The organism is Brevundimonas sp. UBA2503, from assembly GCF_002341485.1.
Classification (GTDB): domain Bacteria; phylum Pseudomonadota; class Alphaproteobacteria; order Caulobacterales; family Caulobacteraceae; genus Brevundimonas; species Brevundimonas halotolerans.
On sequence record NZ_DDOD01000013.1, the window covers coordinates 1 to 55,519 of the forward strand.

The window sequence follows — 55,519 nt, forward strand, 5'->3', positions numbered from 1 at the left end:
AGTCCAGAACCTAGACCCGCTCAACGATGACGGACTGTTTGAGCATCTGGCACGGGCCGTTGGTCGACAGGAAGGCGATGTCGACGGCGTCACGACCGCTGGCGATCCGCACCAGACCCTCGACGGGGGCGAGGCCCGTCGGGTCGACGAGCCACCAGCCGCCCGACAGATAGACCTCGAACACCGCATGGAAGTCGGGCGGGTCAAGGTCGAGGGCATAGGCGCTGACGGCGCGCGCCGGAATGCCGGAGGCCCGGCACATGGCCATGCCCAGATGGGTGAAGTCGCGACATACCCCGGCCCGGTCGAGGAAGGTGTCGGCCGCCGTCGTCTGGGGCGTGGAGACGCCGTGGGTATAGGCGATATTGGCCTTGATCCAGTCGAGGATCGCCAGCACCTGGGCCCCGCCCGCCTCGGACCACTGATTGCCGACAAACCGCTCAAAGCCATCCGAGGGGCAATAGCGACTGGGCCACAGATAGGTCAGGGTTTCGCCTGGCAGCTCGGTCCAGCTGTGCTGATGCGCCGTCGGCGGCAGACGCTTGAGGGTGCCGTTGTCGATCACGGCCTCGTACATCAGGCAGACATCGCCGGACAGGCAGGCGCGCAGGGTGCGGGAGCCATAATCCGGCGTGGTGTGGGCGACCAGCTCGACGCCCGGGGGGCCTTCCAGCCGCTCTTCCAGAATGGTCTGACCCGGCCAGCGGGCGGCCTGGATCAGATAGATGGCATCCGTCGGCGCCTCGAAGCGGTAGGTCAGTTCGGAACGTATGCGCAGCTTCATGAAGGGGTCCGACAGGGGCCGCCCGAATGGGCCGCCGGTCCGCGCTCACTAAGGCAAAGCACGCGTCCGCAACAGACCGTGGCCGCTATGGTTCCAGCTCGATGTCCCAGTAGAGGTAGTCGAGCCAGCTGTTGTGCAGATAGTCGGGCGGGAAGCGCCGACCGGCGTCCTGAAGCTGCCACGCATTCGGGCGCCGGGGCGCGTGGCGGATCGGCATGGCTGCCTGGGCCGGTGTGCGGCCGCCCTTTCGGAGGTTACAGGGCGGGCAGGCGGCGACGATATTCTCCCAGGTCGTGCGACCGCCGTGGGAGCGGGGCACCACATGGTCAAAGGTCAGTTCCCCCGCATGGCCGCAGTACTGGCAGGTAAAGCCGTCACGCAGGAAGACATTGAAGCGGGTGAAGGCGGGCGAACGGTCCTGATCGATATAGGTCTTCAGCGACACCACACTGGGCAGCTGGAACTCCATCGACGGGCTGCGGACCACTTTGTCATAGACGGAGACCACATCGACGCGGTCCTGCCAGACGGCCTTGACCACATCCTGCCAGGGCCAGATCGACAGCGGGTAATAGGACAGAGGCCGGAAGTCGGCGTTCAGCACCAGGGCCGGCCAGCCGGAGGGGGTGCGCGGCGCCGTCATGCGGCCGGGCTGGACCTCAGCCAGGGCGGCACCGGAAAGAGCAGTCAGGGAGCGGGACATCATCCCCCTCCGTTCCGCACGGAATATGCATAAGCGACCGGACTGAAGACGACTTCCTCCACGCTGATGAGGAAAGCTTATCGTCGATTCGACACGACCGCCATGACGAAGACATGTCGGTTCCGTGAAGTCGCGGGCGGGGCCTTAGGGGGCGCGGACCCGGGCCGGGAAGGACGGCAGGCTCCAGCCCCAGGCGAGGGCCCCGGCGCGCAGGGCAAACCCCAGCGGCATGGCCAGCAGGGCCGCGGCGACATTGCCGAGCCCCAGCAGCTTGAACGCGACATAGGCGACCGCCGCAAGAATGGCCGCGGTGACCGTGATCTCCCGCCGCAGCAGGATCGACGGCTGGCCCGCGAGAAGATCCCGGACGATACCTCCGAAACAGGCGGTGACCGTGCCCATGACGATGCAGATCAGGGGGCTGGCGCCCAGCGCCTCGGCCTTGGCGGCGCCCATCACGCCATAGGCGGCGAGCCCGATGGCATCCAGCCACAGCAGGGCGCGGAAGCGCCACTCGGGCCGGCCGATCACCCAGACGCCCAACGCCGCCAGCAGGCAGACCGCGATATATTTCCAGTCGATCACCCAGAAGACCGGTACATCCAGCATGACATCGCGCAGGGTGCCGCCGCCGACCCCGGTGATGGCGGCAAAGAAGCCGAGGGTGACCAGATCATGCTTTTCCCGCGCCGCGGCCAGCGCCCCCGTCGCGGCGAACACGGCCACCCCGGCATAGTCCAGCAGATAGAGGTTCGGCAGGAGCGGTTCGCTGAGGGTCTGAAGGATCGGGGCTTCAATCATCGGGCGTCCTCCAGCGAAATCTCACCGCGCTTGACTGCACCATACCAGCTCCACAGCAGATGCGCCGCCACCGAACGGTGCGGACGCCAGACCTCGGCCCGCGCATAGGCCTGTTTCTGGGTGGGCCGTATCTCGATTCCATCGGCCCAACGCATGGCTTCCTGTAAGGCAACGTCGCCGCCCGGGAAGACATCGGTGCGGCCCTCGCAGAACATCAGGAAGGTCTCGGCGGTCCACAGGCCGACGCCCTTGATGGCGGTCAGGGCGGCGATGGCCTCGGCGTCGTCCAGCTGTTCCAGATGGTCGAAGTCAATGCGGCCTTCGGTATGGGCGCGGGCGATCTCGTGGCCATAGCGGGCCTTTTGTCCGGACAGGCCAAAGGCGCGGAGTTCGTCGGTCGAGTGGGCCAGCACCGATTGGGGCGTGATCTCACCAAGCCTCTCACCCACGCGGCGCCAGATGGAGGCGGCGGCGGCCACCGACACCTGTTGCTCGACGATCATGCGGAACAGGCCTTCGAAGCCACCGGTGCGCAGGCGCCATTCGAAGGGCGGCACGGCATCGACCACGCGCACCAGCATCGGGTCGGCGGCGACCAGCGCCCGCCTGGCGGTCAGGATGTGGTCGGCGGTGGGGGCGGTCGGCATGCTTGGCCTTGGTCGACAGGGTCCGGACCGCATTCTAGGGTCGGCCCATGCCCAGTCTGGCCGAAGTTAGCCCTGTTATCACCCCTGAATCCGGCCATGGGAGCCGGAATCCGCGAGCGGGACAGGCATGACGCTGGTCACGCGCTTTGCCCCCTCGCCCACCGGCCTGCTGCACATGGGCCATGCCTTTTCGGCGCTGACGGCGTGGACGGCGGCACGTACGGCCGGGGGCCGGTTCCTGCTGCGGATCGAGGACACGGATTTCACCCGCTGCCGGTCCGACTACACCGAGGCCGTCTTCGAGGATCTGGCCTGGCTGGGTCTGGACTGGGAGACGCCGGTTCGCCACCAGTCGGAGCACAGGGCGGATTATGATCGGGCGCTGGAGACGCTACGCGATCAGGGGCTGCTATACCGCTGTTTCCGCACACGGAAGGAGCGGCTGGCGCTGGCGGGGGTCGCGCCGCACGCCGACGATCCGACAGACCCGGCGGCCTTTACCGGGGGGCCCCACGTCCCTGACGAGGAGGCGCGACGGCTGGAGGCGGGAGAGGCCTTTGCCTGGCGGCTGTCGCTGGACCGGGCCCGGGCGCAGCTGGGCGACCTGTCGCGGCTGGGCTGGACCGAAGAGGGCGTCGAGCCCGGCGCCCACAGCGCCCGGCCCGAGGCGCTGGGCGATATGGTCATGGGGCGAAAGGACATCGGCGCGGGCTATGTGATTGCCTCGGTCATCGACGATGCGGCGCAGGGGATCACCCATGTGATCCGGGGCGAGGACCTGATCCCCATGACGTCGATCCAGCGTGTCCTTCAGGCCCTGTTGCAGTTGCCGACGCCGATATACCGTCATCATCCGCTGTTACTGGACGAGAACGGCAAGCGGTTTGCCAAGCGGGACGGGGCCGTGACCCTGGCCCAGATCCGGGCGGGTGGCACCTTGCCCGCCGACCTCAGGGTCCGACTGGGCTTCCCCGACTGATCGGAGATAAAGATGATCCTCGACCGACGCATGATCCTGACCGCCATGGCCGCAACACCGGCCGTCGGTCTGTCGGCACCGGCGACGGCGCGAACGCCGGATGAGGTGCTGCAGGCGGCGCTGGACCGGGTGTTCGAGGCGGCCGCGCCGGTCGGGCTGGGGGCGACCCTGATCTCGCGCGAGGGTGTCGTGGCCGCGGGCGTGCGCGGTCTGCGCCAGAAGGAGGGCAGCGAGCCGGTCCGGATCACCGACGCCTGGCATCTGGGGTCGAACACCAAGGCCATGACCGCCGCCGTCTTCGCCCGTCTGGTCGAACAGGGGCGCGCCGCCTGGGACCTGAAGATCGTCGAGGCCCTGCCCGGCAATCACCACACGGCCTGGGCGGAGACCCGGGTGATCGACTTCATACACCACCGGGCAGGCCTGAAGGACGTGGATGTCATGGGACAGGCGTGGCTGATGACCGCGCGGGCGGATCCCGCCAGCCTGCCCGAACAGCGCCGGGCCATCGCCGACAAGGCGCTGTCGGTGCCGCCGGACGGTACGCCGGGCGAGTTCGAGTACGGCAATGCCAACTATGTGCTGGTCGGTGCGGTGATCGAGGCGATTACGGGCAAGGACTGGGAAACGGTCATGCGCGAGCAGGTCTTCGCCCCGCTTGAGCTCGCCTCCGCGGGCTTTGGCCCGCCACCCGAACCCGCGCCGTGGGGGCATCGCGAATACGCCGGCCAGGACCTGTCTCTGCCGCCGTCACACCCCGGTGCCGACAATCCGCAGGCGCTCGGCCCGGCGGGCACCGTCCATATGACGATGAGCGACTATGCCCGGTTCCTGTCGGTGTTCCTGAACGACGGCAGCGATCTGCTGACGCCGGCCTCGGTCGAGGTGCTGACCACGCCAGTGACGACCTCGCCGCCGCCCTATGCCTGCGGCTGGATCGTGCTGGAGCAGCCCTGGGCGGGGAAAGACAGCGAGGGGCCCGGACCGGTCCTGGCCCACGACGGCTCCAATACGGCCTGGTATGCCACCGCCGTGGTTGCCCCCGCCAAGGGGCTTGCCCTGATTGTCGTCAGCAATGACGGCACCGCCGGCGCCCGGGCCTGCCCCATGCTGGTCGAGGCGACGATCCGGGGACTTCTGGTCGCCGAAGCCGGCGGGGTCGTCTAGTAGGACTGCATGAAGCGCGATCTGGCCGACTTCTGGAACCTGTTGTGGGAGGCGGCGCTGGGCCTGTGCGCCGCCTTTGCCATGCTGAACGTCTTTGCTCCGCCGCAGGATCTGCCGTGGAAGCCGCTGGATCTGAACCGCCCGATCGGTCAGGCGACGGCGGCCAAGGTCGATGATTTCGAGATTTCGCGGGTCGCCGCGCCCGAGGAGATCCGGGGCGTGACCGAGGCCTGTATGCAGGTGCTGCGCGACGCCGGGGTCGAGGTTGAGCGCGCGGCGGACCGGGATGATGGCGGCTTCTGTGTGGTCAAGGGTGCGGTGCGGATCACCGGCGGCGACGTCACGCCGCTGGCCCCCGGCGGGCTGGTGATGCAGTGCCCGCTGGCGGTGCGCTATGTGATCTGGGACCGGCAGGTGCTGCGCCCAGCTGCGCGTGAGATCTTCGGCAGCGAGGTGGCCAGCGTGCAGAACTATGGCTCCTATTCCTGTCGCCGCATCTACGGCAAGGACGACGTCAACGCCCGCCCCAGCGAGCACGCCCGGGCCAATGCACTGGATGTCTCGGCCATCCGGCTGGAGGACGGTCGGGTGGTCAGCATCGCCTCGGACTGGCGCGGGACCGGGCCCGCCGGGCCCGACGCCCGCCCCTTCCTGAAGCGTCTGCGCGATGGAGCCTGCCGCGTGTTCTCGACGGTTCTGACGCCCGATTACAACGAGGCGCACCGCGACCACCTGCATCTGGACGGGGCGCCCCGGGGCCTGTGTGCCTGACCGGCTCCCCTGTCGGGCGAATCAATTCCGGTTGACCAAAAGCCCCTGACGCGAGACAACGCTTTCGCAGCCCGGATTTGCGCGGTGTCCAAAGCCGCGGGTCGCTCCTTCGCCTGAACGAGCTTTATCCAGACGGGTTGACGGGCTCCCAACAGGGGGTCCGCCTGGAAAGCGCGTTTACGGAGACGCATTATGGCGACCGGTACGGTCAAATGGTTCAACCCCACCAAGGGGTACGGTTTCATCCAGCCTGATGGCGGCGGCAGCGACGTGTTCGTTCACGTCACCGCAGTTCAACAAGCCGGCCTGACGGGCCTGGATGACAATGCCAAGGTCGAATACGAGCTGGAATCCCAGCGCGGCAAGACCTCGGCGGTTGGCCTCAAGCTCCTCTAGGAGCGACTGAGGTTACAGACCTTTGCGGGCGCGGACTCTTCGGGGTCCGCGCCCGTTTCAATTCCGGGGACCGTCCGCAGTCTGCACCGGCACCATGACGGGACCGGCGGGCGGGACGAGGCGGCTGGCGCGCTGGGCCAGGACGACGCCGATCAGCACCAGCACGCCGCCGATGGCCTGCACCGGCGTCAGGGCCTCGGCGAAGATCCACCAGCCCAGCAGGGCCGCGACCACCGGCTGGATCAGAATGGTGACGGCGGTGACCGAGGCCGGCAGCCGCCCCAGCGCCCAGGCGACGCCGCCCTGCCCCACCACATGCATCAGGCCCAGACCGGCGCAGGCCATCCAGCCGCCCGGACCCGCGGGAATGATGTCCTCGCCCAGCGCCAGGGCGATGACGAGCAACAGGGGCGTGCCGACCAGCGTCGCCCAGAACGTCACCCTGAGCGCGCCGGCGGTGCGCCGCGCGGCCTTTACCGCGAGGAAATAGGCGGCGTACCAGACGGCCACCGACAGGGAGAACAGGTCGCCGAGCAGGGGGTTGGTGCCCTGCCCGCCGTCGGCCCCGGCGGCCATGGCGAAGGCGCCGGCGACGGCCAGCGCGAGCGCCAGAACGAAGCTGCGGCCCGGGCGCTGTTTCCAGACGATCCAGGCGAACAGGGTCACGACCACGGGGGTGAGGTTGCAGAGGACCGTCGCATTGGCGACCGAGGTCATGACGATGCCGTAGTGCCAAAAGGCCAGGTCCAGCACGAAGAACAGCCCGGCCAGCAGCATCCAGCGCGACGGGGGGCCCAGCCCCCGACCCTCTCCGCTTCTCTGCGTCGCGGTCAGCAGGGTCAACAGGGGCAGGGCGAACAGGAACCGCCAGAAGCCCGCCGCCGCCGGGCCTGTCTCGGTCAGCCGCACGAGGATGGGGGCCAGCCCCAGCACCATGGCCGCCAGCACCAGCACCGCCAGCGGAAAGACCGCATGGCGGGTGAGGGCGACGACAGGAGCCGGGGCGCGGATCATGGCGCCCTCTATCCCTTCTCATCGGGGCCGGGAAGGCGCTATCAGGGGGGATGACCGCTCCGCTTCCCGACGCCGGCCAGAACTGGGTCGACCGCCATGCGCCCGAGGGGCTGAAGCCATGGCTGAAGCTGGGCCGGTTCGACCGGCCGGTCGGCATCTGGCTGCTGCTGCTGCCGGGCTGGCAGGGGATCATGCTGGCGGTCGCGTCGCTGGAGCCGGATGCACCGGCGTTAGCGCTCGCGTGGCTGGTGATCGCCTTTGCCATCGGCGCCTGTCTGATGCGGGCAGCGGGCTGTGCCTTCAACGACATCGTCGACCGCGACATCGACGCGAAGGTGGCGCGCACGGCGGCACGGCCGGTCGCCTCGGGCCAGATATCGGTGAAAGGAGCGTGGGCGTTTGTGATCGGTTGCGGCCTGATCAGCCTGCTGATCCTGCTGACCTTGAACCTGACGGCGGTGCTGCTGGGCGTGGCGTCGCTGGCGCTGGTGGCGGCCTATCCCTTCATGAAGCGCATCACCTGGTGGCCCCAGGCCTGGCTGGGCCTGACCTTCAACTGGGGGGCGCTGATGGGGTTTGCAGCGGCGACGGGGGGTTATGGCCTCGGACTGTGGTGGTTCGAGCACCAGTCCGACACGACCTTGCTCTCAATCTATAACGCGCACAGCGATTGGGTACTGGCTCACGGAACCCTCACTTCGGCCGCCCTCCTCCTCTACTTCAGCGGGGTGTTCTGGACGCTGGGCTATGACACCATCTACGCCCTGCAGGACATCGAGGACGATGCGCTGGCGGGGGTGAAGTCCTCGGCGCGGCGGCTGGGCGGAAAGGTGCGCGACGGCGTGGCCTTCTTCTATCTGCTGGCGGCGATCCTTTCAGCGGGCGCGGCGGCGGTGGGCGGGTTGTCGCCGCTGTTCTGGGTCGGCTGGCTGGCCTTTTGCGCGCACCTGGTCTGGCAGGTGCGCAATGTCCGGGCCGACGATCCGCAAGGGGCGCTGACGCTATTCAAGTCCAACCGCGAGGCCGGTGTGCTGTTGTTGATCGCGCTGGGCCTTGGGGCGGTCCCGATCGGGGGCTAGACTGGGGCGAACCCAGGAGTTTTCCATGCGTCCCTCCCCGACCCAGACCCTCCGACTGTCGCTGATCCTGCTGGCGATGCCGCTGGCGCTGGCCGCCTGTAACCGCGACGGCGACGAGGCCGCCCCAGCCGAGGTGGCGACCGAAGCCGACACGCCCGCGCAGGAGACCCCGGCGGCCTCGCCGTCGAATCTGAGCTTTGCCGACAAGACCGAGCACGCCACCGTCTCGCTGACCCTGCCCGAGGGGATCAAGGCAGAGCCCGACCTGCATGCCCGGACCTATGCCGAAGAGGTCCGCAACCTTCGCCAGTTCGAGGAGGGGGCGCTGGCCGCCCGCACCGAGGCCGAGGGCGATGAGGGCATGCCGCCGTTTGAAAAGACGGTCACGGTCACGGTCGCCGGCCAGACCGACCGCCTGTTCAGCCTGCGCCGCGAGGCCTTTGACTATTCCGGTGGGGCCCACCCCAATACCCTGACGACGGGCATTGTCTGGGACCGGTCGCTGAAGCGCGTGATCGGGGCGCCGGAGCTGTTCCGGAAAGGGGCGGACCTGACGGCGCTGGACCAGGCCCTGTGCACCGCCGTCAATGCCGCCCGCCGCGCGCGGGTGCCGGATGCCCGGACCCTGACGCTGGAGGGGCGCGATGGCTGGGCCTGTCCCCGGGCGGGCGAGACGCCCTTTGTGCTGGCGCCGGGGGATCAGGCGGGCAAGGCCGGGGGGCTGATCTTTCTGATCGGGCCCTATCAGGTCGGGCCGGGCGTCGAGGGCGGCTATGAGATCGCCATCCCGCAGACTGCCTTCAAGAGCACGATCGCCACGGCCTATGCCGGAGAGTTCGCGGGCCAGCCGCGGCGGACGGGGGACGTCACGCCGCGCTGACGCACCTGACTATTCCGCGAGGAAGCGGTCGACGATCTCGCTGAACCGCTCCGGCTGGTCGGCCATGATGAAGTGGCGGCTGTCATCGACCCGGATCAGCTCCACGCCCGGAAGGGTGGTATATTCGCGCTGCCACAGGGCGTCGGCCATGGCGGGCGACGCGCCGCCGTTGGCATCCGCCGCATAGACGGCCCAGACCGGGGTGGTCATGGCGGGCAGTGCGGGGCGGAGGTCGGTCAGCATCACCTCCTTGATCGCGGTCGCCAGCGCCTGACGGTCCGAGGCCATGCCCCATTCGACCATGGCGACGCGCGTGGCGGGGTCGTTGACATAGCCGGCGGCGCCCTGGGTCTGGTTGGCACGGAAGGTGGCGTCGTCGGCGGCGAGGGTTCCGGCGGCGGCCTGTTCCGCAAACGGGCGGGCCGTGTCGACCGTGACCTGCGGGCCGAACAGAGCCGAGAAGAAGGGCAGGCTGTCGACGCTCATCACCTTGCCGACGAGGGCGGGATATTGCTGGGCCAGCATCAGGGCGCTCATCCCGCCCATGGAGTGGCCGATGACGGCGGGGTCCCGCAGGCCTGCCTCATCGATATAGCGGGCCAGGTCGTCGATCACCGGCTGGACGAACGGGCCGTCGCCGTGGACCCAGGGCTCGCCGGCAAAGCCGGCCAGCTGCACCATGTGGACGCGGTGGGTGGTGGACAGGCGCTCGGCCTCGGCCCGCCAGACCTCCCGCGAGGAGGCATAGCCTGGGATGAAGATGACGTCGGGGCCTGAGCCCAGCACCTCGACCGACAGCCGGTCCGAGGTGAAGGTCGGCGCGCTCTGGGCCAGGGCCGGACGCGTCACAATCAGGCTGAGGATGCCGCCGGCCAGCAGCAGGGCCGAGGCGAGGAACAGGGCGCGCAGAACCGAGCGCCCCAGGAAGGGACGAAGATGCAACATGGGAAATGTCCTTGGATTGGGCCTGACGATCAGGCGTGCGGATTTTCGAAGATGTCTTCTACCGGGCGGTCAAACACCACGGCGATGCGATAGGCGAGGTCGAGTGAGGGGTCATGCTTTTCGGTCTCGAGCGCATTGACCGCCTGACGCGAGACCCCCAGTTCCTGGCCCAGCTGTTCCTGGGTCCAGCCGCGCTCGACGCGCAGCAGTTTGAGGCGGTTCTTCATCAGCGGCTGCTCCGGATGAACACCGGCATGAAGCCCATCAGCGCCCAGAAGACGACATAGACCCACCAGCCCTCGATGTGCGGCGCCTCGGCGAACTTCTCGGCGAAGCCCCAGAAGACGCTGAGGGCGAAGGTCATGCCGGCGGCGAGGATGAAGCGCTTGGCGGTGACGCCGGCGACGAATTCGTCGCTGTCGCGGATGAAGACCAGCGTCGCCCAGATCTGCCCCGCGACGGGCGCCGCGACCGCCGCCGCCAGGACCCAGCCGCTGACGCCGCCGATGGTGTCCAGCGCGCCACCCACGGCCAGCACCAGGGCGACGACATAGCCCAGCATGAAGAATACGGTTCGAAAGGTGTAGGCCTTGGCTGCAGATGTCATGTCACGTCCTCCTGACTGAATGTAAGGAGGACCTTACACCGCTCTCGTGTCATGTCAACCTGACTTTTCGTCAGGATCGCCTGACTAGGCTCACGCCTTTTGTCCGTTGTCGAAAAGGACGGTAGACTGGGGCCATGCCCGCTGCTCCGCGCATTGCTCCGCAACAGTTGTTCGCGCCCGAGGACTGGGCGCCGTTCCAGTCGCGCAGTGCCGTGGCCGGGCCGCTGCTGGTGCTGCATTGCTGGGGTGTGATTGCGCTGGCGGTGGCGCTGGGGATCTGGATCCCCTGGCTGATCCCGCTCAGCGTCATGATCATCGGCACGCGCCAGCTGGGGCTGGCCATATTGATGCATGAGGCGGCGCATGGCGGGCTGTCGCGCAATTTAAGGCTCAACGATTTTCTCGGGCATTGGCTTTGCGCCGTGCCGGTCGGGGCGTCGCTCAACAACTATCGCCCCTATCATCTGTCGCACCACCGCTTTGCCCAGCAGACCGAGGACCCGGACCTGATCCTGTCGGCCCCCTTCCCCGTCAGCCCCGCCTCGCTGCGGCGCAAGCTGATCCGCGACCTGACCGGCCAGACCTTTTTCAAGCAGAGGGTGCTGCTGCCGCTGGCGGCCCGCGCTGAAGCAGCGGGGCTCCGCGAGCCGAGCGTTAGCGCAACAAACAGGGCGACCGACGATCATGCCTATGAGGCGATTGTCACCGGCCGGTCGGTCCTGCCGTTCCTGCTGTTCAACCTGGCGCTGCTGGCGGGGTTCGCGGCGGCGGGCGTCTGGTGGGCCTGGTTCGCCCTGTGGCTGCTGCCGATGGCGACCTGGTTTCCGATGGTCACCCGTATCCGCAACATCGCCGAACACGCCTGTGTCGAGGACTCGGCCGAGGATGCGTTTCGGGCCGCCCGCACGACCCGGGCCAACTGGCTGGAGCGCGCCTTCATCGCCCCCTACTGGGTCAATTTCCACGCCGAACACCACCTGTTCATGCACGTGCCCTGCTGGAAGCTGCCCGCCCTGCACCGCGCCGTCCACGCCCGGCCCGAGGGCGAGCGGATGGAGGTGGCAGGGGGCTATGCCGAGGTGCTGAGGGCGGCGAGCTCAAAAGCAGACGTGGCGAGTCTTCGCTGAGGCTCCCGCAGCCCCCCGGATAAGGCCCCGCTTGGCCCGCTCCGCCACCCGCCCTATCTTTCCCCCTATGACCCGCCCCCTGATCCTGTCCGGTCTTGTCGCTGGCCTGGCCCTGGCCGGAGCCACGGCGGCGGAGGCGCAGAGCCTGCCGCCGCCCTATGTTGCACCGCCGCCGCGTGCGGGCGCCCTGCCGCCGCCGGGAGGCTATGCGGCCGAGCGGCATTGCTATGAGATCGATCGTCAGCGGGCCGGGGCCGACCTGCGTCAGGCCGAGGCCGAGCGGGGCCGGGCCGAGGCCGCGCGCGTGCTCGCCGATCTGGAACGCCAGCGGCAGACCCCGGCGCTGACACCGCCCGTGGCCGGGCCTCCTGGCACACCGGCCAGCGCCCGCGCCCGCCGCGAGGAGGTCGAGGCGCGCACCGGCGGGATCGACCGCTGGCTGGACGGCGACGACTGAGGCTTTCGGCCCCTTCTCACGCATCCCTTTCGCCCGACCGGCGTTCGCCGTTAAGCTGGTTTCGGGACATCGAGGGAGGGCATCATGCGCTGGAGAGGCGGACAACGCGGCGGCGGCGGAATTCAGGACCGTCGGGGCATGGGCGCGGGCGGCATCGCCGGGGGCGGGCTGGGCGTCATGGTGCTGGCGGCCATCGGCTATCTGGTCTTTGGCATCTCGCCCGAAACCACGGCCCAGCTGGCGACCCAGTTGGGCGTGGCAGGCAGTCAGGCCGAGGGTGAGCGCGGCACGCCCGAGGATGATGCGGGCCTGTTCGTCGATGTGATCGGCGGCAATGTGAATGCCGTCTGGTCGGACCTGCTGATGGGCTACCGCGCGCCGACCGTGGTCCTGTACGAGGTCGGGACTGGCACGGGCTGCGGCTATGGTCAGGCGGCCATGGGGCCGTTCTATTGTCCGGCAGACCAGACCGTCTATCTGGACCTGGGCTTCTGGCAGCAGATGCAGACCCAGCTGGGCGCCTCGGGCGCGGACTTCGCCAAGGCCTATGTGATCGCCCATGAGTTCGGCCACCACATCCAGACCCTGACGGGGGCCTCCGGCGATGTGCGGCGGGCGCAGGCGCAGGCCACCAGCCAGGCCGAGGCCAACCGCTTTTCCGTGGCGCTGGAGCTGCAGGCCGACTGCTATGCCGGGGTCTGGGCGGCCAATGCCGCGCGCCTGTCGGGCGGCGAGGTGGCGCTGCGGCCCGGTGATCTGGAAGAGGGGCTGAAGACGGCCGCCGCCATCGGCGACGATGCCCTGCAGCAACGCGGAGGGGGTCGCGTTTCGCCCGACAGCTTTACCCATGGATCGTCGGAGCAGCGGGTCGAATGGCTGACGCGCGGCTATGAGACCGGCGACCCGGCGGCCTGTGACACCTTCCGGGGGTATTAGACGGGACTACGACACCACCGTGAGATCCAGCTGGACGGAGCGGTACAGGGCGCCGCCGCCGATATCGAGCAGCAGGCCCTGATCACGGAAGGCGGCCATGCCGAGCAGGGCCGCCGGGACGCCCGGCATACCAACCGCGCCATAGACCGGCACATCGACCTCGCGGAAGGTGCGGCCCACGGCCCGCAGCCGCGCGATCGTCAGGATGTCAGCGGTGATCTGTCCGCCCAGCACCAGACTTTCGCCGGTCCCGGCCGGGCGCCCGTCGAGGATGCCGGCAGCCTCGGCGGCGGGCTGGCTGAGGCTGAGGATGGACGAGGCCCCGGTGTCGACCACGGCGTCCAGCGTATGGCCCTCGACCTCGACCGGGGTGACCAGGGCGGTGCCGCGCCGACGCACGGCCACCCGGCTCCAGCGCGCGTCGTGGACGACGGCCTGACGGTCCATCAGCCGCATGCGGCGCTCGACCAGATCGACCTCAAGCGCCAGCAGTTTCAGCAGGTCCTGCCCCAGGATCAGCGGGGCGGACAGGCCCTCCTCGTCCGCCAGCGGGCCGAGATCGAGGATGGCGCAGCGCAGGCCGCTGAGGGACAGGCCGTCCATCGCCATGTCCAGCCGCACGCCCTTGCCCATTTGGGGCCGGCCGCCGACGCCGTAGGCCACCAGCGGAATGTCGAACAGTGGCCGCGGGCCCAGCTCGGCCTCGATGGCGGTATGAAAACCCCGGTCGATCACCGAATACTGCGCACCGCTGTCGATCAAGGCATTGACCGTCTGTCCGGCGATGCGGACCGGGATCGTCGGGCTGAGCACCCGGGCGGCAAAGTCGATCCAGGGCGTGATCGTGCCCTGGGTGAAGGCCAGACCCGGCGCGCTCCACAGAACATTCTCCTTCAGCCACCAGCCGCCCCCAAGGGCGCCGGCGACCACACCTGTCCGGATCAGGAGGCTGCGACGGTTCATGCCAGCCTGTTTGGCCTGAACGCGCCCCTGTGACCAGAGACGATCAGCCGCCCGAGGATGCGCCCTGGGGTCGCGGACGGTTCTGCATGGCGCCGGTCATGGGGATGAAGAACACCCCGACGTCGCGGCGCGACCGGACGCGGCCATCGGCGTCCTTGGTATAGACATACAGCACCTGACCCCGGCGGAAGGGCTGGCCGATCGGGATGATCAGCTTGCCGCCGGGCTTGAGCTGGCGGAACAGCTCGGGCGGGGCGTACTGGGCGACGCAGGTCAGCATGATGGTGTCAAACCCGTCCTCGACCTCGGGCCAGCCGAAATAGCCGTCGCCAACACGGGCGTGGACGTTGTCATAGCCCAGCGGCTTGAAGATCTTGCTGACCGCATGGCCGACCGGCTGGATGATCTCGATGGTGTAGGAGTCGCGCACGATCCGCGACAGCAGCGACGACTGAAAGCCCGAGCCGGTGCCGATTTCCAGCGTCACATCGGTGGGCTTGGGCTCGGCGAGCTGGGTCATATAGGCCTGGCCCAGATAGTCGCTGAGCACCGAGCCATGGCCGATGGCCCAGGGCTTGGGATTGGCCTCATAGGCCTGATAGGCCGTCGAATCCTGCGCGGCATAGGCGTAGTGATAGAAGTCGCGTGGCACGCTCTCGAAGGCCTGGACCACGCGGGGATCGGCCGCGCCGAACTTGCCGTCCAGATAGGATTTGATGCGCTGGAGGGCGGCGGGTTTGCGCGACTGGATGGCGTCGAACTGGGCGCGGCTGAGGCTGCTGGGGCGCTCGGAGGCGGCCATGGCGGCGACGAAGGCCTCATAGGTCCAGGGCTGAGCCGGCATGCGGACGGTTTCGGAGACGGCGCTGTCGGTCGCTTCGGGAGCCGCTGCGGCGGTCGGGGCGTCGGTCGAGGGCGCAGGCGTGTCGCCGCCGGTGCGGGTCGGGTTGAGCCGGGCCTGAAGCCGCTCGCGCGTGGCCTCGTCACAGGCCGCGAGGGTCGAGGCTCCGGCCAGGGCCGCGCCTCCGGCGATCAGGCGTCTACGGTCGATCGTCATGGCGGGAATCCTTTTTACGCAGGCGACGAAACAGGAAGGGGATCAGCGACGGGCTCGGACACAGTCCGGGTGCGGCGGCCCGGCGGCAGGGCGAGGAAGGCAAGGAGGTAGAGGCCCGCCCCGACCATCAGCAGGGAGGAGAATCCGACCTCGCGCGACATCAGATTGGCCAGCGGCGTGGCGACGACCGAGAAGGCCCCGTTCAGGCCCCAGGCCCAGGGCAGCATCCGCCCCTCGCCCACCTGGATCAGACCCAGCGGGAAGGGCAGGCCCAGCGCCAGCGACACGGGCGCGGCCGCGGCCAGCACGATCAGTCCCCGTGTCCAGGCGGGCTGGTCCAGCGTCGACAGCATGACCGCCTCGCCCTGCGTGAAGACCAGCCAGATCCAGCCCAGCACCACGATCAGGGACACGAACGAGGCCACCTTGGGCAGGGCCGCCACGCGGCCGGCGATCAGACTGCCCAGCCCCGAGAAGATCAGCATGGACGTCAGCACCAGGGCGAAGGCCGAGGAATAGTCATTGAGATAGAAGGCCGCCTTGTCGATCAGGAAGATCTCGATCAGCAGGAAGCCCAGACCCAGACTGGGGAAGTACAGCACCGGCCACAGGCGGCGGGGCTCGGGCGCGGCAACCTTCCGTTTACGGAACATCAGCGGGGCGGCCAGCACCAGCAGGGCGATCAGGGCGGCCTGGGCCAGCACCACCAGATTGACCAGAGCGCCGATCTCGGCCTGGGGCAGGACCTCCAGCCGGTGGATCAGGGTGGTCGGCCGGTCGAGCCTGAGCGAGGCATAGTAGGCGGGTCGATCCAGCGTCTGGGGTCGGATGTTGAAGGCGCGGCTGGACGGACTGTCGCGCCCCTGAAGCACCGCCTCGGCCTCGCGCGCGATGGCATCGTCCGTGCCCTGAGAGACCACAGTGCCGCCTTCGAACGACACCACCGGCAGGTCGTTGAACAGGCCGGCGCGGGCCGCCTCGATGTCCAGTCCGGGACGCCAGGAAATGTCGAACGAGCGGGCGGCGGCGAAGGTCTCGAGCGCCGTGACATCCGCGTCGCTCCACGGCGTCGGCGAGATCAGGATGCGGGCATTCCACGCCGACCGATAGACCATGACGTGGTCCTCGGGGCGCTCGACACCGGCCCGGATCAGGGCCTCGCGCGCCGTCGCCATGATGCGAAAGGCATAGACGGGGAAGTCGCGGATCGAGACGGGGACCGAGACCATGCCGTCAGGATCGAGCGCGGCCAGATAGGCCTGCATGGCCTCGACCGTAAGCGCCGTGACATTGGCCGGCGCCGCATCGATGAAGTCGGACGAGACGTCGATCACGTCAAAGCGCTCGCCGGGGGCCGCGCCCGATGCCCGCGCGACGGCCAGCGGTCCGCCCTCGGCCAGTTGCACATCGTCGCCCAGCGCCAGACCGCGCGAGGGACCGAGCCCGTGGGTCAGGGCGTGTTTCAGTACCGGCTCGCTTTCGACGACCAGCAGGCGTTCGGCCCCCAGCGCTCGGGCCTCGGCCAGGCGGAAGCCACCGGAGGCCCCGAGGATCAGCGCCCCGGCCCGGGGCCGCAGCACATAGGGGGCGGCCGACAGGGCGCTGTCAGCATAGCCGCCGCCGAGACCGCCCGCCTTGGGCAGGGCCGCGATCCGGCTGCCGTCGCGGTAGAGGCCATATGTGGCGGGCGGCCCTTCGACCTCCATCATCGACGCGTTGTTGGAAACGTCGGCGTCGACCCGCTCGGTGAAGTTGTCGAGCATCAGATAGTGCCCGCGCGGGCGACGGACCTCGGCCACCACCTCGGCGCCCCGGGTGTTCATGGGCGCATAGACGGCCTTGAACTCGGAATAGGCAGGCGGGGTGCCGAGCAGCAGAATGGCCTCGCCCAGCACAAGGGCGCCTCCGGCCAGCGCGCCGCCGAGGGTACTGAAGCGGCCCGGCTGAAACAGCGGCGCCAGCGCCAGCGGCACCAGCAGCAGGGGCGCCAGAAGAAAGGGGTGGACGAGGAACATCAGCGCCAGGGCGAGGGCCGAGCCCAGCCCCGCGCCAATCAGATCATAGGCATAGACCCGCCCGATCTCTCGCGGGTTCAGGATGAAGATCAGCGCGATATAGAGGCCGGCCAGAAAGAAGAAGGGCAGCAGGGCCCCGTAGTAGCCGGCGATATTCAGCAGCTGGTCGGCCCAGGTCGTGGGGTTCTGCAGCTGCAGCGGATTGAACGGATTGCGGGCGATCCGCTCATAGCCAAGCGCCGCCGCCAGCACCATCGCGGCAGGCAACACGGCCCGCAGCCATTCGCCATGGCGCTCGACGGTATCGCGGAACAGGGCGACCGCCACGCCCGACAGAGCAAAGCCCGCCATGACGATGGAGATGATCCAGTAGCCATACTCGGACCATTTCGCGACGGCGAAATAGCGGGTCAGGGCGTTCTCGATGCCGACAACACCGAGCGCCACAAGGAACAGGGGGATCAGCGCGGCCCGGGTGCTCTTCGACAGGCCGGTCACAGGGCCGACCACGCCACGGGCGGCCGGATCACGAGGTGATCCCGGCCCCCTTTTCCGCGCACGGAAGACTTCAAGGTTAACAGCCCCTTAACCCGCATGAAGCCATCTGGCCTGACCGGCGTTATCTGTCGACCGCCTTCCCCGAAAACGCGAGGATTCGGGGCACCGGGGCTGCGTTTTACCCGTCAGCGCGGCCCGAAAGGCACGATCTTGTTGTCGGCGTCATGGCCGATGTCGGCCCCGCCCAGATACGGAATGCCGGACCGCAGGCACCAGTAGCGGACGATTTCCTCGGGCGTCAGGCCGAACTCGGGCTCATTGGGGGTGATGTCGCTGACCCGGCCCAGACGGAAGCCCGCGATGCGGCGGATCGAGGCCTGACCGGTCAGATGGAACATCATCCGGTCGATCCGGTAGAGCGCCTCGGACACCTCCTCGATCATCACCACATGGCCGCTCAGGTCGGGTTCGATGGCCGTGCCGACCAGCTGATCGAGGATGGTCAGGTTGAAGGCGACGGTCGGGCGGCCGTCGAGGCTCGGCTCCAGCCCCGAGGTCGCGCCCTTGATCAGCCAGTCGAGCGCGCGGTCGGTGGCCTCGGCCCCCTCGCCGCGGGATATGTCGGCGACCATCGGCCCGTGGGCGACATGGGCAAAGCCTGTCTTGTAGAGGGTGGCCAGCAGGCTGCCGGCGTCGGAATAGCCCAGATAGCGCTTGGTCCGGGCCTCGGGCTTCAGCCCGTCGCGCACCGCCTCGGCGATCCGGCACGAGCCATAACCACCGCGCGCGAACCACAGGGCGTCGTAGCGCGGGTCGTTGGCCATCTCGAGGAATGCGCGGGCGCGCAGGGCGTCGTCACCGGCGAAATGGCCGTGGTTAGCGAAACAGGCCGGATGGAACACGACCTTGACGTCGCCGCCAGGAAAGCGGGCCTCGACATGGGCCTCCAGTCGCGCGGCGGTGGCCTTGCTGAAGCGTGACGAGGGCGCCACCACGCCAATGCGGGTTACCGATCCCATACTGCGTTTCCCCTGTTGGGCAGGCGGTCGGACAAATCGGGCTCCCGGCTCTGGCATGCGGTGCGCCCCGTGCTAGTCAGGGCCTTCCTCCGACACTCCCCGGTTTCGCCTCCATGAATCAAGACGCCAATCCAGCCGGCTCCTATTTCTTCTGCGGCCTCGGCGGGTCGGGAATGCTGCCGCTGGCCCTGATCCTGGCCGCGCGGGGGGCCCGGGTGGCGGGATCGGACCGGTCGCACGACCAGGGCCGCAGCCCCGACAAGTTTGCCTGGCTGGAGGCGCAGGGCATCGCGCTTTACCCGCAGGACGGGTCGGGTGTGACGGATGCGGCGACCACGGTCGTGGCCTCGGGCGCCGTCGAGGACACAGTGCCCGACATCGCCGCCGCCCGCCGGGTCGGCGCCCCCGTCATGACCCGACCGCAGATGCTGTCGGACCTGTTCAACGCCGCCGAGCGGCGTGTGGGCATCGCCGGGACCAGCGGCAAATCGACCATCACCGGCATGGTCGCGTGGATCCTCGATCAGGCGGACCTCGACCCGACCGTGATGAACGGGGCGGTGATGACCAATCTGGTCCGCGATGACACGCCCTTTGCCGCCGCCCGCATCGGCACCCCCGACCTGTTCGTCTCGGAAGTCGATGAGTCGGACGGCTCGATCCAGCTGTACCGGCCCACGGTCGCCGTGGTCTCGAACATCTCGCTGGACCACAAGTCGATGGAAGAGCTGCGCGCCCTGTTCGGCGGCTTTGCGGGGCATGCCGATGTGGCGGTGCTGAACCTCGACAATGACGAGACGCGGGCGCTGGCCGACACCCTGCCTGCAGACCGCCGCCTGACCTTTTCGCTGGGCAACACGGCCGCAGACCTGTGCGCGACCGATGTCGAGGCGACCGCAACCGGGATGCGGTTCCGGCTGGACGGGGCCGAGGTGACGCTGCAGGTGCCGGGCCAGCACAATGTCGCCAATGCCCTGGCCGCCCTGGGCGTCGCCGAGGCGCTGGGCGTGACGCGTAAGACGGCCATCGCCGCGCTCGCCAGTTTCCGGGGCATCCGGCGGCGGCTGGAGGTGGTCGGACAGGCCGGCGGCGTGACCGTCATCGACGACTTTGCCCACAACCCGGACAAGATTACCGCGACGCTTCAGACCCTGCACGCCTTTCCCGGGCGGCTGCTGATCCTGTTTCAGCCGCACGGGTTTGGGCCGCTGAAACTGATGCGGCGCGAGTTCATCGAGACCTTTGCCAGCCTGATGGGTCCGCACGATCACCTGATCATGCCCGAGCCGGTCTATTACGGGGGCACCACCGACCGCAGCGTTTCCAGCCCGCAGATCGTCGAGGGCGTCGTCGCGGCGGGGCGTCAGGCCGAGGCCCATGCCACGCGCGCTGAGTGCGGCGAGCGGCTGGTCCAGCTGGCCCGGCCCGGCGACCGGATTCTGGTGATGGGCGCGCGCGACGACACCCTGACCACCTTTGCCCGCGAGCTGCTGACGCGCCTTTCGGCATGATGCAGGATCCGCCGGTCGTCCTCGACGAGATTGTCGTCACCGCCCCGCGCCTGCCCGCCGCGGAAGGCGAGGCTACCTTTTCCGTGATCCGGCTGGACGGCGATGCGCTGGACCGTTCGATGCGGCTGGACGAGGCGCTGGGCCGGGTGCCCGCGGTCGGCCTGTTCCGGCGCACCACCAGTCTGACCGCCAATCCGACCACCCAGGGTCTGTCGCTGCGCGCCATCGCCCCGAGCGGGGCCGGGCGGGCGCTGGTCGCGCTGGACGGGGTGCCGCTGAATGATCCGTTCGGCGGTTGGGTCATCTGGGCCCAGGTGCCGCCCGAGGGCCTGTCGGGCGTTGATGTGGTGCGCGCCGGGGGCACCGGCCCCTATGGCGCAGGCGCGCTGACCGGCTCGGTGCTGCTGCGGGAACGGGATACGGGCGGGGCCTGGACTGCGGCGGTGGGGGAGCGCGGCTCGGCCCGGCTGGCCGCCTCGGGAACGGGCGACCTCGGCCCCCTGCGCTGGGTGGCGACCGCTGGCCACGAGCGGACCGACGGCCATACGCCGGTGCGGGTGCCCGACGCCGGAGCCGCTGACCGGCCACTGGACCTTGAGGCCAGCGCGGCCTCGCTGCGGCTGGACATGCCGGTCGGGGATGCGCTGGTCTCTGGCCGGGTTTCCGCCTTCGAGGAGATGCGCGGCTCGGGCGTGGAGGCCTCGGATGCCGCAGCCTCGGGCACCGTCCTGTCCCTTACGGCGACGCGCCAGCCGGAGGCCGACCTTGCGGGCTGGCGCGTGCAGCTGTGGCGGCAGACCAGCGACCTTCAGAACCGCTTTGTCGCGACCGCGCCCGACCGGTCCTCGACCAGCCCGGCCAATCATCAGTTCCACACTCCCGCCATAGCCTGGGGGCTGAACGCCGCCTGGCGCCTGCGACGGGACGGGTTCGAGACCGAGCTGGGGGCCGACGCCCGCAGGGCCGAGGGCGAGACCAACGAACGCTATCGCTTCATGGGTGGCGATTTCACCCGCTCGCGGCAGGCGGGCGGGGAGACGGCGGTGGCCGGGGTCTATGCGGAGGCGAGCGCCACGCGCGGCCCGTGGCTGGTGACCGGGGGCGTACGGCTGGACCACTGGGCGGCGCGGGATGGCGGCCGGCTCGAGCGCGATCTGCAGACCAGTGCTGTGGTGCTGGACGAACAGCCTGCGGATCAGTCGGGCGAGGTGGTGTCGGCCCGACTGGGTCTGCGCCGCGCCCTGTCGCAGGAATGGTCGGTGCGGGCGGCGGCCTACAGCGCCTTTCGCCCGGCGACCCTGAATGAGCTGCACCGGCCCTTCCGCGTCGGCAATGACATCACCGAGGCCAATGCCAGTCTGGTGCCCGAGCAGTTGACCGGCGTCGAGGCGGGGCTGGCGCGCGAGACCGACCGGCTGGACATCCGGGCCACGCTTTTTGCCACCCGGATCGAGGACGCCATCGTCAATGTCACCATCGGCGCAGGTCCCGGCACCTTTCCCCGCGCAGGCTTTGTCCCGGCCGGGGGCGTGCTGCGCAAGCGACAGAACGCCGGGACCATCGAGGCTGTCGGGCTGGAACTGGAGGCCGAGGCGCGGCTGCGCGAGGGCCTGACGCTGCGGGGTGCGCTGGCCGCCACCGACGCGCGGGTGGACGGCGGCTCGCAGGCGCCGCAGCTGACCGGGCTGCGCCCCGCCCAGGCCCCAATCTGGAGTGCCACCGCCGGGCTGGACTGGACCCCGGCGGCCGACTGGACCGTCAGCGTCGATGCCCGTTGGGAGAGCCGCCGTTTCGACGACGATCTCAACAGCCGCGTACTTGACCCGGCGCTTGTGGCCTCGGCCCGGCTGGAGCGGAGGCTGTCGCCCGGCCTGACCGCCTGGGTCGAGGGGGTGAACCTGTTCGACGCAGACGTCGAGACGGCGGAAACGGGCACGGGCGTCGTGTCGTATGGCCCGCCGCGCACCTTGTGGATCGGGCTGTCGCGTCGCTGGTAGACGACGTTACTTGCAAGCGGTTCGCATTTTTGGCACAGGCGCAGGGTGTCGACGTCTCCCGCGCCCGCTCCTGCCCCATCCGCCGCACGGCTGAGCTCCGCGCGGGCCTTCTGGCTGAAGCAGTTGCACCAGTGGCACTGGATGTCGGCTTCGGTCAGCCTGATCGGACTGATCCTGTTTGCGGTGACCGGCTTTACCCTGAACCATGCCGCCCAGATCCCGGCCGAGCCGGTCGTGGTCGAGCGCACCGCCACCCTGCCCGCGCCGCTGCTGGAGCGGCTTGAGACCTTCCCCGCCGAGACCACCGACCCGGTCCCCGATGCCGTGGCGCGTTGGGCCTCGAGTGAGCTGGACGTCTCCATCGCCGGGCGGGCCACCGAGACCACGGGCGCGGAAATCTATGTCGCCCTGCCCCGGCCCGGTGGCGACGGCTGGATGACGCTGGACCGGCAGACGGGCGAGGCCCTCGTCGAGGTGACCACGCGCGGGCCGATCGCCTATCTGAATGACCTGCACAAGGGGCGAGATACCGGCGGGGCCTGGTCGCTGTTCATCGATGTGTTCGCGGTGGCCTGCCTGGTGTTCGCCCTGACCGGTCTGGCGCTGCTGGTGCTGCATGCCCGCAACCGGCGCATGACCTGGCCGCTGGTGTCGCTGGGCCTGCTGATCCCGCTGATCCTCGCCCTGATCTTTATCCACTGAGTGTGCCCCCGTTCCGATGAAGCCCCTGACCCTTGCTGCGACCCTGCCCGCCGCCGGACTGATGCTGATGGGGGCTGCCCCGTTGCCGTCCGGTGATCTGACGGTCAGCATCGGCATTCCGCGCATTTCCAGCGCCTCCTACCACCGGCCCTATGTGGCGGTGTGGATCGAGCGGCCCGATGAGACCGCCGTGCGCACCCTGTCGGTCTGGTATGACACCGCCCTGCCCGCCGGTGAGGGCAAGGACTGGCTGAGGGACATCCGCACCTGGTGGCGCAAGGACGGGCGCAACCTGACCCTGCCGGCCGATGGTGTCTCCGGCCCGACCCGCGCGCCGGGCACCCAGACGGTCACAATCCCCGCCTCGCGCCTGCGCGATCTGCCGGCCGGAAACTATGTGCTGGCGGTCGAGGCCGCGCGTGAGCTGGGCGGACGCGAGATCGTGCGCGTGCCCTTCCGCTTCGGCGCTGCCAATACCGCCTCGGGCACCGGAGACTCCGAACTGGGTGCCGTGCGCGTCACCGTCGCCCGCTGAGGTCCTGATGTCCGAGCCGCGTGTCCCCGCCTCCAGCCGTTCGGCCTCGCCGGTCATCGACCTGTCCGGGGGGGCGAATGAGCCGCGTCCGGAGACCAACAACCGCGTCCTGATCCCGCCCCATCGCAGCGCCCCGGAAAAGCCTCCCGGCGCGCAGATCGCCCAGCTGGGCGGCGAGACCATGGGCACGGTCTGGACCGCCCGGATCGTGGTCCGCGACGAGACCGAGGTCAGCCGCTGGCAGGCCCTGATCGAGGAGGAGCTGGAGCGCATCATCGCCCTGTTCAGCCCGTGGGAGCGCAACAGCGAGATTTCCCGGTTCAATGGCGCCCCCGAGGGTACCTGGGCCCTGTCCGATGCTTTCTGGACGGTGCTGACCCGGGCGCTGGAACTGGCGGATGACACCAATGGCGCGGTCGATCCGACCCTGGGGTCGTTGGTCGATCTGTGGGGGTTCGGACCGCCCGGACGCCGGTCGCCCCTGCTGCCCCTGCCCGAGGATCGCGAGGTCGAGGCGGCGCGGTCCATGAGCGGCTGGATGCGCCTTCGGCTGAATGTCGATGCGCGGGCGGCCGTCCAGCCCGGCGGGCTGAAGCTGGACCTGTCGGGCATCGCCAAGGGGCATGCGGTCGACCTTATCTCTCTGCGGCTGGCACGTGAGGGGGCGACCTCGCACCTGTTCGAGATCGGCGGCGAGCTGAAGGGAGTCGGCGTCAAACCGGACGGCCGTCCGTGGTGGGTCGAACTGGAAAAGCCGGTTGGGCTGGAGACGCCGCGCACCATTGCGGCCCTGTATGGACTGGCCGTTGCCACCTCGGGCGAGGCGCGCCGCCAGTTCGTCCACGGCGGCCAGACCTATTCCCACACCATCGACGGGCGCACGGGGCGGCCGGTGACCAATGGCATGGTCTCGGTCTCGGTGCTGCATGACTCGGCCATGGTCGCCGACGCGCTGGCGACCGCCCTGACCGTGCTGGGGCCCGAGGAGGGTCTGGCCCATGCCGAAGCCGCCGGGATTGCGGCCCTGATGGTCCACCGCACCGACGATGGTCTGGTTGAGCAGATGAGCCCCGCGCTTGTGGCCATGCTGGACGTCGGGCGGGAATGATCCCCATGGGTGGCGAGCTCTGGGCTGCTGCGGCGGTGCTGGCCTGGGCCGGACTGACGGCCTGGTCGCTGCGCCCGCGGCCGGCGCCGGGGGCCATCGCTGAGGCCGCGACGCTGGTCGTGCACTCCAGCCAGACCGGCAGCGCCGAGGCCCTGGCCGAGGACGCCACCGCTGCCCTGTCCGCTACCGGCCTGTCGGTCCAGCGGCTCAGCCTGTCGCAACTGACCCCCGCACTGCTGGCGAAGGCCGAGCGCCTGTTCCTGATTGCCGCGACCACGGGCGAGGGCGATGCCCCGGATGAGGCGACCGGCTTCCTGCGACGGCTGATGCCCACTCCGCCCGACCTGTCGCACCTTCAGGTCGGTGTTCTGGCGCTGGGCGACAGCAGCTATGGTCACTACTGCGGCTTTGGCCGGGCGCTGGACAGCTGGCTGGCCCGGGCGGGGGCGACCGCCCTTTTCGACCGGGTCGAGGTGGACCGGCTGGACCCCGGCGCCCTGGCGCACTGGCGACATCAGCTGACGGCCGTGACCGGCGCGACCTTTGCCCGGGAGACCCGCAGCCGCCCGCACCGCCCCTGGCGTCTGGAGCGGCGCGCCCATCTGAACCCCGGCAGCCCGGGTCGGCCGGTCTATCGCCTGCGCCTGCGGCCCATCGGGGATATGCCGGACTGGCGGGCGGGCGATGTGGCCGAGGTCGAACTGCCCGAGGCCGTGGCGGGCCAGCCGGGTCAGTTGCGGGACTATTCGATCGCAACCGTCCCGGCGGACCGGGCCATGGATCTGATCATCCGCGAGACGGTGCGCCCCGACGGCACGCCGGGACTGGCCTCGACCTGGCTGCTGGACCGGTGCCGGATCGGGGAGACGGTGCCGCTGCGTATCCGGACCAACCGGACCTTCCACGGACCCGATGCGACGGTTCCATTGATCCTGATCGGTAATGGCACGGGGCTGGGCGGGCTTGTGGCGCATCTGTCGGAGCGGGCCAGGGCCACCAAACCCGGACCCACCTGGCTGGTGTTCGGTGAGCGGACTGCCGCTCATGACGCCTTGCTGGACCAGCGGCTGCAGGGCTGGTTGGCATCGGGCGTGCTGAGCCGGCTGGACCGCACCTTTTCGCGCGACAAGGGCGGTGCCCGCTATGTGCAGGACATCCTGCAGGCCGAGGCTGACACCGTGCGTGACTGGGTCGACCGGGGCGTCACGATCATGGTGTGCGGCAGTCTGAAGAGTATGGCGCCCGGCGTCGATGCGGCGCTGCGAGACATCCTGGGCGAGGACCGACTGCTGGACCTGCGCGAGGCCGGGCGCTACCGGCGGGATGTCTATTAGTCGCCCTTCGCGACCGCCTTCATCGACACGGACGGGTCGGCCAACTTCTCCGCATCGACCGGTGTGGCCTTGGCGATCAGCAGACGCCCGCCCATGAACTCGGCCGGGGCATTGACCGCCTCGACGCACAACAGGCGGTCGCCCGCGAGGTGGAAGACGGCAAAGCCGGGACCGGCCGGGTCACCGCGCACGACCTTGCCATCCGCCCCGTCGGAGAGCCCCGCCATCTGAAGCTTCAAGTCATACTGGTCCGACCAGAACCACGGCACCTCCGGCGGGGGCGGATTGCGGCCCATGATGGCGGCGGCGGCCTGTTTGGCCTGTTCGAGGGCGTTCGGCACACTCTCCAGCCGCACCACCCGTCCGTCATGCACGGGCACCGGCCGCCGAGTCATGTCGCCCAAGGCATAGATGTCGGGGTCGGAGGTGCGAGCGGTCTCATCGACGACGACCCCGCCGTCGCAGGTCAGGCCGGCGGAGGCGCCCAGACCCTCGCAGGCCACGCCGCCCACGCCGACCACCACCAGATCGGCCTCGATCCGGCGACCATCATCCAGCATGACGGCGCACACGCTCTGGCCGTCGGGCGCGGCCTGCATGGCCGTGACGGTGCGCCCGGTCAGAACCTCGACGTCGTGTTGCCGGTGCCAGTCGGCCATGAAAGCGGCCAGCACATCGGACGCCACCCGGGCCAGCAGACGGGTCTCACGCTCGATCACCACGACCTCGGCACCCAGCGCCCGGGCTGAGGCCGCGACCTCAAGCCCGACATAGCCGCCGCCGACCACGGCCAGCCGCGCGCCGGGCGTGATCGCCGCCCTGAGCCTGCGCGCATCGGCCAGGGTCCGCAGCTCCAGCACGCCTGTCAGATCGGCGCCCGGCACGTCGAGCTTCCGCGCGGTCGAGCCGGTCGCGAGGATCAGGGTGTCGTAGGCGACGGTCTCGCCGTCCGCGAGCACCACCGTCTTGCCGGCCCGGTCGATGGCCGTGACCGTCTGGCCCAGCCGCATCTGGATATTCTGTTCGACATAGAAGTCGGCGGGCCGCAGCAGCAGGTCCTCCTCCTCGCCCTCGCCCTTCAACAAGGCCTTGGACAGGGGCGGGCGCTGATAGGGGGCGACCGGCTCCTCGCCGATCAGCACCACCTCGCCGTCGAACCCATATTGTCTCAGAAGCGCGGCCGCACTGCCCCCGGCATGCCCCGCACCCACGATCACGATCCTGCTCATGACCCGGACATAGGCTGCGATCGCCGGTCGCACCATAGGCAGGGCGATACCGCTTGACCGTTCCACTGTTACAGCATAGTGGAACGAGCCATGACCGACGCCCTCCCCCCCAATGCCGCCGTCGCGGCTCGCAGCCGGCTGGATCTGTACGACGCCCTGCTGTGTCTGAAGACGCGCGAGGAGGTCGACGCCTTCCTCGCCGACCTATGCACTCCGGCCGAGGTGCGCGCCTTTGCCGAGCGCTGGCAGGTGGCGCGCCTGCTGGACGCGGGCGGCAAGTCGTATCGCGAGATCGCCGCCGAGGCCCAGGCCAGCCCGACCACGGTCGTGCGCGTGGCCCGCTTCCTCAAGGAAATGCCGCACCAGGGCTATCGCCTGGTGCTTGACCGACAGTCCGGAGTCTCCGCGTGAGCAAGGTTCAGGGGCGACTTCGTATCGCCGTTCAGAAATCCGGCCGTCTGGCCGACCGCAGCCTCGACCTGATCCGCAATGCGGGTCTCCGGGTCATCAAGGGCAACAATGACCTGCTCTACAAGGTCGAGAATGCGCCGGTGGACCTGCTGCGGGTGCGCGATGACGACATCCCGACCTTTGTCGCCGATGGCGTATGCGACCTCGGCATTGTCGGCGAGAATGTGCTGGAGGAAGCCCGCAACGGCGGACCGCTGGCCGAAGTGGTCATGCCGCTGGGCTTTGGCCGATGCACGCTGAAGATTGCCGCGCCTGAAAGTCTGGCGTGGGACGGCCCCGCCTCGCTGAACGGCCTCCGTTTGGCGACCAGCTATCCGCGCATTCTCGGCCGCTGGCTGGCCGAGCACGGCGTCGAGGCCGGGGTGATCACCATGCGCGGCGCGGTCGAGGTCGCACCCCGGCTGAAGCTGGCCTCGGCCATCTGTGACCTGGTCTCAACCGGGGCGACGCTGGAGGCCAATGGTCTGGTGCCGCTGGACACGGTGTTCGAAAGCCAGGCGGTGCTGATCCGCTCGCCCCAGCCGGTGGAAGACGCGCTGGAGCCGCTGCTGGAAAACCTGATCACCCGCATCGGCGGCGTGGTGGCCTCGCAGGATGCCAAATACGTCATGCTGAATGCGCCGCGCGCCGCGCTGGACCGGATCACCGCCCTGTTGCCGGGGTCGGAGTCGCCGACGGTCATGCCCCTGTCGGGACGCGACGATGCCGTGGCGGTCCACGCCGTCTGTCAGGAGGCGGTCTTCTGGGAGACGCTGGAGCGGCTGAAGGCCGAGGGCGCCTCATCTATCCTGGTCCTGCCGATCGAGAAGATGATGTGATGCGCCAGATCGACTGGACCACCCTGTCGGCCGAGGAACAGCGCGAGGCGCTGGCCCGCCCGGCGCAGCGCACAGAGGCGCGCGTCAGCGACGTCGTGCGCGAGATCTTTGACGACGTGCGCACCCGCGGCGGCGCGGCGGTCACCGACTGGAGCCTGAAGCTGGACGGCGCAGCACCCAGGCGCATCGTTCTCACGCCCGATGTGGTGAGCGAGGCCCGCGCGGCCCTGCCGCCCGCCGATACCCGCGCCCTGCGGATCGCCGCCGAGAATGTGCGCATCTTTCATCAGGCCACCCGTCCGGACGACACGAACTGGGTCGAGACCACACCCGGCGTGCGCTCGCGGTTGGTGTGGCGTCCGATTGCCTCGGCGGGCCTCTATGTCCCAGGGGGCAGTGCGCCCCTGTTCTCGTCCCTGCTGATGCAGGCCATTCCGGCGGGCGTCGCCGGTGTTGCGCGGCGCGTGGCCGTGACTCCTCCTGCGAAGGACGGCGGTGTGCACCCCGCCATGATCGTGGCCGCCGACGAGGCCGGGCTGGACGCCCTGTGGCTGATCGGCGGGGCGCAGGCCATTGCCGCCCTGACCTTCGGTGCGGACCTCGAGGACGGCCGCATCGAACCGGTCGACAAGCTGTTCGGCCCGGGCAATGCTTGGGTTGCCGAGGCCAAGAAGCAGGCGAACGCCCTGCCGAACGGTCCCGCCGTCGACATGCCGGCGGGACCGTCCGAACTGATGGTCATTGCCGATTCCAGCGCCGATCCCGAGATCGCCGCCGCCGACCTGCTCAGCCAGGCCGAGCACGATGCCGATGCCCAGGTGCTGCTGGTGTCCAACAGCCGGGGCGCGATCGCCGCCATCCTTGCAGAGGTCGAACGCCTGCTTCAGACCCTGCCGCGCTCCGACATCGCTCGCCGTTCGCTGGCCGAGGGGCGTGCCATCCGCGTCGCCGATCTGGCCGAGGCCTGCGCCGTCGCCAATCTGTATGGCCCCGAGCACCTGGCGCTGCAGACACTCGATGCCGAGCAACTGGTGGACCGCATCAATGCCGCCGGCGCCATCTTCGTCGGGACGTATGCGGCGGAGACGCTGGGGGACTATGCCGCCGGACCCAGCCACGTCCTGCCGACCGACGGCGGGGCGCGCACACTGGGCGGCATCATCACCGCCAGCTTCATGACCTCCATGTCGGTGCAGTCTGTTTCTGAGAAGGGCGCCGCCGCCCTCGCCCCCGTCGCGGCGCGCCTCGCCCGGCTGGAGGGTCTGGAGGCCCACGCCCGCGCGGCCGATCTGAGGTGTTCGTCATGACCGCGCTGCCCGCGCCCTTCGCCCCGCTGGTCTCGGGTGGTGAAGGCCTCGACCGCTATCCGACCGGTACCGCTGCGCTCGCCGCCCGCATGGCGGCGGTCTACGGCGTGCCCGTCGATGAGGTCCTGCCCGTGCGAGGCGCGACCCACGCGTTCGAGCTGATCTTCCGTCTCGCTGCGCGTGAGAACCTCGGTGTGCAGGCGCCCGGGAGCGAACCGTTCACGACGCTGGCCGCAATCTACCCGACCGGGGCCGAGCCCTCCGGGGTGATCCGGATCGCCGGGCGGGGCACGAGCGGCGGCGACGCCGCGTCGTGCGATCTGCTGATCATGGACGAGGCCACCATCGAGTTTGAGGCCAGCCACTCGGTCGCCGCGCGCGTCGCCGGTACGCACAATCTGATCGTCGTGCGCAGTCTGTCGCTGGCCTATGGCCTCGCGGGGGCCCGCGTCGGGGCCCTGATCGCCCGACCCGAAGTGCTGGCGCGGCTGCGTGCCGTGCTGGAGCCCCACGCCCTGCCCGAGCCCTCCGTTCGACTGGCGCTGCAAGCGCTCGACCCGTCCCGCATGATCGAGACCGAGGCCCGCATCGCGGCGGTGCGTGCCGAGCGAGCGCGGATGGTCGAGGCGCTGGGGCGTGATGCCGCCGCCGAGGATGGTCCCGCCATCCGGGTGCGCGGCAAAGGTCTGGACGCGACGATGGCGCGCCTGACCGCGCTGGGCGTGGCCTTTGAGGTCGACGACGGCCTGCGCCTGCCCGTCTTCGCCAGGGCCGAGCTCAACGACCGCACCCTGTCGGCCTTCGGCGTCACGGGCGCCGCCCGCCCCAACCGCACGGGACAGGCCGTGCGCGACACCAAGGAGACCCGCATCGTCTGCGCCGTCGATCTGGACGCCACGGGACCCGTCCGCATCCACACCGGCGTGGGCTTCTTTGATCACATGCTGGAACAGGTCGCGGCCCATGGCGGCTTCTCCCTGCGACTGGCCTGCGAGGGCGACCTGCACACTGACCCGCACCACACGATCGAGGACTCGGCCATCGCCCTCGGTCAGGCGCTGAAACAGGCGTTGGGCGAGCGGCGCGGCATCGCCCGCTATGGCTTTGTCCTGCCGATGGACGAGGCCAATGCCACCGTCTCCATCGACCTGTCGGGCCGTCCCTATCCGGTGTTCGAAGGGACGTTTGCGACCCCCTTCATCGGAGACTACCGCACCGATCTGACAGCCCACGTGTTCCGCTCGCTGGCCGAGCACCTCGGCGCCGCCATCCATGTGTCGGTCACTGGCGAGGACGATCACCACAAGACCGAGGCCGTCTACAAGGCCTTTGGCCGCGCGCTCCGTCAGGCCATCCGCATCGAGGGCGACGCCGTGCCCTCGACCAAGGGGGTGCTGTGACCGACATCACCATTCTGGACTATGGCGCGGGCAATCTGGCCTCTGTGCAGTTCGCCTTCGAGCGGCTGGGGGCACGGGTGCACCGGGTGTCAGATGCTGCGGGCATCGACGCGGCCGAGCGGCTGGTCCTGCCCGGCGTCGGGGCTGCGGCCTGGGCCATGGGGCGGCTGGATGCGCTGGGGCTGAGCGATCCGATCCGCGCCTTTCCCCGCCCGCTGATCGGCCTGTGCCTGGGCCAGCAGCTGCTGTTCCAGACCAGCGCCGAGGGCGACGCTGCCATGCTGGGCCTGATCCCCGGACAGGTGAGCGCGCTCACGCCCGGGCCGGGGCTGACGGTGCCGCACATGGGTTGGTCGGCCCTGTCCGATCTGGCCGACGATCCGCTGACCGAGGGCGTCGAGGACGGGGCCTATGTGTATTTCGTACACGGCTTTGCCTGTCCCGACGGTCCGGCGACGCTCGCCCGCGCCCTTCACGGCACCCCCTTCCCCGCCATGGTCCGGCAGGGCAACCGCTGGGGCTGCCAGTTTCACCCCGAGCGCTCGTCGACGACCGGCGCGCGTATCCTTTCGAACTTTCTGGCGATCGACGCATGATCCTGTACCCCGCCATCGACCTAAAGGACGGCGTCTGCGTGCGGCTGATGCACGGGCGTTTCGATCAGGTGACCCGCTATGACGACGATCCGGTCGCACGGCTGAGCGCCTTTGCGGATGCCGGGGCCGACTGGGTCCACATCGTCGATCTGGACGGGGCCGAGGCCGGACGCGCGGTCCAGCACGACACCCTGTCGCGACTGGCGGGGACGGGGCGGGTGCAGATCCAGTCCGGCGGCGGCGTGCGTACGCAGGATGACGTGAGCCGTCTGAGGGACGCGGGCGTCGCCCGGGTCGTGGTCGGCTCGCTGGCCGTGACCGCGCCCGAGACAGTGCGCGGCTGGCTGGAGGATCTGGGCCCCGAGGCCCTGACGCTGGCGCTGGACGTGCGCGTCACCGACGACGGCATCGTGCCGGCCTTGAAGGGCTGGACCGAGGCCGCGCCGCTGGACCTGTGGGCCGTGCTCGACCTCTATCCCGAGGGCGTGTTCCGTCACCTGCTGGTCACCGACATCGGCCGCGACGGCGCCTTGACCGGCCCCAATATCGACCTGCTGGCCGAGATCGTCCGGCGGCGGCCGGACCTGAAGGTGCAGGCCTCGGGCGGGGTGGCGCAAACTTCCGACCTGACAGCAGCGCGCGATGCGGGCTGCGACGGCGCCATCATCGGGCGCGCGCTTTATGAGGGCCGCTTCACCGTCGAGCGGGCGCTCGAGGCGGTGCGATGACCGCGCGGCGCATCATCCCCTGTCTGGACGTCAAGGACGGGCGGGTGGTCAAGGGCGTGCGGTTCGAGGGCCATGTCGACATGGGCGACGCGGTCGACCTGGCGCTGCGCTATCGCGATCAGGGCGCCGATGAGCTGGTGTTCTACGACATCACGGCCAGTCCCGAGGGGCGAACCCTGGACTATGGCTGGATCGCCGATATCGCGCGGGATCTGGACATTCCCTTCTGCGTCGCCGGGGGCATCGCCACGGTCGAGCAGGCCGCGCACTGCCTCGACCACGGAGCCGACAAGGTCTCGGTCAACTCGCGGGCGCTGGCCCGGCCGGAGCTGATCAGCGAGATGGCCGAGCGGCTGGGCCGCCAGTGTGTGGTGGTCGGTGTCGACAGTCGCCTCATCGACGGCGAATGGCAGGTGCACCAGTTCACCGGTGACCCCTCGGCCACGAAGCGCACGGGCCGCCGCACCCTGGATTGGATCCTTGAGGCCGAGGCCCTGGGCGCGGGCGAGATTGTGCTGAACGTCATGGACCAGGACGGCGTCCGCAAGGGCTATGACATCGCCCAGCTGAAGGCGGCGCGCGACCGGCTGACCATTCCGCTGGTCGCCTCGGGCGGCGCGGGCACGCCGGACCATTTCCGTGAGGTCTTCGAACAGGCCGATGTTTCGGGCGCGCTGGCCGCCAGCGTGTTCCACACCGGCGCCATCGCCATCCCCGACCTCAAACGCTATCTCGCCGACGCCGGACAGGAGATCAGGCTGTGACCCTCAATCCCGACACGCTGGACTTCGACAAGGGCGGCGGCCTGATCCCCGTAGTGGTGCAGGACGCCGCTACGCTTCAGGTGCTCACACTCGCCTATATGGACCGCGCCGCCCTTGAGGAGACCCAAGCGAGCGGCGAGGCGACCTTCTTTTCCCGCTCGCGCGGCGGGCGCTGGCGCAAAGGCGAGACCTCGGGCGACCGGCTGCACGTCGTCTCGCTCACGCCGGACTGCGACGGCGATGCCCTGGTGCTCAAGGTCCGGCCGGTCGGCAATGCCTGTCATCTGAACAGGATCAGCTGTTTCGGCGAAGAGGATGCGCCCGGCCTCGGCCGCCTCGCCCGGCTGGAGGCGACTATCGCCGAACGCGCGGATGCCGATCCAGCCACCAGCTGGACCGCCCGGCTGATGGCCGAGGGTCCCAAACGCGCCGCGCAAAAGGTCGGCGAGGAGGGCGTGGAAGTGGCATTGGCCGGGGCCGCAGGCGACACCGAAGAGCTTGCGAATGAGGCGGCGGACCTCATCTATCACCTGTTCGTTCTGCTCAAGACGCGTCACATGGTGTTTCAGGACGTGCTCGACGTGTTGGCCCGGCGGGCCGAAGCGGCCAAGAACCCTGTCTGACGGCGCGCCCCTTTCGGCCGGTGCGCCCGGACGAAGAGACGGAGAGGCGAATGTCGGCCCTGATACTGTTCGGCGGAGGTGGAGACCTGGCGCTGCGCATGCTGCTGCCGTCGCTGTATTTTCTCGACCACGATGGTCTGCTGGATCCCGAACTGAAGATCATCGCCGCCGCCCGGTCGGACGAGACGCGCGACACCTACATCGAGCGGGTGCGGGCCTCGGTCGAGCCCCGCGCCAAGTCTGACGACATCTGGTCCGACGAGACCTGGACCCGCCTGGCTGCCCGGCTGGACTATGTGGCACTGGACGCCACCAGTGCGGATGAGCTGAAGGCGCTGAAGGCGAAAACCGGGGACGGCTCTGTAACAGCTTTCATGGCCGTGTCGCCGTCGCTCTATGGCCGGATCGTCCCGGCCATGCACGCCGCAGGGCTGGCCGGTCCGGACACCCGGATCGTGCTGGAAAAGCCGGTCGGTCGCGATCTGGAGAGCTTCCGCGAGATCGACGAAGCCGTCTCGGCCGTGTTCGACGAGCGGCAGGTGTTCCGCATCGACCACTATCTGGGCAAGGAGACGGTCCAGAACCTGATCGCCCTGCGGTTCGGCAACACCATCTTCGAGCCGCTGTGGAACAATCTGACCATCGACCATGTGCAGATCACCGTGGCCGAGACCGTCGCCGTTGGAGACCGCTGGGCCTACTATGACGAGTACGGCGCCCTGCGTGACATGCTGCAGAACCACATGCTGCAGCTGCTGTGTCTGGTCGCCATGGAGCCGCCGTCCAACATCGACGCGGACTCGGTGCGCAACGAGAAGGTCAAGGTGCTGCGCTCGCTTCGGCCGATCACGGTCGAGGAGGCCGGTCGCGTCACCACCCGGGGGCAGTACACGGATTACGTCAGCGAGCGAGGCGCCCCGACCGACACCGAGACCTTTGTCGCCATCCGCGCCGACATCGACAACTGGCGCTGGGCGGGCGTGCCCTTCTTCATGCGCACCGGCAAATGCATGGCCGAGAAGCGCACCGAGATCGTGATCCAGTTCAAGCCGGTGCCCCATTCGATCTTCGGTCGTGACGGATCCAGCTATCGCGGCGCGATCCAGCCGAACCGGATGATCATTGAACTGCAGCCGGACGAGGACATTTCCCTTGAGGTGATGAACAAGCAGCCCGGCCTCGATCAACGCATGCAGCTTCAGCCCATCACCATGAGCCTGTCGTGGGGGCACAATGACCGCAAGGCCAGCCCGCCGCGCCGCCGCATCGCCTATGAGCGGCTGCTGCTGGACGCCATGGCCGGGGACTCCACCCTGTTCGTGCGACGGGACGAGGCGGAAGAGGCCTGGAAGTGGGTCGACGAGGTTTCCGATGCCTGGGACGGCGCGGCGATGAAGGTCGAGCCCTATGAAGGCGGCAGCTGGGGCCCCGAGGCCGCCGACCTGCTGCTGTCCCGCACGGGCCGTCGCTGGAGCAGTCATGAGCGTTGAGATCGAAACCTTTGCCCATCGCGCCGACTGGGCCGCCGCCTGCGCCGCGCGCATGACCGACGCCCTGGCCGGGGCCTTGAGCGAACGCCCGCGCGCCTTCTTCGCGGGCTCGGGCGGATCGACTCCCGGTCCTGTTTATGCGGCGATGCGCGAGGCCGATCTGGACTGGAGCCGGGTGACTGTGACGCTGGTCGATGAGCGCCATGTGCCGGAGAACTCGCCCGAGTCGAACGCCACCCTGCTGAAGACCAGCCTGCCGATCGGGCCGGGACGGGCCGACTTCATCCCGCTTTACAGCCCCGCCGTGACCGTCGACCGGGCCGCCGCGGTCGCCACCCACGCCCTGGCCAGCCAGACCGACCGGCTGGATGCAGCCCTGCTGGGCATGGGCGAGGACGGCCACGTCCTGTCGATGTTCCCGGAAAGCCCGACGCTCAAGACCCTGCTGACCCCGACCATGTCGCCCGCCGTCCTCGGCGTGCCGCCCGGTCGCGACGGTCTGGCCCCCAGCCGCGAGCGTCTGTCGATGAACCTGCCCTGGCTGATGGCCTGCGGCACCGTCGTGATGGCCCTGACCGGCTCGGCCAAGCGGAAGGTGTTCGAGGATCGCATCATGGCCGATCCCGCAATCGTCCCCGTCGCGGCGCTGGCCGCCCACATCCCCCACCTGCAAGTCCTCTGGACGGAACAGTCTGAATGACCGACCTCCATCCCACGATCCGCGCGGTCACCGACCGCATCATCGCCCGCAGCCGCGAGACCCGCGCTGACTATCTGCGTCGGATGGATGAGGCCGCGACCAACCGGCCCGGGCGCGCCAAGCTCAGCTGCGCCAACTGGGCCCACGCCTTTGCCGGAGCCCCGGTCAAGGACAAGCTGAACGCCATGTCGGGCAGCCAGCCGAACCTCGGCATCGTCACGGCCTATAACGACATGCTGTCGGCCCATCAGCCGTTCGAGCGCTTCCCCGAGATCGTCCGTCAGGCCGTGCGCGAGGTGAATGCCACCGCCCAGGTCGCGGGCGGCACGCCCGCCATGTGCGATGGCGTCACGCAAGGCCGCCCCGGCATGGAGCTGTCGCTGTTCAGCCGCGACCTGATCGCCATGTCGACCGCCATCGCCCTGACGCACGACGCCTTTGACGCCGCCCTGTGCCTTGGGGTCTGCGACAAGATCGTGCCGGGCCTGTTCATGGGCTCTCTGGCGTTCGGCCATCTGCCGGTCGTGTTTGCGCCCGCCGGCCCCATGCCCAGCGGCATTCCGAATGCGGAAAAGGCCCGGGTACGCGCCCTCTATGCCCAGAACAAGGTCGACCGCGCGACCCTGCTGGAAAGCGAGGTGGCCAGCTATCACTCGCCCGGCACCTGCACCTTCTACGGCACCGCCAACTCCAATCAGATGATGATGGAGGTGATCGGCCTGCATCTTCCGTCCACGGCCTTTGTCCACCCCGATACGGGCCTGCGCGATGCCCTGACAGCGGCAGCGGCGAAGCGGGCGGTCGAACTGGCCCGCTCGGGCGAGGGCCGGATGAGCCGGGTGGTCGATGAGAAGTCGATCATCAACGCCATCATCGCCCTGCTGGCCACCGGCGGCTCGACCAACCACGCCATCCATCTGGTCGCCATGGCGCGCTCGGCCGGGGTGCTGATCGACTGGACCGATCTGGACGAGCTGAGCAGCTGCACCCCCCTTCTGGCGCGGGTCTATCCGAACGGCTCGGCCGATGTGAATGCCTTCCAGGCGGCCGGCGGCGTGGCCTTTGTCGTGCGCGAACTGGCCACCACCGGGCATCTGCACACCGACGTCACCACCGTCATGGGCGAGGGGCTGGAGGCCTATTACCAGGAGCCCGTGCTGGACGAGAACGGTAAGCTCGTCTGGTGCGACGGCGTGACCGAGAGCCTCGACCCCCACATCCTCCGCCCCGTCTCCGACCCCTTCCAGAAGGATGGCGGACTACGCCTCGTGCAGGGCGCTCTGGGCCGGGCGGTCATCAAGGTCTCGGCCGTCAAGCCCGAGCACCGGGTGGTCGAGGCCCCAGCCGCCGTGTTCGACAGTCAGGAAGCCGCGCTGGAGGCCTTCAAACAGGGCCAGCTCGATCGCGACGTCGTCGTGGTCCTGCGCTTCCAGGGCCCCAAGGCGAACGGCATGCCCGAGTTGCACAGCCTGTCGCCCGCGCTGAGTGTGATCCAGGACCGGGGCTTCAAGGTCGCCTTCGTCACTGACGGCCGGATGTCCGGCGCGTCGGGCAAGACACCGGCCGCCATCCACCTCAGCCCCGAAGCCTTGGCCGGTGGGCCGATCGCCCGCGTGCGTGACGGCGACATCGTCCGCCTCGACCCGGACAGGGGTGAGCTGACCGTCGTCGGTTGTCCCGACTTTGCGGAGCGCCCCTGTGCCCCGCGCACGGAGGCCAGCCTGCAGACCGCGTCCTGGGGCTACGGTCGTGAACTGTTCGGCGCCTTCCGCCATGTGGTCGGATCGGCCGAGGAAGGCGCATCCGTGGTGTTTGCCCAGCCGCCTGCCGGACCGCCCGGCACCGATACTCCCCCCGACCCCAATGTGGTCGACCGCACCATGGACGCCTGAATGAGCCCTGCTCCCCTGCATCTCGTCGGCGATGTCGGCGGCACCAATGCCCGCTTTGCCCTGTCGCGCATGGTCGATGGCGTGCCGCGCGTCGAGCACCACGAAAGCTTTCCGGCCGAGGACCATCCGACCTTTCTGGATGGCGTGCGGGCGTTTCTGGAGGGCTGCAACGAGCGCCCGGACGGCGGCGCCATTGCCGTAGCAGGGCCGGTTACCGATGGCTTCATCGACCTGACGAATTCGCCGTGGCGCGTGTCCGAGGCCGAGTTGGCCAGCCTGGGCGTCGGGCCGATCCGCCTGATCAATGACTTTGAGGCGCTTGCCTGGGCCGCACCCCTGATCGAGGGGCCGGATCTGGCGCATCTGGGGGGGCCAGGGACCGGCGATCCGCTCCAGACGCTGGCGGTTCTGGGACCCGGCACCGGGTTCGGCGTCTCGGCTTTGGCCCGCGACCGCTGGGGCTCTGCCGTGGCGCTGGCGTCCGAGGGTGGCCATGTCGACTTCCCGCCGTCCGATGCCATCGAGGATGAGGTGCTGCGCATCCTGCGGCGGCGCTATACCCGCGTGTCGATCGAGCGGCTGGTCTGTGGACCGGGGCTGGTCAACCTGCACCGGGCGCTGGCCGAGATCGACGGACGCCCGACCACCATCGACGATCCGGCCGAGATCACCCGCGATGCCCTCGCCGATCCGCGCAGCCCGTGCGGCGCGACGCTGGCGCGGTTTTGCGCCATCCTCGGCTCGGTCGCCGGGGACGTGGCCCTGACCACCGGCGCACGCGGCGGCGTCTATATCGCCGGCGGCATCGCCCCGCGCATTCTGGACTTCCTGAAGGCCAGCCCGTTCCGCGAACGCTTCGAACAGAAGGGCCGCTTCACCCCCTATATGCAGGCCATTCCGACCTGGGTGATCCTGCACAAACAGGCCGCTCTGCTGGGTGCCGCCAAGGTCGCCTGTCGCAACGACTAGGGGGCCGATTTGGGCGGCCAGGGGATGAAGGCGCTGGTGCGGCGCACATAGTCGGCATAGCCGGGCCGCGAGCTGTGGATCGACTTTTCGGTGATGCCGATACCGGACCATTTGGTCAGGGTAAACGTCAGGAAGATGGGCCCGAGGATCGAGGCCAGCCCCGGACCCGTCTCGGCCGCAAGCAGATAGAGACCCCACCACACACAGGCGTCGCCGAAATAGTTGGGATGGCGGGTGTAGCGCCACAGGCCGGTATCCAGCACCTTGCCCTTGGTCGACGGATCCCGGCGGAAAGCGGCAAGCTGCGCGTCGCCCACCGTCTCGAACACGAGACCGACGGCGAACAGGGCGACACCGGCCCAGCCCAGCCAGCCCACGGGCGGCGCCCCGGCCACCTGTCCCAGCTGCACCGGAAGGGAGGTCAGCCAGGCCAGCCCCCCTTGCGGCAGGAAGACAAACAGCAGCGCGACCATCGACCAGCTCTTGCCGGTCTTCGTCTGACGTCCGATCAGGTCCGCATAGCGCCGGTCCTCGCCATGCGACCGCCAGCGCAGGAACAGGTGCAGGCCCAGCCGCACCGCCCACAGTCCGCACAGCCCGACCAGCAGTGCCGAACGCAGGGTGTCGCCGTCCGCCCGGGGCCAGGTGACCAGGGCGAGGAACAGCATGGCCATCGGCCAGACGGCGTCGATGAAGCTGACATCGCGGATACGCACCGCCACCAGCCACAGCAGGCTCATGACGCCGAGGATCAGCGCCAGATTGACGCCCAGCAGCAGGCCGATCTCGGTCAGGGTCATCGTCAGCTCTCCGACAGCGGGGGACAGTCCCCTATACGCGCGGTGCCGTCACCGGGATGCCTCGCGCGACGCGCCTCATTCGTGATGCTGCGCCCCGAATGTCCGCTCCAGCCGCCGCTCCAGCCGGGTCTTCACGCCGTCGATCAGGCTGAAGGCGGCCGGGATGAAGATCAGCGACAGCGCCGTCGAGGTGATCAGCCCGCCGATCACGGCGACCGCCATGGGACTGCGGAACTCGGTCCCCTCGCCAAAGGCCAGGGCGATCGGCAACATGCCCAGACCCATGGCGAGCGTCGTCATGATGATCGGCCGGGCGCGCTTGTGCGCGGCGTCGATGATGGCCTCCCGCCGGTTCATGCCGTTCTTCATGGCGATGATGGCGTAGTCGACCAGCAGGATGGAGTTCTTTGCCGCGATCCCGGTCAGCATGATGATGCCGATCAGGGCCGGCATCGACAGCGACTTGCCCGTCACCAGCAGCAGGAAGAAGGCCCCGCCGAACGACACGGGCAGCGCCGCCAGAATAGTGATCGGGTGGAAGAAGCTGCGGAACAGCAGAACCAGCACGACGTACATCAGCAGGATGCCGGTCACGATAGCGAACATGAAGCCGGTGGCCGTTTCCTGAAGGTTCTCCAGCTCGCCCGACACCGCCTGGGTGACGCCCGCCGGCAGGTTCTGCATGGCGGGCAGATTGTCGACCCGTTCCGACGCCTGTCCCAGGGTGATGCCGTTCAGCTCGGCTGTCAGGGTGGCGACGCGCTTGCGGTCCAGACGGTCGATCTGGTTCGGGCCGGCCCCGAACGAGATATCGGCCACCGACGTCAGGGGCACAGATGCGCCGGATGCCGTCGGGACACGCAGGTTCTCAAGGATGCCCAGATCGCTGCGGGCTTCCTCGCGCAGCATCACCCGGATCGGAATCTGGCGGTCGCCGAGGTTGAATTTGGGCAGCAACTGATCCGCATCGCCGAGGGTTGCCACGCGGGCCACCGAGCTGATGTCGGACGAGGCCACGCCCTGCAGCGCCGCCACATCGCCCTTGGGCGTGATCAGGATTTCGGGCCGCACCAGCGCCGCCGAAGAGATGACATTGGTCAGGCCGGGGATTTCGCGCATCTGGCGTTCGACCGTCGAGGCGGCCTCTTCCAGCGCATCGCCGTCATCGCCGACCAGCTGGATCGACACCTGGCTGCCCTGACCGTCAGCGCCGAACTGGACGCGGGCGCCCGGGATGGCACGCAGCACCGGTCCCATTTCCTGTTCAAAGGCCTGCTGGCGCAGCGACCGCTCGCTACGCTTGACCAGATTGACGGTGATATTGGCCTTGCGGACCTCGCCCGCCGAACCGCCGCCGCCCGGGCCAAAGCTGACCGAGGCCGAGCCGACCGAAGAATAGACCGACCGCACCTCGGGCCGTTCCAGTAGCGCCGTATTGACCCGCTGCACCACCGAGTCCGTCTCGGCCAGCGTCGATCCCGGCGGCAGCTGGATGGTGATGCTGGAGCGTGACACATCCTCGGCCGGAATGAATTCGAACGGCAGCATGGAGGCGAGGACGAACGAGCCGATCAGGAAGGCCGTGCCCCCGCCCATGACCCAGATCCTGTGGTCCCTGTAACGCCTCAGGACGCGACGGCCAAAGCTCGGACGACGCTCGCCATCGCGGCCGCGGAAGTCGTTCAGCACCCAGTTGACCATGATGAGATAGCGCTTCATCCAGGCCGGATCGCCGTGTTCCTTGCCCTGGTCCCGCTTGAGCATATAGGCGCCCATCAGCGGCGTGAGCGTTCGCGCCACCACCAGCGAGAAGAACACGCTGACGCAGGTGGCGATGGCGAAGCTCTTGAAGAATTGGCCCACTACCCCAGGCATGAAGCCGGTCGGCGCGAAGACCGCCAGCAGGGTCGCCGTCGTCGCGATAACCGCCAGACCGATTTCGTCCGCCGCCTCGATCGCCGCCGGGTAGGGGGCCTTGCCGTCGCGTATGTGCCGGACGATGTTCTCGATCTCGACGATGGCGTCGTCGACCAGAATGCCGATGGTCAGCGACAGGGCCAGCAGAGTCACCACGTTCAGCGACTGACCCGTCAGGTCCATGATCCAGAAGGTCGGGATCAGCGACATGGGCATGGCCACTGCCGCGATCAGCGTTGCCCGCCAGTCGCGCAGGAAGACGAACACCACCAGCACTGCCAGACCCGCGCCCAGCAGCAGCGCCTCGACCGAGGCATGGAAGTTATTGATCACCTCCGAGGTGGTAGTGGTCACCTCTTCAATTGTGACGTTGTCCAGTTCCGCATCGAGCGCCGCGATCTCGGCACCCGCTGTCTCATAGACGTCCAGCTCGGACGACTCCTTGGAGCGGCTGATACTGAAGCCGACGACCTCGGCCCCATTGTAGCGGGCCCGGCCGCGGGGCTCGGACCATTCGTCGACCACCTCGCCCAGATCGCCCAGCCGCACCGAACGATTTCCCACCGGGATCAGCGTCTCGCGCAGGTCCTCGACCGACTGGGCCGAGCCGACCGTGCGGATCGCCTGCTCCTCGCCGCCGATCTGGCCGCGTCCGCCCGGCAGGTTTATGTTGGAGGCCCGCAGCTGGTTCGACACCGCCGCGGCCGTTACGCCCTGGGCCGCCAGTCGGGCCGGGTCCAGCTTGATGCGGATTTCCCGGCTGACGCCGCCGTCGCGGCTGACCTGGCTGACGCCCTCGAGCGACAGCAGTCGCTTGGCTACGGTGTTGTCGACGAACCAGCTCAGTTCCTCGGGGTTCATGCCGGGCGCGCGGACGACATAGGTGGCGATCGGGATCTGGGTGAATTCGATCCGCTGGACGATCGGCTCCTGCACATCGGCGGGCAGATTCTGACGTACACCGGCAATGGCGTTGCGCACATCATTGGTGGCCTTTTCCAGATCCACACCCAGCTGGAAGGTGATGGCCGTGGTCGACACCGAGTCATTGATGGTCGAGCTGATGTCGTCGACCTCGCCGAGGCCCGACACCGCATCCTCGATCAGACGCGTCACCTGGGTTTCCAGCTCGGTCGGTGCCGCACCTGACTGGACGACCGTCACCGCCACGACCGGCAGATCGACGTTCGGGAAGTTGTTCGTCGGTAGTTTGAAGTAGCTCAGCACCCCGGCGACCGTCAGGATGATGAACAGCAGCACCACCGGGATCGGGTTCCGGATCGACGCCGCCGATATAGTGTTGAAGTTCATCGGGCCGGTCTCAGGTTGCGGACGCGGCGGGTGCGCGTGTCGGCGCCACCGGGGTGGCCGGCGCCACCGTCACCCGGTCGCCGTCGGCCAGGAAGCCCGCGCCCTTGACCACGACCCGCTGGCCGGCCTCAAGCCCGCTCTCGATGGCCACATTCGGCCCCTCGCGCACGCCGGTCCGCACCTGGACAAAGCGGACAGTCGAGTCGCGCCCGACGACGTAGACCCCGGCCTGTCCCTCGCGATAGATGACGGCTTCGGATGGCACGACCAGGGCCGGAAGCTGGCCCAGCGCGATCTCGGCCCGGGCGAACATGCCGGTCTTGAGATCGCTGCCGCTGTTGAGGGCGATGCGCGCGACACCCAGACGCGTCTGGGGATCGACCTCGGGCGTCACGATCCGCACCCGGCCGCCGGTCGGACCGTCGGCCCGGTCGGCAGTGATGACGGCCGTCATGCCCGATCGCACCAGCGACAGGTCGGATTCCGGCACTTGGGCGTCAAGTTCCAGACGTCCGTCGCGCACAACCCGGAACAACTCTGTGCCCGGCTGGACGATCTGGCCGCGCGTCACGCTGCGGCTGATGACCCGGCCGGCGACGGGCGCGCGGATGGTGGTCTGGGCCAGTCGCGTCGCCGTTTCTGACCGGGCCGCGCGGGCGGCCTCCAGCTGGGCGGCGGCCGTGCGTTGATTGGCCTCGGCCGTGTCCAGCCCGGCCTGGCTGAGGTAGCCGCGCTCGCGCAGCTCGCGGGCCCGATCCAGCGCCGCATCCTGCTGCGCGACCAGGGCTTCCGCCGATTTGACCGAGGCATCCTGCTGCGCCAGCTGGGCGCGCAGCACGTCGTCGTTCAGCTTCACCATGGCCTGGCCCTGCCGGACATAGCTGCCCTCATCGACATAGACGGCGGTCGCCACAAGTCCGCCGGTTTCGGCCCCGACCGGCACCTCTTCCCATGCCGAGATCGTGCCCGAGACCGTCAGAGTCCGCGCCAGATCGACGCTGCGGACGGTCGCCACGGTCACCGTCTGACCGGCTGCCGGCTCGACGCCTGCCTTGTCGTCCTCACTGTGGCCCGAGCAGGCGCCCAGTACCCCCAGGCCAAGGATCGCGAAGGCAGCAGCCACCGGCTTCAGCATTGATCTCACGTCAGTATCCCCTGTGCGGGGTTCCATCCTAAGTCATCCCGAAGCGTGAGAGTCGCGTCGAAAAGGCCGGAACCCGGATGCCGCCTATATCCTGTTCCCGGCCCGTTCTCAAACGAGACCTTGTCCATTACAGCACTTTAATCCCCTCGCACCGGGCCCTCTCGCGCCCGCGTGAGTTGGCGTCGGCCCGGCCCCATGCTAACCGCGCCGCAGCATGAGCACGCCCCCTCCGACACCCCCGATCGACCGCATTCGCAATTTCTCTGTGGTCGCCCATATTGATCATGGAAAATCAACGCTTTCCGACCGGTTGATTCAGTTCACGGGGGGGCTGACGGCGCGGGAGATGCGCGAGCAGGTCCTCGACAATATGGAGATCGAGCAGGAGCGCGGGATCACCATCAAGGCCCAGACGGTCCGGCTGAACTACAAGGCGAAGGACGGGCTGGATTACGTCCTGAACCTGATGGACACGCCCGGCCACGTCGACTTTGCCTATGAGGTCAGCCGCTCGCTGGCCGCCTGCGAGGGCTCGATCCTGGTGGTCGATGCGTCGCAGGGGGTCGAGGCCCAGACCCTCGCGAACGTCTACCAGGCCATCGACAACAACCACGAGATCGTCCCGGTCCTCAACAAGATCGACCTGCCCGCCGCCGAGCCCGAGCGGGTCCGCCAACAGATCGAGGATGTGATCGGCATCGACGCCTCCGAGGCCGTCCTGTGCTCGGCCAAGTCCGGCATCGGCATCGAGGATGTGCTGGAGGCCATCGTCACCCGCCTGCCCGCCCCCAAAGGCGACGCAAACGCCCCGCTCAAGGCCATGCTGGTCGACGCCTGGTACGACCCCTACCTCGGCGTGATCCTGCTGGTCCGGGTCTTCGACGGCCATCTGCGCACGGGCCAGCGGATCAAATTCATGCAGAACGGCTCGACCCATCTGGTCGACCGCGTCGGCGTCTTCCTGCCCAAGAATACCCCGGTCGAAAGCCTCGGCCCGGGCGAGGTCGGCTTCATCACCGCCCAGATCAAGGAGGTCGCCCACGCCGCCGTCGGCGACACCATCACCGATGAAAAGCGCCCCACCGACACCCCGCTGAAGGGCTTCAAGGAAGTCCAGTCGGTGGTGTTCTGCGGCCTGTTCCCGGTCGATGCGGCGGATTTCGAGGACTTGCGCGCCGCCATCGGCCGCCTGCGCCTGAACGACGCCTCCTTCACCTATGAGATGGAATCCAGCGCCGCCCTCGGCTTCGGCTTCCGCTGCGGCTTCCTGGGCCTGCTGCACCTCGAGATCATTCAGGAGCGCCTCAGCCGCGAGTTCAACCTCGACCTGATCGCGACCGCCCCCTCGGTGGTCTACAAGATCGGCCTGCGCGACGGCACCGAGATCGACCTGCACAACCCGGCCGATCTGCCCGACGTCATGCAGATCGACACGATCTCGGAGCCGTGGATCAAGGCCACCATCCTGACGCCCGACGAATACCTGGGCGGGGTGATCAAGCTGTGTCAGGACCGCCGCGGCCAGCAGGTCGAGCTCAGCTACGTCGGCACCCGCGCCCTGGTGGTCTATGAGCTGCCGCTGAACGAGGTCGTGTTCGACTTCTACGACCGGCTGAAGTCGATCTCGAAGGGCTATGCCAGCTTCGATTACGAGCTGACCGACTACAAGGTCGGCGATCTGGTCAAGATGAACATTCTGGTCAATGCCGAGCCGGTCGACGCCCTGTCGATGCTGGTCCACCGGGGCCGCGCCGAGACCCGCGGCCGCGGCATGGTCGAGAAGATGAAGGAGCTGATCCCGCCCCATATGTTCGTCATCCCCATCCAGGCGGCCATCGGCGGCAAGATCATCGCCCGCGAAACCGTCCGCGCCCTGCGCAAGGATGTGACGTCCAAATGCTACGGCGGCGACGCCACCCGCAAGAAGAAGCTGCTGGAGAAGCAAAAGGCCGGCAAGAAGCGCATGCGCCAGTTCGGCAAGGTCGACATCCCGCAGGAAGCCTTCATCGCCGCGCTGAAGATGGATGATGATTGAGGGGGATCATTCTGGTGACGTCACCAGAATGATCCAATCGAGGCAATAACCATTTTCCCGGGCCCGGCAATTTGGTCGGCAACCATATCGGTGACGTCACCAGAATGGTTCTGACCGGAGCGCCATTCCGAGCCGCACAACATATTGTTGTGTTCTCGCCTTGTTCTCCTGGAGCGATCCTGGCAATCTGTCAGGATGGGAATCAGGGAGATTGCCGTGTCGGAGTATGCCCGGATGGTTGAACAGGCGGGACGTGCGGTGGCCGACAGGGCGGTGGCGATGGGCTACATCGAAAAGCCTGTTGAGGCTGCCCAGCCGACCCTCAAGCTGGTGCGAGGCGGGGCGAAGCCCGAGGCGGATTTCACCTTCATCGACCTGTTTGCCGGGATTGGCGGGCTGCGCCGCGGCTTTGAGGCCATCGGCGGCCGCTGCGTCTTCACAAGCGAGTGGGACAAGTACAGCCAGCAGACCTATCGGGCGAACTTTCCTGATGACGATCACGAGATCAACGGCGACATCACCAAGATCGACGCAGCCGATATCCCGGCCCACGACGTGCTTCTGGCGGGCTTCCCCTGCCAGCCGTTCTCGATCGCCGGGGTGTCCAAGAAGAATGCTCTGGGCCGGGCGCACGGCTTTGAGGACAAGACCCAAGGCACGCTGTTTTACGATGTAGCCCGGATCATCAAGCACCACCGCCCCGCAGCTTTCCTGCTGGAAAATGTTCGCAACCTGGTTGGCCACGACAAGGGCAAGACGTTCCAGACCATCAAGGACGTGCTGGAAAAGGACTTGGGGTACAAAATCGACTTCCGGGTGATCGACGGGCGGCACTGGACGCCCCAGCACCGCGAGCGGATTTTCATCGTCGGCTTCCGCGAGGACCAGGGCTTCCGGTTTGCGGACATGAAGGTTCCAGAAGCCGCACCGAAGCTGCGGGAAATTCTTCACCGGGAAGCCGATGAGTCGGAAATCCCGGATCAGAAATACACGGTCGGCAACTCGGGCCGGGTGGCAGACAAATACACCCTGACGGATCACCTCTGGAACTATCTCCAGCGGTACAAGGAGAAGCACCAGGCGGCCGGCAATGGGTTCGGCTTTGGCCTGGTGGGGCCGGACGACGTGGCCCGCACCCTGTCCGCCCGCTACTACAAGGACGGGTCGGAAATCCTGATCAAACAGGAGGGCAAGGCGCCCCGCCGGCTAACGCCCCGCGAGTGCGCGCGTCTGATGGGCTTTGACTCTCCGCGCGGCGCCGAGTTCATCATTCCGGTGTCAGACACCCAAGCCTATCGCCAGTTCGGGAATTCTGTTGTTGTGCCGGCTGTGAAAGCCGTTGCCGAACATATGAAGCCGCACCTGTTCGCCGCTCTCGGAAAACGTCCGAAGGCTGCTGTTGGCTGACGTCGTTGACCCGGCCACCCGCAGCCGCATGATGGCCGGGATCCGGGGCAAGAACACCAAGCCGGAACTGATGATCCGCAAGGCCCTGCACGCGCGGGGCTTTCGCTACCGCATCCACTGCAAGGACCTGCCGGGAAATCCGGACATGTGCTTCCCGAAATATCGGGCGGTGATCTTCGTGCACGGCTGCTTCTGGCACGGCCACGACTGTCACCTGTTCAGATGGCCAAAGACCCGACCGGAGTTCTGGCGGACCAAGATCGATCGGAATCGGGAGGTCGATGCGAGGGCCATGGCGGAGCTGGCAGCGGCGGGCTGGCGGGTGGGTACGGTTTGGGAATGCGCGTTGAAGGGGCGTGAGCGGCTAAAGCTGGACGACATTCTGTGTTCTCTGGAAGAGTGGCTCCGGTCGGATGAGTCTACTCTGGCCTTCGGAGGCGAATAACCATGCTGATTCAAGAGGTCGTCGCCCTGATGACGGAGCACGGCGCGCGTCAAATCATCTGCAAAGCCTTGGCTGGAAACGACAACTCCAAGAATCAAGTCTATGTGGCCGGCAGCCTCGACATTTTGAACGTCCTGCCAATGGGGGAAATCCAAGAAGAGGTAAGTGCGAGGGGTCGGGCGGTCCTCAAAGCAGGCTTGGACTTACGGTGGGTGAAGCCCGGGGAGGCACCAGAGCAGGCTCGGTATGCGCAGTTGATCCTTTATCCTCAGTATCCGGAAGTTCGCCTTTCTGGGTTCCTGCGGGGCACCACGACAGCACCGAACGAGATCATGGCCTCGCGAGCACCCAACCGTACGCTCTTCCTCGGCGTCGGAGACCAAGGCGAAGTGTATGCCTTTGCCAGCATTGACCCTGCGCTTTCGGCGGCGGTTCAAGCCTTGCCAACCGACACACAGTACGGGGTGTTCAAGTCCGCCATGGGCGGGATCGCCCAAGGCGCGCGGCAGCGATTGATCGACAAGCTGAAGTCGATCTCAGACATGGGGTGGGTCAGGGCTCAAAAGCTGTCCTCTGACGGTACTCGAGGCCCGTGCCGGGGTCCGAACTGCGGCGGGGTCACCTTGGAGTCGCTGTTCGACATCTCTCCCAACGGACGCAGTGAACCCGACTACGAAGGTTGGGAACTAAAGACCCACACCGTACGCGTTTTCGGTCAGCACGCGGGTGGTCATCTGACGTTGATGACGCCGGAGCCCACAACCGGAATATATCGCGACGACGGAGCTGCACAGTTCGTTCGCATGTTCGGATATAGCGACGCGAAGCTTGCCGATCGTATGAACTTCTCGAGCCCTCACCGGATCAACGAGCGCAATAGTCGAACGGGACTAACTTTGCGACTGGATGGGTACAAGGACTGCAAGATCGAGAACCCTCTTGGATCTCTCCTGCTATTGGATGATCAGGACAGGGTCGCTGCGGGATGGCCGTTTGCTGGCCTGCTTGCACATTGGAATCGGAAACATGCGCAAGCCGCATACGTTGAGAATATGTGCCGGGGCAAGCCCAACGCGGAGTATAGCTATGCCGACAGGTGGCGTCTTGGTGAGGGGACGGATTTTTCGCGCTTCCTGCACGCGCTGTCGGTCGGGCAGATCATTTACGACCCCGGCATTAAGCTAGAAAGCGCATCCGGCGCTAGCCCGAAGCTTAAGCGTCGGAATCAGTTCCGCATCAAGTCAAGGGATGTGGGTAACCTGTATGCAAGATTTAATACGGTCAGTGCAGACTGATACAGCGCTTCTACGAATACTTTGATCTTGGCTTCGGGCTGGCTGCGCCATGGCCTGGCCGCCCAAGCACACGCTACGTCCGCCTTTGACGCAGGGGCCCTCTATCCTGCCTCGCATGGATATGACCCTGCCCCCGGCTGTGCCTCTGCCGGATCCGCCGAAGGCGGATCGGCCGGCGCATTATCGTCTGTCGACCGAGACCTGGATGCTGATCCTGAAGGAGTATCGGGAGGGGGCGACGGCGCCGTATCTGGCCAGCAAGTGGCGGGTGTCGGTGCATGCGGTGCGGCGGCGCATCACCATGCACGGGGCGACCAAGCGCGAGTGGGGCGACGGCCAGGCGATCGCCATGGCCACGGCGCGCGAGGCCGAGCTGGAGGCGGCGCGGCGAAACAGCCCCGAGGCGGTGGCGGCGCGTCTGTTTCAGGGCCTGCCCATGCCTTCGGATGAGGGGGAACCGGACGGCGGTGAGGACCCGGCGGCGCTGGCGCGGATAGCGATGCTGGCATCGGGGCGGGCCATGCGCGGGCGGCTGTGGGCCGAGGCGCGGGCGCTGGGGGCACTGGCGGAAACCTATCAGCGGCTGGCGGCGCGCGAGGGGGACGGCTCGGGCGTGGGGGCCTCGGGCAGCGGCGGCGGTCGGGGGGCGGCGCTGACGCCGGAGACGGCGCCGCTGGCGCTGATCCATGCCATTCTGACGATGGGTGCGGAGGCGAAGTCCGAGCGGTTCCGGATGGACCCGGACGCCGGGGAAGCTCAGCCAGACTATGCGATCAAGCGGGCCTATTGGCGGGACTGGAAGGAAAAGGGCGACTGGCTGCGGGGCGTGGTGTTCCGGCGGCAGGCGCTGGAGGCGCGGGTGGAGGCGCTGGAGGCGGCGTTGACGGAGGCGGGCCTGCCGCTGCCGGAGGAGCATTCGGCGCGGCGGGCGGCGCGGCTGGCGGAGGACTGAGGCGGAGCCGGGTGCCCTCCCCCTCTCGCCATTCGCGGGCGGTCGGGGTAGGTCACTGCCCTTTCCGGTTTTGCAGTACAGGACGGCTCTCATGACCGCCTCTCCGTCTCCCGCCTTTTCGCCGCTGAACGACCTCGAGGTGCTGCTGATGGCGGCCAGCTCGGGCCGGGCGGATGAGCGCGCGGCCTTTGAGGCCGCGGTGCCGACCTCGAAACTGTGGGCCGTGGTCGCCGATGAGGATGCGGCGACGGATACGCTGCGCCTGCGCACGGTGACGCCGAAGGACGGGCGGCCGGCGACGGCGATCTTTACCGCCCGGGAGCGGGCGCTGGCGGTGTTCGGGGAGGATGCGGCGGCCGAGGCCTTTGACGGGCGGGCGCTGCTGGAGGTGATCCGGGTCAATCCGGCGGTGCTGAACCCGGGGCAGCCCTATGGGGTGTCGTGGCCGCCGGCGGCGCTGTCGGCCATGGTGGGGCAGAGCCTGCCGGCCGAGGATGCGCGCTGGCCGACGCATCTGGCCGTGCCGAAGGAGACTCCCGACGGGCTGGTCGAGGGGCTGAAGCGCGCGTTTTCCGCCGATCCGTCGGTCAAGGCGGCGTGGCTGGCGCTGGCGCGCTGGTCGGACAGCGAGGAGGCGGGCTTTTATCTGGATGTGCGGATGCCGGCGGGCGAGGCGCAGCTGCCGGGCCTGATGGAGCGGGCGCTGAAGGATGTGGTGCTGGATGCGCGTCTGGATGTGGGGGTGCGCGCGCCCGAGGCGCCGGCCGGCATCGGGCTGGAGATCGTGGCGCCGCGGGATTGATCGCGGGGCCTCAGTATTTTCGTCACAGGACCGTTGACCGGACCCGGAGCCTGCCTTATGGGTCCGCGCCTTCCCGGACGATATGTCTCTGATGTGTCGGCCCGAGAGCCCAGGTGGCGGAATTGGTAGACGCGCTGGCTTCAGGTGCCAGTGATCGAAAGGTCGTGGAGGTTCGAGTCCTCTCCTGGGCACCAATTCTTCGAAACGGCGCTGCATCCTGACGATGCGGCGCCGTTCGTTTATGGTCCATTCGCAAGTCAACAGGCGGGACGCATGACAGTACATCTGCACAGGGGCGATCTGCCCGATGGTCTGGACCTCGGCGCCGTGGTGGCGGTCGATTCCGAGACGATGGGCCTGCGCTATCGCCGCGATCCGCTGTGCGTGGTGCAGCTGTCGGCCGGGGACGGGGACGCCCATCTGGTCCAGCTGGACCGCGACGCCTATGACTGTCCGAACCTGAAGCGGCTGCTGACGGACCCGGCGGTGCTCAAGATCTTCCACTTCGGCCGGTTCGACATCGCCATGTTCCAGCTGTGGCTGGGGGTGGAGACGCGGCCGGTCTATTGCACCAAGATCGCGTCCAAGCTGGCCCGCACCTATACCGACCGGCACGGGCTGAAGGATGTGGTGCGCGAGCTGGCGGGGGTGGACCTGTCGAAGGCGCAGCAGAGCTCGGACTGGGGCGCGGAGACGCTCAGCCAGGCGCAGCAGGACTATGCGGCCTCGGACGTCTTGTACCTGCATGCGGTGCGCGCGCGGCTGGACGCCATGCTGGCACGCGAGGGCCGCACGGGGCTGGCGGCCCAGCTGTTCGACTTCCTGCCCGTGCGGGCCCGGCTGGACCTGGACGGCTGGGAAGACACCGACATCTTCGCCCACACCTGATGACCGACACGCCCCCGCCCGTGGATCCGACGTCGCCGACGGCCGCCAAGGCCCGGCACTGGCGCGCCCATTCGCGGCGGGTGATGCTGTTCCGGCGGGTGCTGCCGGTGGTGATCCTGTTGCTGGCCGGGGGGACAGTGGCGTGGATCGTGCTGCGCTCGGCCATTTCGGACGCCGAACGCCGGGCCGAGCAGCGCAGCGACGTGGCGCTGGATAATGCCCTCTACTACGGACAGGACGATCAGGGGCGCTCGTTCGTGATCGGGGCCAAGGGCGTGGTGCGGGTGCCGGAGACCGGCCATCTGCGTCTGGTCGGGCCGGTGCTGCGTCTCAATCTGGGCGGGGCCAGGGTCACCGAGATGACCGCCGACGGCGGCACCTATGACGAGGCCTCACGTCGGGTCATCATCGGGCCGAATGTGCGGATTTCGGACGGCGGGTCGGGCTTTGTCCTGACGACGCCCGAGGCCGTGGTCGACACCCGCACCGGCGTGGTGACAGGCGACAAGGGCGTGCAGGGCACCGGACCGCTTGGCACCATGGCCGCGACGTCCTATGTCATCCGCGACCAGGGCGAAAGCATCGAGTTTCGCGGCACGGTCGAGAACAAGGTTCGCGGCACCATCAACCCCGCGTCCTCCCGGAGATAAGGTCGGCCATGACCCGTTCCAGCAAGCTGTCCCTGACCGTCGCGGTCGCCCTGGCGCTCAGCCTGACCCTGCCCGGCACCGGCGTGTCGCAGGACCCGTCCGACGATCCGGTCATGTATACGGGCATCGTCTTCAGCTACACGCCCAACGGCTTTGCCCTGGACGGCGAGGCCGAGATCCTGCAGGGCGACAACCGGCTGCGCGCCAACCGGATCGAGGCCTTCACCAATGACAACTCCGACCTGTCGCGGGTCGAGGCGTCGGGCGAGGTGTTCTTTGTCACGCCCACCCAGACCCTGCGCGGCGACCGGGCGGTCTATAATCTGCAGTCGGCCGAGGTGGTGCTGACCGGCAATGTCATCGTCACGCAAGGCCGCAATGTCATGACCGGCAGCCGGCTGGTCTATAATGTCCGCACCGAAAGCGCCCGTATGGAAGGCGCCCCGACGCCCTCCGGCAACCGGGTGCAGGGGGTCTTTTATCCCAACGGCACGACCCCGCCGGACCAGGCTGACTGATCCCCGGTGGCGCGCAAGGAACTCTCGGCCCTCAATCTGGATGAACGGCCCAAGGCGGCCGCGAAGGTCGTTGCGCCGAAGGCCGCCGAGCCCGACCGGGGGCTGAAGGCGCGGCATCTGGCCCGGTCGTTCGGCAAGCGGCAGGTGGTGCGCGACGTGTCGATCACCGTGCAGCGCGGCGAGGTCGCGGGCCTGCTGGGGCCGAACGGCGCGGGCAAGACCACCTGCTTCTATATGATCACCGGCCTGATCCCGGCGGATTCCGGCACCATCACCCTCGACGGCGAGGATCTGACGCCCCAGCCCATGTACCAGCGCGCGCGCATGGGTCTGGGCTATCTGGCGCAGGAGGCGTCGATCTTTCGCGGCATGACGGTCGAGGAGAACGTCCGCGCCGTCGTCGAACTGCACAAGACCGGCGCCACCGCCATCCGCGAGGAAACCGACCGCCTGCTGGACGAGCTGAGCGTCGGCCATCTGAAGGATGCCCCGGCCGCGGCCCTGTCGGGCGGCGAACGTCGCCGCGTCGAGATCGCCCGGGCGCTGGCCGGCGACCCGGCCTTCATGCTGCTGGACGAACCCTTTGCCGGCATCGACCCCCTGGCCATCGCCGACATCCGCCAGGTGATCCGCTATCTGGCCGAGCGGGGCATCGGCGTGTTGATCACCGACCACAATGTCCGCGAGACGCTGGACATCATCGACCGCGCCGCGATCATCTCGGCCGGCGAGGTGCTGTTCGAAGGCACCGCCGCCGAAATCGTCGCCAACCCCGACGTCCGCCGGGTGTATCTGGGCGACATGTACGGGTGAAGCGATTGCTCGCCAGTCGCTCGCTCAGGATTGCGCTTTCGGCATCCTCACTCGCCTTCGTCCTTTCGGCCTGCGACGAACGCGTCGAAGCGGAATACGCCAGCCTGAATGAGGCTAGAGCTGCCGGCGCTGTCGAACGGGGATGGATTCCATTGTTCGTGCCCGACAGCGCGTTTGCGATACGCGACACCCACGACCTTGATACGAGCCGCCAGACTCTGCGCTTCTCTGTTCCGACGCAGACGGCCATCGCGATGGCAGCCGCGCAGACACCCATACCAAGTGGTCAGATGGAGTCCGTCCGAACTTCCCTTTCGAAGGCGGGATGGTCGGGAGAAGGACCGGGCGTTCGTATCTTAGCCGTCTGCCGAGTTGGCGATGAAGGCTACCTGGCCGTCGATACGGCTTCCGGGCGGGCGCTTTATCTACGTGAGCCCCACGATAAGCCAAGCGTGTGCGCCGAGCCGTAGAGCGCTTCAACCCCGACGTCCGGCGCGTCAATCTGGGTGATATGTACGGGTGAGGATGACGGGCATTTTGCCGTAGTCAGAACCTATTACACACCGCCTGCCCGGACCGATCCTCGGATCAAGTCCGAGGATGACGAAGGGGGGACGGGTGGTGCCAAATTGGGGTCGGGCATTTGTGAGCTACCCTCCATGCCGTCATCCTCGGGCTTGACCCGAGGATCGGTTCATCCCCAACCTTGGCCATGGTGACCGACCGCCGCCCGTTCATCGCCACCTATATTCAGGCGAACCGGCCCCTTGGCACACTGTATGTCGGCATGACGTCTGACCTGCTGACGCGGGCGCATGATCACCGGCACGGCCGTCAGCGAGGGTTTACCAGCCGCTATGGCTGCAGCGTACTGGTCTGGTTCGAGCAGCACGATCTGGTGACCGAAGCCATTCGTCGGGAGAAAGCGCTCAAGAGCTGGAACCGTCCGTGGAAGGTGGAGCTGATCGAGAAGCGAAACCCTGACTGGGCTGATCTGTATCCCTGGCTGTGCGGAGAGGCGCCGGACCCGAGGGCGCCTCTGGAGACCCCGGCGGAGGGCAGTGTGGAACACTTCCTTGCGCGGCTCGCGCGGGGCGAGATCGGGGAGTCCTGAGCGGACACCGGACTGCCCGGACCGATCCTCGGATCAAGTCCGAGGATGACGAGAGCAAAGAATGGTGGCGCTTGATTGAGGACACGCGTCTTCGCGCTCCGTTAACCTCGACGGCGACATGATGCCTGCAGCAAGTTTCGGGCCACGGTGTCCGAACGGGGTTCGGTGGGGACGGTTGCGGTGATCGGTCAGAGACTGGAGATCAGGCAGGGCCAGGGGCTGGTGATCACGCCCCAGCTGCAGCAGGCTATCAAGCTGCTGCAACTGTCGAACCAGGAGCTGGAGGCGTTTGTCGAGGCCGAACTGGAGCGCAATCCGCTGCTGAAGCGCGATGAGGAGGCCGACATCCCCGGCGAGGCGGCCGGCGAGACCTCGGCCGATAGTCCGAATGACCCCCATGCCGAGCTGA

At 68.2% G+C, this 55,519-nt stretch carries 55 protein-coding genes and 1 tRNA gene (1 of these 56 cut by a window edge); 40 read left to right on the forward strand and 16 right to left on the reverse strand.

What is annotated here, in order from left to right:
• Nucleotides 1-10 precede the first annotated feature (10 nt).
• From B4K74_RS06645 to B4K74_RS06660, 4 genes are all read right to left on the reverse strand, one after another.
• On the reverse strand, nt 11-784 hold the full coding sequence (locus tag B4K74_RS06645) for a transglutaminase-like domain-containing protein (protein ID WP_286692277.1): 774 nt from the start codon (nt 782-784) through the stop codon (nt 11-13).
• Nucleotides 785-869: 85 nt separating this feature from the next.
• Entirely contained in the window at nt 870-1,427 is a 558-nt protein-coding gene (locus tag B4K74_RS06650) for an HNH endonuclease (RefSeq protein WP_286692347.1), read from the reverse strand.
• A gap of 204 nt (nt 1,428-1,631) precedes the next feature.
• Nucleotides 1,632-2,288, reverse strand: a complete 657-nt coding sequence (locus tag B4K74_RS06655) for a trimeric intracellular cation channel family protein (protein WP_123287895.1) — start codon at nt 2,286-2,288, stop codon at nt 1,632-1,634.
• Entirely contained in the window at nt 2,285-2,935 is a 651-nt protein-coding gene (locus B4K74_RS06660) for a DNA-3-methyladenine glycosylase family protein (RefSeq protein WP_286692278.1), read from the reverse strand. Before B4K74_RS06660 ends, B4K74_RS06655 begins: the two co-directional genes overlap by 4 nt.
• A gap of 127 nt (nt 2,936-3,062) precedes the next feature.
• Here B4K74_RS06660 and gluQRS point away from each other — a divergent pair, with 127 nt between their 5' ends.
• The 4 genes from gluQRS (at nt 3,063) to B4K74_RS06680 (ending at nt 6,248) form a co-directional block, all read left to right on the forward strand.
• Nucleotides 3,063-3,914, forward strand: a complete 852-nt coding sequence (gluQRS, locus tag B4K74_RS06665; RefSeq protein WP_286692279.1) for a tRNA glutamyl-Q(34) synthetase GluQRS — start codon at nt 3,063-3,065, stop codon at nt 3,912-3,914.
• A gap of 12 nt (nt 3,915-3,926) precedes the next feature.
• Nucleotides 3,927-5,081: a serine hydrolase domain-containing protein gene (locus B4K74_RS06670; protein WP_286692280.1), complete on the forward strand. Its 1,155-nt coding sequence runs from the start codon at nt 3,927-3,929 to the stop codon at nt 5,079-5,081.
• Between the two features lie 9 nt (nt 5,082-5,090).
• Nucleotides 5,091-5,852: an extensin family protein gene (locus B4K74_RS06675; protein WP_286692281.1), complete on the forward strand. Its 762-nt coding sequence runs from the start codon at nt 5,091-5,093 to the stop codon at nt 5,850-5,852.
• Between the two features lie 192 nt (nt 5,853-6,044).
• Nucleotides 6,045-6,248, forward strand: coding sequence for a cold-shock protein (locus B4K74_RS06680; protein WP_123287890.1), 204 nt, complete (start codon nt 6,045-6,047; stop codon nt 6,246-6,248).
• A gap of 57 nt (nt 6,249-6,305) precedes the next feature.
• On the opposite strand, the gene B4K74_RS06685 is transcribed toward B4K74_RS06680, so the two are convergent.
• The gene (locus tag B4K74_RS06685) at nt 6,306-7,262 is read right to left on the reverse strand and encodes a DMT family transporter (RefSeq protein ID WP_286692282.1); all 957 of its coding nucleotides are present in this window, start codon (nt 7,260-7,262) and stop codon (nt 6,306-6,308) included.
• A 50-nt stretch (nt 7,263-7,312) separates the two neighbouring features.
• Here B4K74_RS06685 and B4K74_RS06690 point away from each other — a divergent pair, with 50 nt between their 5' ends.
• Both B4K74_RS06690 and B4K74_RS06695 read left to right on the forward strand, forming a co-directional pair.
• On the forward strand, nt 7,313-8,341 hold the full coding sequence (locus B4K74_RS06690; protein WP_286692283.1) for a UbiA family prenyltransferase: 1,029 nt from the start codon (nt 7,313-7,315) through the stop codon (nt 8,339-8,341).
• 25 nt (nt 8,342-8,366) lie between these two features.
• Nucleotides 8,367-9,221 carry a DUF3298 and DUF4163 domain-containing protein gene (locus B4K74_RS06695; RefSeq protein ID WP_286692284.1) on the forward strand — a complete coding sequence of 285 codons (855 nt, stop codon included), beginning with the start codon at nt 8,367-8,369 and terminating at the stop codon, nt 9,219-9,221.
• A gap of 9 nt (nt 9,222-9,230) precedes the next feature.
• Here B4K74_RS06695 and B4K74_RS06700 read toward each other — a convergent pair whose 3' ends face one another.
• The 3 genes from B4K74_RS06700 to B4K74_RS06710 are packed head-to-tail and all read right to left on the reverse strand — an operon-like array spanning nt 9,231 to nt 10,773.
• The gene (locus B4K74_RS06700; RefSeq protein ID WP_286692285.1) at nt 9,231-10,166 is read right to left on the reverse strand and encodes an alpha/beta fold hydrolase; all 936 of its coding nucleotides are present in this window, start codon (nt 10,164-10,166) and stop codon (nt 9,231-9,233) included.
• Between the two features lie 29 nt (nt 10,167-10,195).
• Entirely contained in the window at nt 10,196-10,393 is a 198-nt protein-coding gene (locus tag B4K74_RS06705) for a helix-turn-helix transcriptional regulator (RefSeq protein ID WP_123287885.1), read from the reverse strand.
• Nucleotides 10,393-10,773: a hypothetical protein gene (locus tag B4K74_RS06710; RefSeq protein ID WP_286692286.1), complete on the reverse strand. Its 381-nt coding sequence runs from the start codon at nt 10,771-10,773 to the stop codon at nt 10,393-10,395. Before B4K74_RS06710 ends, B4K74_RS06705 begins: the two co-directional genes overlap by 1 nt.
• Before the next feature lie 134 nt (nt 10,774-10,907).
• Here B4K74_RS06710 and B4K74_RS06715 point away from each other — a divergent pair, with 134 nt between their 5' ends.
• The 3 genes from B4K74_RS06715 to B4K74_RS06725 all read left to right on the forward strand — a co-directional run bounded on the left by B4K74_RS06715 (nt 10,908) and on the right by B4K74_RS06725 (nt 13,293).
• A complete protein-coding gene (locus B4K74_RS06715; RefSeq protein ID WP_286692287.1) occupies nt 10,908-11,900 on the forward strand; it encodes a fatty acid desaturase family protein in 993 nt (330 codons plus the stop codon).
• A gap of 67 nt (nt 11,901-11,967) precedes the next feature.
• Complete coding sequence (locus B4K74_RS06720; RefSeq protein WP_286692288.1) at nt 11,968-12,357, forward strand: hypothetical protein; 390 nt, start codon at nt 11,968-11,970, stop codon at nt 12,355-12,357.
• An 84-nt stretch (nt 12,358-12,441) separates the two neighbouring features.
• Nucleotides 12,442-13,293 carry a KPN_02809 family neutral zinc metallopeptidase gene (locus tag B4K74_RS06725; RefSeq protein ID WP_286692289.1) on the forward strand — a complete coding sequence of 284 codons (852 nt, stop codon included), beginning with the start codon at nt 12,442-12,444 and terminating at the stop codon, nt 13,291-13,293.
• A 6-nt stretch (nt 13,294-13,299) separates the two neighbouring features.
• On the opposite strand, the gene B4K74_RS06730 is transcribed toward B4K74_RS06725, so the two are convergent.
• The 4 genes from B4K74_RS06730 to B4K74_RS06745 form a co-directional block, all read right to left on the reverse strand.
• On the reverse strand, nt 13,300-14,256 hold the full coding sequence (locus tag B4K74_RS06730) for an aspartyl protease family protein (RefSeq protein ID WP_286692290.1): 957 nt from the start codon (nt 14,254-14,256) through the stop codon (nt 13,300-13,302).
• Nucleotides 14,257-14,299: 43 nt separating this feature from the next.
• A complete protein-coding gene (locus B4K74_RS06735; protein WP_286692291.1) occupies nt 14,300-15,313 on the reverse strand; it encodes a protein-L-isoaspartate O-methyltransferase family protein in 1,014 nt (337 codons plus the stop codon).
• Between the two features lie 14 nt (nt 15,314-15,327).
• Nucleotides 15,328-17,838 (reverse strand): hypothetical protein, encoded by a 2,511-nt coding sequence (locus tag B4K74_RS06740; protein ID WP_286692292.1) that lies wholly within the window; start codon nt 17,836-17,838, stop codon nt 15,328-15,330.
• Nucleotides 17,839-18,011: 173 nt separating this feature from the next.
• Complete coding sequence (locus B4K74_RS06745) at nt 18,012-18,845, reverse strand: LD-carboxypeptidase (protein WP_286692293.1); 834 nt, start codon at nt 18,843-18,845, stop codon at nt 18,012-18,014.
• A 113-nt stretch (nt 18,846-18,958) separates the two neighbouring features.
• Between B4K74_RS06745 and B4K74_RS06750 the strand changes: the two genes are divergently transcribed.
• Genes B4K74_RS06750 through B4K74_RS06775 form a run of 6 tightly spaced genes read left to right on the forward strand, consistent with a single transcriptional unit; the run spans nt 18,959 to nt 26,032 of the window.
• Nucleotides 18,959-20,356, forward strand: a complete 1,398-nt coding sequence (locus tag B4K74_RS06750; RefSeq protein ID WP_286692294.1) for a UDP-N-acetylmuramate--L-alanine ligase — start codon at nt 18,959-18,961, stop codon at nt 20,354-20,356.
• The gene (locus B4K74_RS06755) at nt 20,353-22,353 is read left to right on the forward strand and encodes a TonB-dependent receptor (protein ID WP_286692295.1); all 2,001 of its coding nucleotides are present in this window, start codon (nt 20,353-20,355) and stop codon (nt 22,351-22,353) included. The genes B4K74_RS06750 and B4K74_RS06755 overlap by 4 nt, the downstream gene beginning before the upstream one ends.
• Nucleotides 22,354-22,398: 45 nt before the next feature.
• The gene (locus tag B4K74_RS06760) at nt 22,399-23,055 is read left to right on the forward strand and encodes a PepSY-associated TM helix domain-containing protein (protein WP_286692296.1); all 657 of its coding nucleotides are present in this window, start codon (nt 22,399-22,401) and stop codon (nt 23,053-23,055) included.
• Nucleotides 23,056-23,071: 16 nt separating this feature from the next.
• Entirely contained in the window at nt 23,072-23,590 is a 519-nt protein-coding gene (locus tag B4K74_RS06765; protein ID WP_286692297.1) for a DUF2271 domain-containing protein, read from the forward strand.
• Nucleotides 23,591-23,597: 7 nt separating this feature from the next.
• Nucleotides 23,598-24,698 carry an FAD:protein FMN transferase gene (locus B4K74_RS06770; protein ID WP_286692298.1) on the forward strand — a complete coding sequence of 367 codons (1,101 nt, stop codon included), beginning with the start codon at nt 23,598-23,600 and terminating at the stop codon, nt 24,696-24,698.
• A 5-nt stretch (nt 24,699-24,703) separates the two neighbouring features.
• Nucleotides 24,704-26,032, forward strand: coding sequence for a sulfite reductase subunit alpha (locus tag B4K74_RS06775; protein WP_286692299.1), 1,329 nt, complete (start codon nt 24,704-24,706; stop codon nt 26,030-26,032).
• On the opposite strand, the gene B4K74_RS06780 is transcribed toward B4K74_RS06775, so the two are convergent.
• Nucleotides 26,029-27,261, reverse strand: a complete 1,233-nt coding sequence (locus tag B4K74_RS06780) for an NAD(P)/FAD-dependent oxidoreductase (protein WP_286692300.1) — start codon at nt 27,259-27,261, stop codon at nt 26,029-26,031. The genes B4K74_RS06775 and B4K74_RS06780 overlap by 4 nt on opposite strands.
• Before the next feature lie 90 nt (nt 27,262-27,351).
• On the opposite strand from B4K74_RS06780, the gene B4K74_RS06785 reads away from it, so the two are divergent.
• The 12 genes from B4K74_RS06785 to glk are packed head-to-tail and all read left to right on the forward strand — an operon-like array spanning nt 27,352 to nt 39,019.
• Nucleotides 27,352-27,672: a YerC/YecD family TrpR-related protein gene (locus B4K74_RS06785; protein WP_286692301.1), complete on the forward strand. Its 321-nt coding sequence runs from the start codon at nt 27,352-27,354 to the stop codon at nt 27,670-27,672.
• Nucleotides 27,669-28,550: an ATP phosphoribosyltransferase gene (gene hisG, locus B4K74_RS06790; protein ID WP_286692302.1), complete on the forward strand. Its 882-nt coding sequence runs from the start codon at nt 27,669-27,671 to the stop codon at nt 28,548-28,550. Before B4K74_RS06785 ends, hisG begins: the two co-directional genes overlap by 4 nt.
• A complete protein-coding gene (gene hisD / locus B4K74_RS06795) occupies nt 28,550-29,857 on the forward strand; it encodes a histidinol dehydrogenase (protein WP_286692303.1) in 1,308 nt (435 codons plus the stop codon). Before hisG ends, hisD begins: the two co-directional genes overlap by 1 nt.
• Entirely contained in the window at nt 29,854-31,257 is a 1,404-nt protein-coding gene (gene hisB / locus B4K74_RS06800; protein ID WP_286692304.1) for an imidazoleglycerol-phosphate dehydratase HisB, read from the forward strand. Before hisD ends, hisB begins: the two co-directional genes overlap by 4 nt.
• Nucleotides 31,254-31,853, forward strand: a complete 600-nt coding sequence (gene hisH / locus B4K74_RS06805) for an imidazole glycerol phosphate synthase subunit HisH (protein WP_286692305.1) — start codon at nt 31,254-31,256, stop codon at nt 31,851-31,853. Before hisB ends, hisH begins: the two co-directional genes overlap by 4 nt.
• On the forward strand, nt 31,850-32,581 hold the full coding sequence (locus tag B4K74_RS06810; RefSeq protein ID WP_286692306.1) for a 1-(5-phosphoribosyl)-5-[(5-phosphoribosylamino)methylideneamino] imidazole-4-carboxamide isomerase: 732 nt from the start codon (nt 31,850-31,852) through the stop codon (nt 32,579-32,581). Before hisH ends, B4K74_RS06810 begins: the two co-directional genes overlap by 4 nt.
• Nucleotides 32,578-33,345, forward strand: a complete 768-nt coding sequence (gene hisF, locus B4K74_RS06815) for an imidazole glycerol phosphate synthase subunit HisF (protein WP_123287865.1) — start codon at nt 32,578-32,580, stop codon at nt 33,343-33,345. Before B4K74_RS06810 ends, hisF begins: the two co-directional genes overlap by 4 nt.
• Nucleotides 33,342-33,968 carry a bifunctional phosphoribosyl-AMP cyclohydrolase/phosphoribosyl-ATP diphosphatase HisIE gene (gene hisIE / locus B4K74_RS06820; RefSeq protein WP_123287864.1) on the forward strand — a complete coding sequence of 209 codons (627 nt, stop codon included), beginning with the start codon at nt 33,342-33,344 and terminating at the stop codon, nt 33,966-33,968. The genes hisF and hisIE overlap by 4 nt, the downstream gene beginning before the upstream one ends.
• A gap of 50 nt (nt 33,969-34,018) precedes the next feature.
• Complete coding sequence (gene zwf, locus B4K74_RS06825; RefSeq protein WP_286692307.1) at nt 34,019-35,458, forward strand: glucose-6-phosphate dehydrogenase; 1,440 nt, start codon at nt 34,019-34,021, stop codon at nt 35,456-35,458.
• Nucleotides 35,448-36,158, forward strand: a complete 711-nt coding sequence (gene pgl / locus B4K74_RS06830; RefSeq protein ID WP_286692308.1) for a 6-phosphogluconolactonase — start codon at nt 35,448-35,450, stop codon at nt 36,156-36,158. Before zwf ends, pgl begins: the two co-directional genes overlap by 11 nt.
• On the forward strand, nt 36,155-38,050 hold the full coding sequence (gene edd, locus B4K74_RS06835; protein WP_286692309.1) for a phosphogluconate dehydratase: 1,896 nt from the start codon (nt 36,155-36,157) through the stop codon (nt 38,048-38,050). The genes pgl and edd overlap by 4 nt, the downstream gene beginning before the upstream one ends.
• Nucleotides 38,051-39,019, forward strand: coding sequence for a glucokinase (glk, locus tag B4K74_RS06840; protein ID WP_286692310.1), 969 nt, complete (start codon nt 38,051-38,053; stop codon nt 39,017-39,019).
• Here the strand turns inward: glk and B4K74_RS06845 are convergent.
• The 3 genes from B4K74_RS06845 to B4K74_RS06855 all read right to left on the reverse strand — a co-directional run bounded on the left by B4K74_RS06845 (nt 39,016) and on the right by B4K74_RS06855 (nt 44,182).
• Nucleotides 39,016-39,819: a DUF1295 domain-containing protein gene (locus tag B4K74_RS06845; RefSeq protein WP_286692311.1), complete on the reverse strand. Its 804-nt coding sequence runs from the start codon at nt 39,817-39,819 to the stop codon at nt 39,016-39,018. The genes glk and B4K74_RS06845 overlap by 4 nt on opposite strands.
• A gap of 75 nt (nt 39,820-39,894) precedes the next feature.
• Nucleotides 39,895-43,047: an efflux RND transporter permease subunit gene (locus B4K74_RS06850; protein WP_286692312.1), complete on the reverse strand. Its 3,153-nt coding sequence runs from the start codon at nt 43,045-43,047 to the stop codon at nt 39,895-39,897.
• A gap of 10 nt (nt 43,048-43,057) precedes the next feature.
• Nucleotides 43,058-44,182 (reverse strand): efflux RND transporter periplasmic adaptor subunit, encoded by a 1,125-nt coding sequence (locus tag B4K74_RS06855; RefSeq protein ID WP_286692348.1) that lies wholly within the window; start codon nt 44,180-44,182, stop codon nt 43,058-43,060.
• A 223-nt stretch (nt 44,183-44,405) separates the two neighbouring features.
• On the opposite strand from B4K74_RS06855, the gene lepA reads away from it, so the two are divergent.
• The 13 genes from lepA to rpoN form a co-directional block, all read left to right on the forward strand.
• Complete coding sequence (lepA, locus tag B4K74_RS06860) at nt 44,406-46,226, forward strand: translation elongation factor 4 (protein ID WP_286692313.1); 1,821 nt, start codon at nt 44,406-44,408, stop codon at nt 46,224-46,226.
• A gap of 144 nt (nt 46,227-46,370) precedes the next feature.
• Complete coding sequence (gene dcm, locus B4K74_RS06865) at nt 46,371-47,633, forward strand: DNA (cytosine-5-)-methyltransferase (RefSeq protein WP_286692314.1); 1,263 nt, start codon at nt 46,371-46,373, stop codon at nt 47,631-47,633.
• Nucleotides 47,626-48,078: a very short patch repair endonuclease gene (locus tag B4K74_RS06870; protein WP_286692315.1), complete on the forward strand. Its 453-nt coding sequence runs from the start codon at nt 47,626-47,628 to the stop codon at nt 48,076-48,078. The genes dcm and B4K74_RS06870 overlap by 8 nt, the downstream gene beginning before the upstream one ends.
• A 2-nt stretch (nt 48,079-48,080) precedes the next feature.
• Nucleotides 48,081-49,373, forward strand: a complete 1,293-nt coding sequence (locus tag B4K74_RS06875) for an MvaI/BcnI family restriction endonuclease (RefSeq protein WP_286692316.1) — start codon at nt 48,081-48,083, stop codon at nt 49,371-49,373.
• 121 nt (nt 49,374-49,494) lie between these two features.
• On the forward strand, nt 49,495-50,325 hold the full coding sequence (locus tag B4K74_RS06880; protein ID WP_286692317.1) for a hypothetical protein: 831 nt from the start codon (nt 49,495-49,497) through the stop codon (nt 50,323-50,325).
• 91 nt (nt 50,326-50,416) lie between these two features.
• The gene (locus tag B4K74_RS06885; RefSeq protein WP_286692318.1) at nt 50,417-51,127 is read left to right on the forward strand and encodes an enhanced serine sensitivity protein SseB C-terminal domain-containing protein; all 711 of its coding nucleotides are present in this window, start codon (nt 50,417-50,419) and stop codon (nt 51,125-51,127) included.
• Between the two features lie 107 nt (nt 51,128-51,234).
• A tRNA-Leu gene (locus tag B4K74_RS06890) sits at nt 51,235-51,321 on the forward strand.
• Between the two features lie 79 nt (nt 51,322-51,400).
• Complete coding sequence (locus B4K74_RS06895) at nt 51,401-52,015, forward strand: ribonuclease D (RefSeq protein ID WP_286692319.1); 615 nt, start codon at nt 51,401-51,403, stop codon at nt 52,013-52,015.
• Complete coding sequence (gene lptC / locus B4K74_RS06900) at nt 52,015-52,665, forward strand: LPS export ABC transporter periplasmic protein LptC (protein WP_123287848.1); 651 nt, start codon at nt 52,015-52,017, stop codon at nt 52,663-52,665. Before B4K74_RS06895 ends, lptC begins: the two co-directional genes overlap by 1 nt.
• An 8-nt stretch (nt 52,666-52,673) precedes the next feature.
• A complete protein-coding gene (locus B4K74_RS06905) occupies nt 52,674-53,183 on the forward strand; it encodes an LptA/OstA family protein (protein WP_286692320.1) in 510 nt (169 codons plus the stop codon).
• Between the two features lie 102 nt (nt 53,184-53,285).
• Nucleotides 53,286-53,996, forward strand: coding sequence for an LPS export ABC transporter ATP-binding protein (gene lptB, locus B4K74_RS06910; RefSeq protein WP_260155265.1), 711 nt, complete (start codon nt 53,286-53,288; stop codon nt 53,994-53,996).
• 712 nt (nt 53,997-54,708) lie between these two features.
• Nucleotides 54,709-55,110 carry a GIY-YIG nuclease family protein gene (locus tag B4K74_RS06915; protein WP_286692349.1) on the forward strand — a complete coding sequence of 134 codons (402 nt, stop codon included), beginning with the start codon at nt 54,709-54,711 and terminating at the stop codon, nt 55,108-55,110.
• A gap of 180 nt (nt 55,111-55,290) precedes the next feature.
• Nucleotides 55,291-55,519, forward strand: the beginning of a protein-coding gene (gene rpoN, locus B4K74_RS06920; protein ID WP_286692321.1) for an RNA polymerase factor sigma-54. 1,292 nt of this gene lie beyond the right edge of the window; 229 of the gene's 1,521 nt are visible here — the first part of the coding sequence; the start codon lies at nt 55,291-55,293; the stop codon falls past the right edge of the window.

Excerpts from the sequence above, each read along its gene's own strand:
- hisF (WP_123287865.1), top strand. The coding sequence starts at position 32,578 with ATGACCGCGCGGCGCATCATCCCCTGTCTGGACGTCAAGGACGGGCGG.
- B4K74_RS06645 (WP_286692277.1), bottom strand. The coding sequence starts at position 784 with ATGAAGCTGCGCATACGTTCCGAACTGACCTACCGCTTCGAGGCGCCG.
- B4K74_RS06810 (WP_286692306.1), top strand. The coding sequence starts at position 31,850 with ATGATCCTGTACCCCGCCATCGACCTAAAGGACGGCGTCTGCGTGCGG.
- B4K74_RS06850 (WP_286692312.1), bottom strand. The coding sequence starts at position 43,047 with ATGAACTTCAACACTATATCGGCGGCGTCGATCCGGAACCCGATCCCG.
- B4K74_RS06675 (WP_286692281.1), top strand. The coding sequence starts at position 5,091 with ATGAAGCGCGATCTGGCCGACTTCTGGAACCTGTTGTGGGAGGCGGCG.
- B4K74_RS06715 (WP_286692287.1), top strand. The coding sequence starts at position 10,908 with ATGCCCGCTGCTCCGCGCATTGCTCCGCAACAGTTGTTCGCGCCCGAG.
- hisD (WP_286692303.1), top strand. The coding sequence starts at position 28,550 with ATGCGCCAGATCGACTGGACCACCCTGTCGGCCGAGGAACAGCGCGAG.
- B4K74_RS06895 (WP_286692319.1), top strand. The coding sequence starts at position 51,401 with ATGACAGTACATCTGCACAGGGGCGATCTGCCCGATGGTCTGGACCTC.
- B4K74_RS06755 (WP_286692295.1), top strand. The coding sequence starts at position 20,353 with ATGATGCAGGATCCGCCGGTCGTCCTCGACGAGATTGTCGTCACCGCC.
- B4K74_RS06750 (WP_286692294.1), top strand. The coding sequence starts at position 18,959 with ATGAATCAAGACGCCAATCCAGCCGGCTCCTATTTCTTCTGCGGCCTC.
- B4K74_RS06720 (WP_286692288.1), top strand. The coding sequence starts at position 11,968 with ATGACCCGCCCCCTGATCCTGTCCGGTCTTGTCGCTGGCCTGGCCCTG.
- hisB (WP_286692304.1), top strand. The coding sequence starts at position 29,854 with ATGACCGCGCTGCCCGCGCCCTTCGCCCCGCTGGTCTCGGGTGGTGAA.
- B4K74_RS06855 (WP_286692348.1), bottom strand. The coding sequence starts at position 44,182 with ATGCTGAAGCCGGTGGCTGCTGCCTTCGCGATCCTTGGCCTGGGGGTA.
- B4K74_RS06845 (WP_286692311.1), bottom strand. The coding sequence starts at position 39,819 with ATGACCCTGACCGAGATCGGCCTGCTGCTGGGCGTCAATCTGGCGCTG.
- B4K74_RS06660 (WP_286692278.1), bottom strand. The coding sequence starts at position 2,935 with ATGCCGACCGCCCCCACCGCCGACCACATCCTGACCGCCAGGCGGGCG.
- B4K74_RS06745 (WP_286692293.1), bottom strand. The coding sequence starts at position 18,845 with ATGGGATCGGTAACCCGCATTGGCGTGGTGGCGCCCTCGTCACGCTTC.
- glk (WP_286692310.1), top strand. The coding sequence starts at position 38,051 with ATGAGCCCTGCTCCCCTGCATCTCGTCGGCGATGTCGGCGGCACCAAT.
- B4K74_RS06770 (WP_286692298.1), top strand. The coding sequence starts at position 23,598 with ATGTCCGAGCCGCGTGTCCCCGCCTCCAGCCGTTCGGCCTCGCCGGTC.
- B4K74_RS06700 (WP_286692285.1), bottom strand. The coding sequence starts at position 10,166 with ATGTTGCATCTTCGTCCCTTCCTGGGGCGCTCGGTTCTGCGCGCCCTG.
- B4K74_RS06695 (WP_286692284.1), top strand. The coding sequence starts at position 8,367 with ATGCGTCCCTCCCCGACCCAGACCCTCCGACTGTCGCTGATCCTGCTG.
- zwf (WP_286692307.1), top strand. The coding sequence starts at position 34,019 with ATGTCGGCCCTGATACTGTTCGGCGGAGGTGGAGACCTGGCGCTGCGC.
- B4K74_RS06655 (WP_123287895.1), bottom strand. The coding sequence starts at position 2,288 with ATGATTGAAGCCCCGATCCTTCAGACCCTCAGCGAACCGCTCCTGCCG.
- pgl (WP_286692308.1), top strand. The coding sequence starts at position 35,448 with ATGAGCGTTGAGATCGAAACCTTTGCCCATCGCGCCGACTGGGCCGCC.
- lepA (WP_286692313.1), top strand. The coding sequence starts at position 44,406 with ATGAGCACGCCCCCTCCGACACCCCCGATCGACCGCATTCGCAATTTC.
- B4K74_RS06725 (WP_286692289.1), top strand. The coding sequence starts at position 12,442 with ATGCGCTGGAGAGGCGGACAACGCGGCGGCGGCGGAATTCAGGACCGT.
- B4K74_RS06905 (WP_286692320.1), top strand. The coding sequence starts at position 52,674 with ATGACCCGTTCCAGCAAGCTGTCCCTGACCGTCGCGGTCGCCCTGGCG.
- edd (WP_286692309.1), top strand. The coding sequence starts at position 36,155 with ATGACCGACCTCCATCCCACGATCCGCGCGGTCACCGACCGCATCATC.
- lptC (WP_123287848.1), top strand. The coding sequence starts at position 52,015 with ATGACCGACACGCCCCCGCCCGTGGATCCGACGTCGCCGACGGCCGCC.
- B4K74_RS06680 (WP_123287890.1), top strand. The coding sequence starts at position 6,045 with ATGGCGACCGGTACGGTCAAATGGTTCAACCCCACCAAGGGGTACGGT.
- B4K74_RS06875 (WP_286692316.1), top strand. The coding sequence starts at position 48,081 with ATGCTGATTCAAGAGGTCGTCGCCCTGATGACGGAGCACGGCGCGCGT.
- B4K74_RS06730 (WP_286692290.1), bottom strand. The coding sequence starts at position 14,256 with ATGAACCGTCGCAGCCTCCTGATCCGGACAGGTGTGGTCGCCGGCGCC.
- B4K74_RS06785 (WP_286692301.1), top strand. The coding sequence starts at position 27,352 with ATGACCGACGCCCTCCCCCCCAATGCCGCCGTCGCGGCTCGCAGCCGG.
- gluQRS (WP_286692279.1), top strand. The coding sequence starts at position 3,063 with ATGACGCTGGTCACGCGCTTTGCCCCCTCGCCCACCGGCCTGCTGCAC.
- B4K74_RS06705 (WP_123287885.1), bottom strand. The coding sequence starts at position 10,393 with ATGAAGAACCGCCTCAAACTGCTGCGCGTCGAGCGCGGCTGGACCCAG.
- B4K74_RS06880 (WP_286692317.1), top strand. The coding sequence starts at position 49,495 with ATGACCCTGCCCCCGGCTGTGCCTCTGCCGGATCCGCCGAAGGCGGAT.
- B4K74_RS06650 (WP_286692347.1), bottom strand. The coding sequence starts at position 1,427 with ATGACGGCGCCGCGCACCCCCTCCGGCTGGCCGGCCCTGGTGCTGAAC.
- B4K74_RS06670 (WP_286692280.1), top strand. The coding sequence starts at position 3,927 with ATGATCCTCGACCGACGCATGATCCTGACCGCCATGGCCGCAACACCG.
- B4K74_RS06690 (WP_286692283.1), top strand. The coding sequence starts at position 7,313 with ATGACCGCTCCGCTTCCCGACGCCGGCCAGAACTGGGTCGACCGCCAT.
- B4K74_RS06710 (WP_286692286.1), bottom strand. The coding sequence starts at position 10,773 with ATGACATCTGCAGCCAAGGCCTACACCTTTCGAACCGTATTCTTCATG.
- B4K74_RS06765 (WP_286692297.1), top strand. The coding sequence starts at position 23,072 with ATGAAGCCCCTGACCCTTGCTGCGACCCTGCCCGCCGCCGGACTGATG.
- B4K74_RS06915 (WP_286692349.1), top strand. The coding sequence starts at position 54,709 with ATGGTGACCGACCGCCGCCCGTTCATCGCCACCTATATTCAGGCGAAC.
- B4K74_RS06685 (WP_286692282.1), bottom strand. The coding sequence starts at position 7,262 with ATGATCCGCGCCCCGGCTCCTGTCGTCGCCCTCACCCGCCATGCGGTC.
- B4K74_RS06780 (WP_286692300.1), bottom strand. The coding sequence starts at position 27,261 with ATGAGCAGGATCGTGATCGTGGGTGCGGGGCATGCCGGGGGCAGTGCG.
- B4K74_RS06735 (WP_286692291.1), bottom strand. The coding sequence starts at position 15,313 with ATGACGATCGACCGTAGACGCCTGATCGCCGGAGGCGCGGCCCTGGCC.
- B4K74_RS06885 (WP_286692318.1), top strand. The coding sequence starts at position 50,417 with ATGACCGCCTCTCCGTCTCCCGCCTTTTCGCCGCTGAACGACCTCGAG.
- B4K74_RS06775 (WP_286692299.1), top strand. The coding sequence starts at position 24,704 with ATGGGTGGCGAGCTCTGGGCTGCTGCGGCGGTGCTGGCCTGGGCCGGA.